This is a genomic window from Vibrio sp. Vb2880 (assembly GCF_033337975.1).
Classification (GTDB): domain Bacteria; phylum Pseudomonadota; class Gammaproteobacteria; order Enterobacterales; family Vibrionaceae; genus Vibrio; species Vibrio alginolyticus.
Genome location: NZ_JAWORT010000016.1, coordinates 1 through 57,671 on the forward strand (window position 1 = coordinate 1; position 57,671 = coordinate 57,671).

General features: G+C 43.4%; 42 protein-coding genes (1 of these 42 running past the window's edge). 19 read left to right on the top strand and 23 right to left on the bottom strand.

Annotated features, from left to right (window positions below; genetic code table 11):
- Window positions 1-4,818: cadherin domain-containing protein (locus R7M92_RS16860; protein WP_318133830.1), on the top strand; the 4,818-nt coding region annotated here is incomplete at its 5' end.
- Between the two features lie 160 nt (window positions 4,819-4,978).
- Here R7M92_RS16860 and R7M92_RS16865 read toward each other — a convergent pair.
- On the bottom strand, window positions 4,979-6,640 hold the full coding sequence (locus tag R7M92_RS16865) for an electron transfer flavoprotein-ubiquinone oxidoreductase (protein ID WP_318133832.1): 1,662 nt from the start codon (window positions 6,638-6,640) through the stop codon (window positions 4,979-4,981).
- Between the two features lie 138 nt (window positions 6,641-6,778).
- On the opposite strand from R7M92_RS16865, the gene R7M92_RS16870 reads away from it, so the two are divergent.
- On the top strand, window positions 6,779-7,744 hold the full coding sequence (locus R7M92_RS16870; RefSeq protein ID WP_213886007.1) for an electron transfer flavoprotein subunit alpha/FixB family protein: 966 nt from the start codon (window positions 6,779-6,781) through the stop codon (window positions 7,742-7,744).
- A 67-nt stretch (window positions 7,745-7,811) separates the two neighbouring features.
- Here R7M92_RS16870 and R7M92_RS16875 read toward each other — a convergent pair whose 3' ends face one another.
- From R7M92_RS16875 to pdhA, 3 genes are read right to left on the bottom strand one after another with little or no spacing between them, the layout of a single operon-like run.
- Window positions 7,812-8,960 (bottom strand): dihydrolipoamide acetyltransferase family protein, encoded by a 1,149-nt coding sequence (locus tag R7M92_RS16875; protein ID WP_175413489.1) that lies wholly within the window; start codon window positions 8,958-8,960, stop codon window positions 7,812-7,814.
- A complete protein-coding gene (locus R7M92_RS16880) occupies window positions 8,957-9,940 on the bottom strand; it encodes an alpha-ketoacid dehydrogenase subunit beta (RefSeq protein WP_017634235.1) in 984 nt (327 codons plus the stop codon). Before R7M92_RS16880 ends, R7M92_RS16875 begins: the two co-directional genes overlap by 4 nt.
- Window positions 9,933-11,027 carry a pyruvate dehydrogenase (acetyl-transferring) E1 component subunit alpha gene (pdhA, locus tag R7M92_RS16885; protein WP_025998586.1) on the bottom strand — a complete coding sequence of 365 codons (1,095 nt, stop codon included), beginning with the start codon at window positions 11,025-11,027 and terminating at the stop codon, window positions 9,933-9,935. Before pdhA ends, R7M92_RS16880 begins: the two co-directional genes overlap by 8 nt.
- 65 nt (window positions 11,028-11,092) lie before the next feature.
- On the opposite strand from pdhA, the gene R7M92_RS16890 reads away from it, so the two are divergent.
- From R7M92_RS16890 to R7M92_RS16900, 3 genes are all read left to right on the top strand, one after another.
- Window positions 11,093-11,287: a hypothetical protein gene (locus tag R7M92_RS16890; protein ID WP_127891143.1), complete on the top strand. Its 195-nt coding sequence runs from the start codon at window positions 11,093-11,095 to the stop codon at window positions 11,285-11,287.
- 396 nt (window positions 11,288-11,683) lie between these two features.
- A complete protein-coding gene (locus tag R7M92_RS16895; protein WP_005375836.1) occupies window positions 11,684-12,004 on the top strand; it encodes a DOPA 4,5-dioxygenase family protein in 321 nt (106 codons plus the stop codon).
- Between the two features lie 326 nt (window positions 12,005-12,330).
- Entirely contained in the window at window positions 12,331-12,957 is a 627-nt protein-coding gene (locus R7M92_RS16900) for a hypothetical protein (RefSeq protein ID WP_154203902.1), read from the top strand.
- A gap of 350 nt (window positions 12,958-13,307) precedes the next feature.
- Here the strand turns inward: R7M92_RS16900 and R7M92_RS16905 are convergent, their stop codons facing one another.
- From R7M92_RS16905 to R7M92_RS16920, 4 genes are all read right to left on the bottom strand, one after another.
- Window positions 13,308-15,089 carry a sodium:solute symporter family transporter gene (locus R7M92_RS16905; protein WP_017634233.1) on the bottom strand — a complete coding sequence of 594 codons (1,782 nt, stop codon included), beginning with the start codon at window positions 15,087-15,089 and terminating at the stop codon, window positions 13,308-13,310.
- Window positions 15,090-15,775: 686 nt separating this feature from the next.
- Window positions 15,776-16,492 carry a 3'-5' exonuclease gene (locus tag R7M92_RS16910; protein ID WP_053307763.1) on the bottom strand — a complete coding sequence of 239 codons (717 nt, stop codon included), beginning with the start codon at window positions 16,490-16,492 and terminating at the stop codon, window positions 15,776-15,778.
- A complete protein-coding gene (locus tag R7M92_RS16915) occupies window positions 16,492-18,354 on the bottom strand; it encodes a putative nucleotidyltransferase substrate binding domain-containing protein (RefSeq protein WP_053307762.1) in 1,863 nt (620 codons plus the stop codon). Before R7M92_RS16915 ends, R7M92_RS16910 begins: the two co-directional genes overlap by 1 nt.
- 142 nt (window positions 18,355-18,496) lie before the next feature.
- The gene (locus tag R7M92_RS16920; protein ID WP_005388529.1) at window positions 18,497-19,216 is read right to left on the bottom strand and encodes a FadR/GntR family transcriptional regulator; all 720 of its coding nucleotides are present in this window, start codon (window positions 19,214-19,216) and stop codon (window positions 18,497-18,499) included.
- A gap of 560 nt (window positions 19,217-19,776) precedes the next feature.
- Between R7M92_RS16920 and R7M92_RS16925 the strand changes: the two genes are divergently transcribed.
- The 3 genes from R7M92_RS16925 (at window position 19,777) to R7M92_RS16935 (ending at window position 23,213) form a co-directional block, all read left to right on the top strand.
- Window positions 19,777-20,493: a FadR/GntR family transcriptional regulator gene (locus tag R7M92_RS16925; protein WP_017634231.1), complete on the top strand. Its 717-nt coding sequence runs from the start codon at window positions 19,777-19,779 to the stop codon at window positions 20,491-20,493.
- Window positions 20,494-20,682: 189 nt separating this feature from the next.
- Entirely contained in the window at window positions 20,683-21,972 is a 1,290-nt protein-coding gene (locus R7M92_RS16930) for an MATE family efflux transporter (RefSeq protein ID WP_053308081.1), read from the top strand.
- A 197-nt stretch (window positions 21,973-22,169) separates the two neighbouring features.
- Window positions 22,170-23,213, top strand: a complete 1,044-nt coding sequence (locus R7M92_RS16935) for a polysaccharide lyase family 7 protein (RefSeq protein WP_017821219.1) — start codon at window positions 22,170-22,172, stop codon at window positions 23,211-23,213.
- A 228-nt stretch (window positions 23,214-23,441) separates the two neighbouring features.
- Here R7M92_RS16935 and R7M92_RS16940 read toward each other — a convergent pair whose 3' ends face one another.
- Entirely contained in the window at window positions 23,442-25,187 is a 1,746-nt protein-coding gene (locus R7M92_RS16940) for a LamG domain-containing protein (RefSeq protein WP_239933139.1), read from the bottom strand.
- A gap of 569 nt (window positions 25,188-25,756) precedes the next feature.
- Between R7M92_RS16940 and R7M92_RS16945 the strand changes: the two genes are divergently transcribed.
- Window positions 25,757-26,530, top strand: a complete 774-nt coding sequence (locus R7M92_RS16945; protein ID WP_053307760.1) for an oligogalacturonate-specific porin KdgM family protein — start codon at window positions 25,757-25,759, stop codon at window positions 26,528-26,530.
- 76 nt (window positions 26,531-26,606) lie between these two features.
- A complete protein-coding gene (locus tag R7M92_RS16950; RefSeq protein WP_017821221.1) occupies window positions 26,607-28,172 on the top strand; it encodes a polysaccharide lyase family 7 protein in 1,566 nt (521 codons plus the stop codon).
- Between the two features lie 472 nt (window positions 28,173-28,644).
- On the opposite strand, the gene R7M92_RS16955 is transcribed toward R7M92_RS16950, so the two are convergent.
- The 3 genes from R7M92_RS16955 to R7M92_RS16965 form a co-directional block, all read right to left on the bottom strand.
- The gene (locus R7M92_RS16955; RefSeq protein WP_318133834.1) at window positions 28,645-30,396 is read right to left on the bottom strand and encodes a polysaccharide lyase family 7 protein; all 1,752 of its coding nucleotides are present in this window, start codon (window positions 30,394-30,396) and stop codon (window positions 28,645-28,647) included.
- A 322-nt stretch (window positions 30,397-30,718) separates the two neighbouring features.
- On the bottom strand, window positions 30,719-32,884 hold the full coding sequence (locus R7M92_RS16960) for a heparinase II/III family protein (RefSeq protein ID WP_318133836.1): 2,166 nt from the start codon (window positions 32,882-32,884) through the stop codon (window positions 30,719-30,721).
- A gap of 2 nt (window positions 32,885-32,886) precedes the next feature.
- Window positions 32,887-35,052: a heparinase II/III family protein gene (locus R7M92_RS16965; protein ID WP_318133838.1), complete on the bottom strand. Its 2,166-nt coding sequence runs from the start codon at window positions 35,050-35,052 to the stop codon at window positions 32,887-32,889.
- Window positions 35,053-35,472: 420 nt separating this feature from the next.
- Between R7M92_RS16965 and R7M92_RS16970 the strand changes: the two genes are divergently transcribed.
- The 4 genes from R7M92_RS16970 (at window position 35,473) to R7M92_RS16985 (ending at window position 39,782) form a co-directional block, all read left to right on the top strand.
- Complete coding sequence (locus R7M92_RS16970) at window positions 35,473-35,808, top strand: cupin domain-containing protein (protein ID WP_005450851.1); 336 nt, start codon at window positions 35,473-35,475, stop codon at window positions 35,806-35,808.
- Between the two features lie 34 nt (window positions 35,809-35,842).
- Entirely contained in the window at window positions 35,843-36,775 is a 933-nt protein-coding gene (locus R7M92_RS16975; protein ID WP_005437155.1) for a sugar kinase, read from the top strand.
- Window positions 36,776-36,853: 78 nt separating this feature from the next.
- Window positions 36,854-37,477, top strand: coding sequence for a bifunctional 4-hydroxy-2-oxoglutarate aldolase/2-dehydro-3-deoxy-phosphogluconate aldolase (locus tag R7M92_RS16980; protein WP_005388506.1), 624 nt, complete (start codon window positions 36,854-36,856; stop codon window positions 37,475-37,477).
- Window positions 37,478-38,024: 547 nt separating this feature from the next.
- Window positions 38,025-39,782: a sodium:solute symporter family protein gene (locus R7M92_RS16985; RefSeq protein ID WP_005388503.1), complete on the top strand. Its 1,758-nt coding sequence runs from the start codon at window positions 38,025-38,027 to the stop codon at window positions 39,780-39,782.
- Window positions 39,783-40,268: 486 nt separating this feature from the next.
- Here the strand turns inward: R7M92_RS16985 and R7M92_RS16990 are convergent, their stop codons facing one another.
- The 4 genes from R7M92_RS16990 to R7M92_RS17005 form a co-directional block, all read right to left on the bottom strand.
- Entirely contained in the window at window positions 40,269-41,150 is an 882-nt protein-coding gene (locus R7M92_RS16990) for an NAD(P)-dependent oxidoreductase (RefSeq protein ID WP_085568980.1), read from the bottom strand.
- A gap of 426 nt (window positions 41,151-41,576) precedes the next feature.
- Window positions 41,577-42,332 (bottom strand): SDR family NAD(P)-dependent oxidoreductase, encoded by a 756-nt coding sequence (locus tag R7M92_RS16995; protein WP_137282568.1) that lies wholly within the window; start codon window positions 42,330-42,332, stop codon window positions 41,577-41,579.
- Between the two features lie 606 nt (window positions 42,333-42,938).
- Window positions 42,939-43,412 carry a copper chaperone PCu(A)C gene (locus R7M92_RS17000; RefSeq protein ID WP_085568981.1) on the bottom strand — a complete coding sequence of 158 codons (474 nt, stop codon included), beginning with the start codon at window positions 43,410-43,412 and terminating at the stop codon, window positions 42,939-42,941.
- A gap of 93 nt (window positions 43,413-43,505) precedes the next feature.
- Entirely contained in the window at window positions 43,506-43,967 is a 462-nt protein-coding gene (locus tag R7M92_RS17005) for a hypothetical protein (RefSeq protein ID WP_005388493.1), read from the bottom strand.
- Window positions 43,968-44,402: 435 nt separating this feature from the next.
- Here R7M92_RS17005 and R7M92_RS17010 point away from each other — a divergent pair, with 435 nt between their 5' ends.
- Window positions 44,403-45,452 (top strand): Preprotein translocase subunit SecY, encoded by a 1,050-nt coding sequence (locus R7M92_RS17010; protein ID WP_262629635.1) that lies wholly within the window; start codon window positions 44,403-44,405, stop codon window positions 45,450-45,452.
- A 96-nt stretch (window positions 45,453-45,548) separates the two neighbouring features.
- Here R7M92_RS17010 and R7M92_RS17015 read toward each other — a convergent pair whose 3' ends face one another.
- Together R7M92_RS17015 and R7M92_RS17020 are read right to left on the bottom strand one after the other, a co-directional pair.
- Window positions 45,549-45,845 carry a hypothetical protein gene (locus R7M92_RS17015; protein WP_017634219.1) on the bottom strand — a complete coding sequence of 99 codons (297 nt, stop codon included), beginning with the start codon at window positions 45,843-45,845 and terminating at the stop codon, window positions 45,549-45,551.
- A gap of 149 nt (window positions 45,846-45,994) precedes the next feature.
- Complete coding sequence (locus tag R7M92_RS17020) at window positions 45,995-47,194, bottom strand: DUF5666 domain-containing protein (protein WP_318133842.1); 1,200 nt, start codon at window positions 47,192-47,194, stop codon at window positions 45,995-45,997.
- A gap of 89 nt (window positions 47,195-47,283) precedes the next feature.
- Here R7M92_RS17020 and R7M92_RS17025 point away from each other — a divergent pair, with 89 nt between their 5' ends.
- From R7M92_RS17025 to R7M92_RS17035, 3 genes are all read left to right on the top strand, one after another.
- The gene (locus tag R7M92_RS17025; protein ID WP_017820242.1) at window positions 47,284-47,952 is read left to right on the top strand and encodes a response regulator transcription factor; all 669 of its coding nucleotides are present in this window, start codon (window positions 47,284-47,286) and stop codon (window positions 47,950-47,952) included.
- Window positions 47,924-49,165, top strand: a complete 1,242-nt coding sequence (locus tag R7M92_RS17030; RefSeq protein ID WP_318133844.1) for a HAMP domain-containing sensor histidine kinase — start codon at window positions 47,924-47,926, stop codon at window positions 49,163-49,165. Before R7M92_RS17025 ends, R7M92_RS17030 begins: the two co-directional genes overlap by 29 nt.
- Before the next feature lie 137 nt (window positions 49,166-49,302).
- On the top strand, window positions 49,303-50,232 hold the full coding sequence (locus R7M92_RS17035; protein ID WP_318133846.1) for an SRPBCC family protein: 930 nt from the start codon (window positions 49,303-49,305) through the stop codon (window positions 50,230-50,232).
- Between the two features lie 146 nt (window positions 50,233-50,378).
- Here R7M92_RS17035 and R7M92_RS17040 read toward each other — a convergent pair whose 3' ends face one another.
- From R7M92_RS17040 to R7M92_RS17060, 5 genes are all read right to left on the bottom strand, one after another.
- A complete protein-coding gene (locus tag R7M92_RS17040) occupies window positions 50,379-50,834 on the bottom strand; it encodes a hypothetical protein (protein ID WP_025767689.1) in 456 nt (151 codons plus the stop codon).
- A 12-nt stretch (window positions 50,835-50,846) separates the two neighbouring features.
- Window positions 50,847-52,625, bottom strand: coding sequence for a S8 family peptidase (locus R7M92_RS17045; RefSeq protein WP_318133848.1), 1,779 nt, complete (start codon window positions 52,623-52,625; stop codon window positions 50,847-50,849).
- A gap of 248 nt (window positions 52,626-52,873) precedes the next feature.
- On the bottom strand, window positions 52,874-53,215 hold the full coding sequence (locus R7M92_RS17050; RefSeq protein WP_318133851.1) for a hypothetical protein: 342 nt from the start codon (window positions 53,213-53,215) through the stop codon (window positions 52,874-52,876).
- A gap of 9 nt (window positions 53,216-53,224) precedes the next feature.
- Window positions 53,225-55,138, bottom strand: a complete 1,914-nt coding sequence (locus tag R7M92_RS17055) for a tetratricopeptide repeat-containing diguanylate cyclase (RefSeq protein ID WP_318133853.1) — start codon at window positions 55,136-55,138, stop codon at window positions 53,225-53,227.
- Window positions 55,139-55,748: 610 nt separating this feature from the next.
- Window positions 55,749-57,005 (bottom strand): aromatic amino acid transport family protein, encoded by a 1,257-nt coding sequence (locus R7M92_RS17060; RefSeq protein WP_206946472.1) that lies wholly within the window; start codon window positions 57,003-57,005, stop codon window positions 55,749-55,751.
- Window positions 57,006-57,384: 379 nt separating this feature from the next.
- Between R7M92_RS17060 and R7M92_RS17065 the strand changes: the two genes are divergently transcribed.
- Window positions 57,385-57,671: the 5' portion of a GNAT family N-acetyltransferase gene (locus R7M92_RS17065; protein WP_031781129.1), read on the top strand. 148 nt of this gene lie beyond the right edge of the window; only the first 287 of its 435 coding nucleotides appear in the window; the start codon lies at window positions 57,385-57,387; its stop codon lies off the right edge, out of view.

Sequence of the window (57,671 nt, forward strand, 5' to 3'; positions counted from 1 at the left end):
GATCAGGTGCAAGACACCATCACCCTGACGGCAACCGATGGCACCCAACAAAACATCGTGATTGATATTACGGGCACTAATGATGTTCCTGAATTTGTTAGCGGAAATAATGACAACTTTGGTCTGGATGCCCAAGGTAAAACTGACATCGATAGTTACCAGTTTAACGTTGATGAAAACAGTCAATCGGGTGTAATTGGAAAAGTAAATGCATTCGATGTCGATCAGGACAGTCAGATAACGTATCACTTAAACAGTCATAGCGAACTGTTTGAAATGAACAGTCTTACCGGTGAGATCAGTGTCAAAAATGGTGCAAATCTGGACCATGAATCTATCGATAACTACCAGCTAGAAGTGGAAGCTCGTGACCAGTTTGGCGTTAAAGACACCGCTCAGGTCGAAGTGTTGGTTCGTGATATTAATGAAGCCCCTATTGCTGAAGATGATAAGGGTATTGAAAAAACAACCAAGACAATTGACCAGAGCAACTGGGATGATAGCACTGATATCACTGTCGATTACTATGTGATTGATACTCGATCTGGAAACAAGGTTTCTGATGCATCGAAAGCTGATTATATTGGTGACGGTGACCACAAATATGGCGTTAGTTCTGCGCTAGACAGCGGCTCAGACCGGGTTCAAGATGGTCAGATTCGATATGATGATGCAACTGGACAAAGTGAAGCAATGCGCTTCTCCTTTGCTAAAGGTCAGGTTGCCGATCATGCTGAAGTTGAAGTGAAAAACCTATGGACAGACACTTCGAACGGTAGCTGGGAGCCTGGTATTGAGCGCGGTGTTTGGAAGGCTTACTACAAAGGTGACTTGGTTGCGACAGGTGTGTTTGAAGGTACCCGTGGTGGTAATCAAGTAGTCAACATCAATGCAGATGGGCGTTTCTTCGATAGTATTGAAATGTCTACTACCAGCTATAAAGACGGTGTCATTGATCCTAAAGGCTCAGAGTACTTTATTACTCAGGTATCAGCGGACCTGACGACCTTTGATGAAGCTTACCAGACCAACGGCTCAGGCACTTTAGAGCTGGATGTTCTAGCGAATGACAGCGACCCGGATGGTGACGCTCTGACTATTATCGACTATCCATCAGAAAGTTTCCTCAGTCTGCAAGATGGTAAATTGGTCTTTGATGCGGCCAAGTACCTAGAGTCACTGCCAGCTGATCAACAAACCCTGAAAACGGGTGAAGTGAAAGATTATACCTTCGAATACACCATCCGTGATGACGACGGCCTGACTGATAAAGCAGAAGTTACCGTTAGTGTGATGGGTGAGCCTATGTCGCTCAGTGATGCGCACGCAGCATTGGATGAATCTCAAGTTGGCACGGATACTGGCGTACATGCTGAAGGCAACTTTATCGCAAACCTCGGGTCTGCAACGGAGGCTGAATATCACTTCAACGCCGATCAAAACCTAGGTGGTTTCACCAGCGATGGTAAAGAGGTTGTGTTTGAAGTGAGTGCAGATCAGAGCACTCTAACTGGTTATACTGGAACAGGTGCCGACCGCATCAAAGTAGTTCAAGCCAACATAGATAGCAAAACGGGTCATTTCACAGTTGATCAACATATGCCCCTTGATCATTCGGAGCAGGGGGCGGACATGCTGGATATCCGCGCTAGGGTCGAGGTGGGTGCCGGAGGTCAGTCTGAGAGTGCCACCTTGCATCTGAATGTGACGGATTCATTACCGTCATCGTCTTCAGCTCACTACGAAATAAATGATGTTGATTCACAAAGTAATAGTGTTGTGATTGCACTTGATGCGTCAGAATCAATGCTCGACTGGGTAACAGATGCAGACGGACAATATGTTACTCGCTGGCAACTTGCTCAAGACTCTATTAAGTCAATGTTTGAGCAATACCAAGATTTGGGTCCAGTAAGTTTTAGAATTGCAACTTACAGCGGACAACCATCTGGCCAGATTTCTGAGTGGCTAGATTCTGCCGAGGCCATTGATGCCTTTATCTCTGGTATACATCCATATGCATCGACGCCATATAACCAGGCCGTTGACCAAATAAATGAAATACTTAGTGATCCAGAAGATGATGCATTGCTTAGTAATACCGATACCCAGCTTTACTTTATCTCAGATGGTCGACCTTCCGATTTTACCTATTGGACAAATCAAACGAACGTGGGAGAAATTCAAACCCGTGAAAACTTGATTAAGTGGTCAACATCAGATGATTTTGAAAGTGAACAGCGTTATCAGGACATAGTGAATGGTCGGGTTCAGCCTACTTCTGAAGAAGAGGGCATCATTCTGCAAAATGCGATGGAAAATGGCATCAGCAGTAGCGGTCAGGATGTTGAAAATATCTGGTCTGTCGGTATCGGTAATGGTGCGTCTCTGGAACATCTGGAGTCGATCGCGACAGATAAAGGCAGTGCTATTGTCGTTGTAGATGATTCTCAAATTGTGGATTTGCTTAGTAAAACGGTCTCAGGCCAGTTGCAAGGCAATCTTTTGGATGACAATGGCGGTGATGCTCAGTGGGTAGATCACATCACTATCGATGGCGAAATATATTACTACAACAAAGTAAACGGTGATGTCACTACCAGCGATGGAGCGAAAATATCGGATCATTCTCTCGCTCAGATTGATACCAACCACGGCAAGCTAACCATTAACTTTGAAAATGGTCACTACGACTATCAAGCGAGTAATGTTGTAGGTCACCAACAAGAGAAGCTTGACGTTACGGTTATTGATGCTGACGGTGATACTACAAATAGCGAAGTTACCATTGATATCCGAGATCGGGTACCAGAATTCATCAGTGTCGGTGATGCAGATCAAACCCACGGCACCGATGCCAACGGTATGCCAACAGAAGATACAGCAAGCTTTGACGTCGCTGAGCAAGAAGTTGGAGTATTAGTCGGCCAGGTGGAAGCGTTTGATCCGGATGGTAGTGACACCATAAAGTATGAATTGAGTGGTGGTGATGCTGATCTATTCCGTGTTGACTCTAAGAGTGGCGAGATTTGGCTGAAAGATGGTGTAAAACTGGATCACTCAACTCAGCAAACGTATCAGTTGGAAGTGTCTGCAAGTGATGGTGTGGATACCGATACAACTCAGGTTATCCTGAATGTCACTGAGAACCATGCCCCAACCTCATCTCCAGTTCAGGGCTTTGCTCAGATGGAAGACTTACCGATCAATAAAGTGACGGTAGTGTTCGACCATTCGAACAGTATGACCCGTACCTTTGACGGTGAGAATACCGTGGGTCGTGATGCAACCGCACCGAAAACTGAATCGAGAGCTTACAAAGCAGCTGCTGCGTTACATTCCATGGTTGAAAACATGACTGCCGATGGAGGAGAATCAAACACCTATATCCGCCTGGTACGTTTCGACGGTGATACATCCACACATAGCTGGCTGACCTTGAGTGAAGTTGAGTTGATGACACGCCCACCAGAGATGAATGGCCGTGATCCAAACGACTTAAGTTTCCAAAATGAAGTGTCAGAATATGTGCGTAACTGGTGTGACGTAGAATACGGTACTAATACGGATTACGATAAAGCTTTAGAAGCTGTAATGGAGCCTGGTGAGGCAAGTAATGCCGTTTACCCTTGGCAGGATGGTTGGGACTATTTCGGTCCAGAAAAACCGTCAGAGAGTAAGGACACTATATTCTTTATCTCAGATGGCGAACCTAACCCTAGCGAGGGCGCTGTTACTTCTCCTGATCTAGCCGAGCGCTGGGAGGATTACAAACAGACTCATGACGCCAAAGTATATGGAATTGGTATCGCTCTCTCTGATAATGTAAAAGCAGCAGAGGCTCTAGATGAACTTAGCGACAAAGTGGTGTTTATCGACTCAGGTGAAGACTTGGGGCAGTACCTAAACCAGTTCTCTCCCGATCCAATTGCCGGTGAGTTACTGGCGGGAAGCCAGGACGCTGATGGTGACAGCATGACCGTTTCTTTGGCAGAAGGCGATTTCACTCTGTTGGGCGCAGACCTGCACGGTGTAAGTGTAAATCAGCCGTTAGTTTCTTCGTCCAGTGAAGTAGATGGTCAGCTTCATATCCAGACAGCGTTCGGCACCTTGGAAGTGTCATCCAATGGCAGTTATAGCTTTACTCAAAGCGATGAACTTACTCTACAGGGCGACCAGCAGGCGGATTTACATTTCTTGTTTAAAGTGTCTGATGGTAAAGGTGGCATAAGTGAAAACGTCTTTACACTTACATTAAACGATTCTGGTACCGATATTGTCCAAACTGAGCGCCATGCGTCGGTGGGAGATGAGTTTGCGAATAGCATCACTGGTGGCGAAAGTATTGATATTTTGCTAGGACAAGCAGGTGGAGATACGTTGAGTGGTGGCGCAGGCGATGACATTCTGGTTGGTGGGCTTGGAAACGATATCCTGATGGGAGGTCTAGGCAGTGACATCTTGACAGGTGGAGAGGGTATTGACACCTTTACCTTTACTCAAGAAGCACTGGACATGACGCCATCAAGAGATGTGATTAAAGACTTTAGGCTGGATGAAGACAAGTTGGATTTGAGTGATATTCTTGAGTTTGTCGGTGACGACACAACGGATATGGATAACTTGTTGGAACACGTAAGCGCAGACTACGATAGTGACCAAGATACTCTGAATTTGACGATTACTGGAGAAGGCAGCAACACAATGTCAGTGGCATTAGAGAACTTTGATTTATCAGGGTTGGAGCTAGGGTCGTCATCGACATCTCATGAAATCGTTGATCAGCTGTTCCATCACCAAGTTTTTAGCGTGGATTAATATTACCTGAAGATAACGTTATTTTAGTAAACAGCACCTGATTGAATCATCAGGTGCTGTTTTTCTTTTCTGCCGCTGTTAACTACTGACTTTTTGCTTAACCACTTCAAAAATTAGCAGTAGTAAATGCACTGCTTCTGCACTATAAGTGGTTCTTCGATTACATGTTTTGATAGCTCGGTCCACCGCCACCTTCTGGTGCTTTCCACGTGATGTTTTGCGAAGGATCTTTGATGTCACAGGTTTTGCAATGAACGCAGTTGGCGGCATTTATCTGAAACTTCAACTTATTGTCCACTTCCACCACTTCGTAAACCCCAGCGGGGCAATAGCGCTGACTTGGTTCGTCATACATGCCTAAATTCACATCAATTGGAATGTGAGGGTAAGTCAGAACCAGGTGACAAGGTTGATTCTCTTCGTGCTGTGTTCCCGACAAAAATACCGACGAAGGCTTATCAAAACTGATTTCACCATCTGGTTTTGGGTATGCAATTGGGTGGCACTCTTGTTTAGGTATTAACTGCTCATGATCGTGCGAATAGTCCTTGATAGACCAAGGTAACGGCTTCTTAACCAGTGGTTGCCACAGGTTGTGTTCAAAAGTCGAAAGAGCACCGCCCAGTATGCTGCCAAACTTATGAATGTTCGCACCAAAGTTACGCGTTTCAGCGAGTTCGTCATACAACCATGATGATTCAAACAACGACTGGTAGTCTGGCTCAGAAGCTCCAGTTTGTCGGGCCGTATGTACCGCTTCTGCTGCAATGATTCCGGATTTCATTGCTGTGTGGCTGCCTTTAATTTTAGCAACGTTCAAAGTCCCCGCATCACAACCAATCAATAAACCGCCAGGGAATTGTTGTCTCGGCAGAGAAGACAACCCACCTTTTGCAATGGCTCTTGCGCCGTAAGCGATGCGTTGAGCGCCTTTCAAATGTTGTTCGATAGCAGGGTGGTGCTTAAAGCGTTGAAATTCGTCAAACGGACTCAAGTAAGGATTGCTGTAATTCAAGTCGACAATAAGCCCGACGGCGATTTGGTTGTTCTCCATGTGATAGAGAAAACCGCCGCCTGTGGTATTTGTTTCACTCAAGGGCCAGCCAGCGGAGTGGATAACACTGCCAGATACATCCTTGCTGTCAGTGGGTAACTCCCATATCTCTTTTAGGCCAAGCGCGTAGTGCTGTGGTTGCTTTCCTGCGTCTAGGTCGAACCTTTGAATAAGTTCTTTACCCAGATGTCCGCGACAACCTTCAGCAAAAAGGGTGTATTTTGCCCTTAGCTCGATACCTGGTTCAAAGTTAGGTTTGGCCTGGCCGTTCTTGTCTAGTCCCATATCGCTCGTGTTAATGCCTGTCACGGCGCCAGTCTGATCATAATTGATGCTTGCAGCGGCAAAGCCCGGAAAAACTTCCACCCCAAGATTTTCTGCTTGGTTAGCGAGCCAACGGCAAAGGTTGGCAAGGCTAATTACGTAATTATTCTCGCCATTTATCATTGGACGCGGTGTAAGGATGTGAGGAACTCGAATATGGTTTTGTTCAGTAGTAAGATAAAGGAAATCATCTCGTTGAACCGAGGCTGCTAGCGGGGCCTCCATTTCTTTCCAATCGGGGAAAAGCTCATCTAAGGCACTAGTTTCAAAAACAGCGCCAGATAAAATATGCGCGCCCACTTCTGAGCCTTTTTCTACAACGCAAATTGAAAGTGCGTCATCTTCACTGTCTTGTTTGAGTTGAGCTAGCCGACAAGCTGCACTTAAGCCCGCAGGTCCGGCCCCCACGATCACGACATCAAACTCCATGCATTCTCGTTCCATCTTTATGCTTCCTTTCTATTATCGTCATCTGCGTGACAGGTTTTTGGTTTCTATACAGAAAACTATAGCTCAGTTGACGTTAACGTGAAGTGGACTAAGCTCAAGTAATGGATCTGACGTGTTATATGAGGCATGACCATGGAAGACCGACCATTAGCAACACTTGTGCTCGCAGAGCATGACAACCAATCGTTGGCTGTAGGGACGCTGTGTGCAATTAAAGCGGCATTTGAGATTAAGGATGATGATAAATCGCTTCCTGTTTCTGTGTTGCTTATTGGTTATCAGTGCCAATCAGTTTTGGATGAGTTGAATTGTGTTCAGGATGTTGCAGAAATTATCTGGGTTGATGCGAAGGGATATGAACATGGATTAGCGGAAAATATCGCACCTTTGATCTCACAAGTAGCCAAAAACTACTCACACATTCTTTCTCCTGCCAGTACATTTGGTAAGAATGTGATGCCTCGTGTGGCGGCGTTGCTTAATGTTGGTCAACTTTCTGACGTGATGACAATCGAGTCTATCGATACGGTGATTCGTCCAATTTATGCTGGAAATGCATTGGCGAGAGTCACGTCGAATGATCCCTATAAAGTGATGACAATAAGAAGTACGGCTTTTGATGCCGCAGAGCTATCTGACACGCCAGTTGTCCCTAAGCTTACTCAAGTCGACACGGTGATTATCAATAAACTTAGTGAGTTTGTTTCGCAACAAACGCCAGAAAGTGAGCGACCAGAGTTGCCAGCGGCTAGAGTAGTGGTGTCGGGTGGTCGTGCATTCGGGAGTAAAGAGAAGTTTGTTTTAGTAGAACAATTGGCTGACAAGCTAGGTGGAGCGGTAGGGGCGTCACGAGCGGCGGTCGATGCGGGCTATGTGTCTAATGACCATCAAGTCGGGCAAACCGGCAAAATTGTTGCACCGGAGTTATACATTGCCGTCGGAATTTCTGGCGCGATCCAGCATTTGGCGGGAATGAAAGATTCCAAGGTGATTGTTGCAATTAATAGCGATCCTGATGCGCCTATTTTTGACATTGCAGATTATGGATTGGTCGACGATTTGTTTGTGGTAATGCCTGAGCTGTTAGAGAAGCTGTAGATATAGTCTTGCTTCCTAAAACAAAAGGCTTCCGGACTGGAAGCCTTTATCATTTGATTTTTATAAGTTACTTTTCGCTCGGACGTTGCAGGTGCTCTGCAAGTACTTTCGTAAACCTTGCAGCTTCACCACCAGTACAAGCGCGATGATCAAACGTTACGGATAGCGGCATTGCTTTCACCGAAATTGCTTGACCATTTCTTATCACAACTCGGTCGAGTATTCGGCCCGCGCCGACAATAGCGACTTGTGGCGGTGTGACGACAGGTGTTGCGTAAATACCGGCAATCGCGCCGAAGTTGGAAAGCGTAATCGTCGCGTGCTGCAGTTGCTCACGACCGATTTTTCTCTCTCTGATCCCTTCAACGGTTTGATCGAGCCAACGACGAACATCTTGTGGCTCGTATTCATCTGCGTGGCGCAAGACTGGTACGTACAATCCATGACGGCTATCTACTGCAATTCCTACATTGACCGTTGTGTGTACACAGCGTGTCATGGTTTCGGCATCAAACCAAGCGTTTAAAGCAGGCTCTTCTTTACACGCGTGAACAATCGCTTGAACAAGGCGGATACTGATATCTTCGTTTGGCAGCCAATCTTCCAACAACGCTTCTTCCGTAATGGTTACGGCGGCAACATGTTCGTGCGATTCGGTCATAGACGACACCATGGTACGTCGAGCGCCTTTCAAAACTTCGGTGCCTGGACGCTGTTTTCCGGCTTCGTCGTAAATATCGGCATCAACGATAAGTCCGTTCGGGCCACTACCTGACACGAGGTTAAGATCTACCCCAAGTTTTTGTGCCAACAAGCGAGCCGAAGGCAGGGCGGTAACGAGGTTACTTTCTGTCGTGTTGTGGTTGCCACCTATCCAGAAATCATCAACGTTTACATGATGCGCTTGGTGAGAAACGCTACCGACGACGGTTGCGGCGTCAGCAGTGGCTTTTTTCTCTGCCGTTACTTCTCTCCCGGCACCTGTTTCATCAATCTCTAGCAGTAATGCACCAATATTGACGATTTCACCTTCCTCACCATGACGGCTGACCACACGGCCCGAGTAGGGGGCAGGGACGTCTACCGTCGCTTTTGCTGTCTCTACGGTTAAGATCACTTGATCTAATTTAACCATGTCTCCGACATTAACGTGCCATTTGACAATTTCTGACTCAGCGAGACCTTCACCGAGATCGGGTAAATTAAACGTCTTCATTTCCAATCCTCCACGAGTTCGCGCGCCGCGGTCACAATGTCTTCTTCCTGAACCATGAAATAATCTTCGTTACGGTAATAAGGCATAATGGTGTCCATTCCAGTTACTCGTTTAGGTGGGGCTTTAAGTAAGCACATGGCATGTTCAGCGGTTCGAGCTAATAGCTCAGAGCCCACACCACAAGTTTTACTCGCTTCATGAACAACGAGTAAACGTCCAGTTTTTTCTAGTGAGCTGAAAATCGTCGCGGTATCAATTGGCTTAATACTCGCCAAATCAATCACCTCGACTTCAATTCCCTGACTAGACAAGGTTTGTGCGGCCTGAAGTGACTCTACGACGCATGCGCCCCAAGTAACGAGCGTGATATCTCGCCCCTTACGCAAGGTGAAGCAGGTGTCGAGTGGGAGTGCTTCGCCGTTATCAACGACTTCAGATTTAACGGTGCGATATATGCGCTTCGGTTCGAAGAACATGACGGGATCATTGCTTCTAATTGCAGCGAGAAGTAAGCCGTATGCGCGTTGTGGAGAAGAAGGAATCACCACTTTAAATCCAGCAGTGTGAGCAAATAGCGCTTCCACGCTTTCTGAGTGGTGCTCCGGAGCGTGGATACCGCCGCCAAATGGCGCACGAAAAACCGCGGGACAAGTGAGCCGACCGCGAGTTCTGTTACGCATTCGAGCCGCGTGGCACATTAAGTGCTCCATCGCAGGAAAAACGAAACCTTGAAATTGAAATTCGGCGACAGGTCGTAATCCTTGCGTTGCCATACCGACCGCAACCCCGCCGATTAAGGCTTCAGCGAGTGGCGTATCGATGACTCGTTTAAGACCAAACTCTTGCTTGAGTCCAACAGTGGCACGAAATACACCACCATTATCGCCCACGTCTTCACCTAATACGACAACATTGGGGTCTTGTTGCATTTCGTGGTGCAGGGCAAGGTTTACTGCTTCAACCAACGTTAGCTCAGCCATGTCTGCCTCCCTGCATTCTCATTGCCTTGTTGATGAGCTCATCTCTTTGTGCATGAAGTTCTTGAGGTAGCGATTCATACAAATAATCGAAACCGGTTTCTGGTGCTTGTGGCGGTAAGCTCAGATAGCGTTCAACAGCTAACTCTACTTGCTCTTTACAGTAATCTAGCCATTGCTGTTCTTGTTCGTCGCTCCAAGCGCCTTGATTAAGGAGGTACGTTTTAAGACGTGCGATAGGTTCGTATTGCCATGCAGTTTGAACATCATCTTCTTTACGATAACGAGTCGCATCATCGGCCGTAGTGTGGTCACTCAGTCGGTAACTCACCGCTTCGATGAGTGTTGCACCTTTCCCTTTTCTTGCTCTCTCAAGGGCGGTTTTAGTTGCATCATAAACGGCGACGACATCGTTACCATCGACAGTAATACCCGGTATACCTGCACCTTGCGCTTTTTCTGATAAGAAATCGGCGGCACATTGGAGACTACGCGGCACTGAAATTGCCCACTGGTTATTGTTTACGACGAAAACAAGTGGAATATTCCAAGTACCTGCGCAGTTTATTGACTCAAGAAAGTCCCCTTTGGATGTACCACCATCGCCGCACATGACTAGCGCAGCTTCATGGTTACCTTGAATTTTTAGCGCGGAAGCCACCCCGACAGCATGCGTACATTGCGTCGCTATGGGTACACAGTAGGGAAGGTCTCGGCTAGGAACCGGACTTCCTTCAGGAGCAAAATCACTCCCGCGCTCATCGCCACCCCAGTATTGAAGGTTCTTTTCCATGCCAATGCCACGACACCACATCGCAGGCATATCGCGGTAGTAAGGAACAAACACATCATCGGCTTTAAGTGCTCTGCCGACCGCAATGCCTATGGCTTCCGCGCCTAAGTGTGAGGGATAGGTCCCTAGCTTACCGGTGCGTTGCAAGGCAACTGCTTTGTTGTCGTAAGTGCGAGTTAATACCATATCTCGGTAAAACCCGACCAATGTTTCAGTGTCAGCCCAGTTGGGTAGTTGGCCGACTAGGTCCCCACGATGGTCGATAAACCGATGCATGGGTAATGCCTGAACGTTCATCTCAAGCTCCTTTTGACGCTGCGGGTCTTTTGGACTGCAGCTGTTCATACAAAACCAGAGTTTGTATGGGTACTCAAACTCTGATATCAGCGCAAAGGCCATACCTAAGGTTGCGTGTGCTTTCGATAGCGGTAGGCATCTGTTCGTCCCTTAAACTATTTGTCGATAACATCGCTGCGACTATTTCACCGCAAGATACAGAGAAAGGCTTTTCTGTATCTAACCCTCTAACTAAATCGTGGTATAGCCAGATACAATAAGTGTAAACAAATTGTTAAATTATGCTTCATTTTGACTTTCGCTCAGTAGTAAAGTTTTGCTTACACCCTGATTTTGCAGAGTAATATGCTGCTATTTTGTTGGTGGTATTTTTAAACTCGAATTTAATTACTGGCTAATGAAACATATTTGCAACAAAATTTGGCTGTAAAATTTGACAAAGTGAGTCATTATTAATGAATCAACTCAAACAGTTGCTATATGATGAATTGCAAATTTTTGTTGTGCTCGAAGCCTCGACCTTATGAGAATGCATAACTTCTTCCCAACTGAGTGGAATCAAGGTAGGGTGACGGCATTACAAATGTATACCCTCGGCAGTCCTTGAGCTTATCCAAAGTAGGTGGTGCTCAAGCGGAAGTGATTATGGAGAAGTTATGTACCACGCTCATGTTTATTTTCCCCTAAGAGAACAAGATAAAGCGCAAGCCTTGAACGAGATCATCCGTCAAGAGCGTCAAGATGTGCTGCGTGTGTTTCCATTAGTTGGAAGGTTAGTTGGCCCACACAAGATGCCGATGTTTGAAATTCACCTAGAATCATTGAGTGAAGAGTTCTTGGCGTGGCTTGATACGATTCGAGGCGATTTTTCTGTGCTTATTCACCCAGTAAGCGAAGAAGAGTTGCTCGATCACACAGAACGCGCGATTTGGTTGGGCAGAGAGATTGGTGTATTTGAAGAAAAGTTAGAGAAATAGTTGCTCTTCTCGCCCATGCATGACCGCTTTGAATCCTTCTCTTCTCATTGCGGTCGCAGCTTCTGCTTAACGCCTCATCTTCATTGATGGGTGCGGAATCCCTCTCTTACGCTTTGCTGTAGTTATTTTTGTGCTAAACCTAAAAGTAGGCTTTCGAACTTCACGCACAAAGCGTGAAAATGTTGCTGTTTAGCATGCCATTAAATGAATTTTGGTGGTAATAAAATAATAAGTCTTTGATAAATCAAATAGGTATAGCAGGGAAGTGCAGTTTACGACCCCAACGCCATTGGCAGTGGCGCCGATAATTTATGAGGGGGAAGGGTATGTTTTCAATACTCTTGGTTATACTTGCACTCTATATATTTTGGCTGTTGTTTCGCAACGGGCCTGCGTTTGCCGGGCGTACCGCTCAAAAAAAACGTGACTGGGTTGGGCCTACCGCCAACAAAGAAGAGTGGCGAGGATTTTGTACGGATGTATTTCAGCCGTTCAGTTCTCAAACGACTTTCTACGCCATTGCTTATTTTGCCAATTACGTAGCAGCAGCGAACGCAATATCTTGGTCAACGATATACGAAGGCGATTATCCGGTCATCATAAGCCGATTTGGTAGCTACTTCATTTTAAGCACGCATGATGCACTGGTCGTAGCTGGGTTTATTGCGCTTGCTTTCTTTATCATTAATTGGCAACTTGCCATGCGCTGCTCTGGTATTCTTAGCCAGTATCTAGTGCGGATTCTTATTATTAATCAAAAGCGCTTTGTCGCGATTAGCTTGGTGTTTTGCAGCTACTTTTCGTACCTACTGACGCTTGGTATATTCTGGCTGTTCCATGATGGGTATTCAATCTGGCATGGATTAATGCTTAGCCCCGTGTTCCTGTTGTTAGCTTTATTGGTAGCGGTTGTTGTGCCATCTGCAAAAAGAGAAAATAGTGTACCTAAGTAATCCCGAGATGGTTTGTTCAGCGGGAATAGTTTGGCTTGTAGACTAGGTGGTGATGTAAAGGACTAGCGAGTCTAAATCACGAAGCGGTAACAAAGTATACGAGCCGAGATCTTTACTTCATCAGATATTTGGATGGCTTTGGGGCGTTTACTTAAGCAAGGTAGGCTGCACTTTTAACTCGATCAGATTATCACGTTCTGGTTTAGCCTTATCGAATGACAAAATAAAGCTGCAATTCGATAACCCTAGACAAGATGATATGTCTTCGTAAAAGGGTGAAGTGTTCGTACTGGGAACTTAGAATTAAAAAACGCGGCCAAAGAATAGCCGCGTTTATTAGAATAAGAGATTTAACTTTCTGTCACAGGTTCAGAGGCTTGTTCAGCGCTTGAATCCACAGCTTTTACAAGTAGTAGACCAACACCTCCGACGATGGCACCACATAGAATAAACACTAAGCGCCCCCATACTGGGTTAGGTAGCAGAGCCATAAACATGACACCTATACCTGCGACCGCGATAAGTTTACCCAGCATTTGACGTTGCTTGTTATCGAGTTTTTTCTGTGCCACTGATTCCGCTACAAGAGGCGTTGATAGGTTTTCAAAGAACTTATCGACATCTGCTTGACGTTTGTCAGTTAGAGGCTTGTAGAATAGAGTCGACAACATGAAGAAGCCACCAGTTAGTGTCATGTGTCCGATTAGACCTATTGCTACTTTCACATCAGACCATTCTCGGCTAGTCAACTCCTCAAGGCCAAACGCCGATGACACCATATCAGCTGTGATAACAAACCCAACAAGGTAGGAAACGATGCCACCCACAACTAGAGTTCCCCAACCTGCCCAGTCTGGAGTTTTCTTGATAAAGAAGCCTAAAAACGCTGGAATTGTCATTGGGAATCCGATGAGCGCACCAACGTACATCATAGTGTCGAATAGACTCAGACCTTTTAGAGAGTTTATAAACTGCGCGATTAGAATAATTGCAACGCCAAATACCGCCGATGTTGCTTTAGAAACAGCGACTAGCTCTTTCTCTGATGCTTGGCCCTTACGAACGATCGGTTCATAAAAGTTCTTTACGAAAATACCTGAATTGCGGTTAAGACCAGAGTCCATAGAGGACATCGTAGCAGCAAACATTGCAGCGACCAGAAGTCCAACCATACCTGCTGGCATGTACTCTTGAACGAAGTATAGGTACGCGAAGTCGCCTGCTTTGTTACCAGCATCTGGATAAGCTGCCGCTAAATCAACACCTTGGCCTGCAATATACCAAGAAGGCATGAACCAAATGAAAACTCCACCCAGCATCAATACACATGCTAGCAAAGCTGCTTTTTTTGCATTTTTAGAGTCTTTTGCAGCTAGGTAACGGTAAGAGTTCAACATATTGTTTGTAATAGAGAACTGCTTAACGAAGATAAAGAACGCCCAAATACTAAAGATGCTTAAGTAGTTCAGGTTGTTACCTGCAACAAAGCTGCCACTTTCTGCGACTGGGAAGTTAGAGATAATTTCAGTAACGCCACCACCTTGAACAATAGCAACGGCTGCACATGTGATCGTTACCGCCATGATGATGACCATTTGCATGAAATCGGAGGCGATAACCGCCCAAGAGCCGCCAGTTACCGACATCGCAAGTACAACTAAACCGGTAATCCAGATGGTTGCTGTCATATCAAAACCAAAAATACCTGAAGCTATAATAGCAAGGGCGTTAAGCCATACACCTGCAGAGACAACACTGTTTGGCATCGAAGACCAAGTAAATACTTGTTCGTTTGTTGTACCAAAACGCATACGAATGGCTTCTATGACAGTTACGACGCGTAACTGACGAAATTTCGGTGCAAAGTAAGCGAAGTTCATGAAGTAACCAAACGCGTTTGCAAGGAAAATAATGGCGACAGCAAAACCATCATTGTAGGCTTTACCAGCGGCGCCAGTAAATGTCCAAGCAGAGAATTGAGTCATAAACGCCGTTGCTCCAACCATCCACCAAAGCATGTTGCCGCCACCTCGGAAGTAGTCGCTTGTAGTACTAGTAAAAGTTCTGAACATCCAACCTATTGCGATTAAGAATAGAAAATAGATGCCCACAATGAGAGTATTGAGTTCCATCTTTAGACCTTTGAAGTAGTTTATTGTCCTAAGTAATAGTAACGTTCGCTCCTCTTATTTGTAGTACAATAACTCAAAACCGTGACCAGTAAGGCGTAATAAACCCTTTAATTAATCATACAAGTGATCGGTGTCAGATATTGCTTTTCTCTGAAGCTGCTAAAAGTGTCGAGTTTAGGCATGGGTTCTATGAATATACTTATAAAGAATCTTAAGTCCTCTAATAAGAATGGACGCGGATTTATGCATATCTGGCAGAGGGATATAACATCGATTGATGTAGGATTGTTAAAAAAAAGCCCATGCAAGCCTGTACTGCATGGGCCAAACGGTACTAGTACCGCGAGCTGTCGGCTGAAGTTCGCAACAGCGGCTTTACATGATTACTAACCACTGCAGATGACGTTCGAGGGGACATCACCTGAATTCGGTTGTTTATGTAACGCTGCTAGATCTTCGACAATCATTGCGCACATGCAATGCTAAGCTCTCTAAAATGTAGTTATGATATGGAGCAACTAATCAGTTTACACTCGCTCTGATGTTGGCAAGTGACAATGGCTATTCGCTGCATTTTGCTAACGCCGACCCCATTAATGATATTGTATTATTAATTAAGGTAAATGCTGATGATACCAAATTGTGACAGAGAACATGTTTAGCAAATAGGCCTGTGATCTGGATGATTACAGGCTAAGTCGGTAAAGGGGCCCGACTGTCGCTTTTGTCTGAGGTGCGATACGGGTTTGTTGAACTAATAGTAACTCTGCAGTTGCAATTGCATCTGCAAGTGCATTATGGCCGTTGTAAGCGGGTAACCCGTAACGTTCCCTTGTCGCTGCTAGAGTCACATCTGATTCATCGGAAGCATTGATAGCTCTTTGTAACCTTTTTTCTATTCGCAAGGTGTCTATCCAAATGAGCGGCAACTCTTTTATGTTGAAAACTCGCTGTAAATATTGATTAATAAAGCTAGTTTCGACTATACATCCGTGCGCAACAATAACTTTGTTTTCTGCTGCTTTAAAGAATGTCCGCATTGCTTCATGAATAGAGATTCCATCAGTCAGCATTTGTTGGGTAATATGGTTAACAACTATGGTTTCGGGCTTGATTTTTGAGTCGCTATGTACATAAAGGTGTTGACTTGTTGCTAAGTCAATATGGCTTTGTCGAATCTCTACCCAGCCCATGGAAAGAATGACTTCTTCCTCACTGTCTAAGCCAGTTGTTTCAAGATCAAGAACGATGAACTCAGTGTCAAAAGCTCGTTGATTTATGTCCAGATTTGGCGAGCGAAGCAGCTTTTTAAGATAAAGAGGGATGTGCTTCTTTTTAGAGTGCTTTTGTCTCTGACGATTTTTTCGTGTCAATGGATGAAAGTACTCAAGTAAGCGCTTCATTATCGGCTCCCAAAACGGAGTTTGGCGACTTCTTGTAGATCTGCAATGATGCGGAACGCGTCTTTTAAATGTTGACGTTCAAAACTACCGAACGTATTGGGGTCAATGTGGTTATTTGGCTCATCTCCACTTTTTAGTGCTTCTAATTGATGGGCAAATCGAAACGACAAGATGAATTGATATGCGTTTATTATATTTTTGTACGCGTCATGGCTGAGCAGCCCTTTTTCGTTGGCTGCTTTAAAACGCTCATCAGTTGCAGTGAGGTCACATTCAACTGCAAGACCATAAATCCTTGCAAGATCAATGATTAGATTAATCGCGTATTTTTTTACGTCGAGCGTTTTCTTGTTCTCTCCCGATTTTTGTAACACTAGGCTATTGAATATTCCTAGCGGTGGGTTTGTTTTCACCGCATCGTTAACTAACATCGTAAGGAATTCTCTATTAGCGTTGATGTTAGAGTGAAGCTCATCGCGAAGTATCTGTTCAAAGTCTTTGTTTCCATAAACGGTTCGGATTTCTAAAAAGACACTGATATTGAGGAGGCGCTCGTATTCAGGATTTGCCACCCATTTCTTATAGTACTTTTTCCAAACAGAGAGAGGCTGGCACCATTTAGGGGTCGCTGCCATAAATTTCCCTGGACACAATGGATAGTTACATTTATTCAGACCATTACTTACTATCATTGCTAAATGTTTGAAGTAGATACGGTCGTTATCTGTTGCAGAATCATCTAATACGATGGCGCTATCTTGATCTGACAGCATATGTACTTCTTGGCGAGCATGAGAGCCTGCCACAATCCAAGAGAAGTCACAGGGAGGTGTTCCCAACTTATCAATGGCTATTTGTATTAACCTACGAGTGTACGCATCCATAATCATGGTCATCACTTTACCAATGATTTCTGGTGAAACCCGTCCTTCGACTAATGCTTCAAAAATAGCTTGGCGCTCAGACGTAAAACTAGACAAAGCTTTGACACTGCCAGCATATTTGATCTTTTCAATTAAAAATATAGCTTGGACTCGATGGTTTTGAACCAAGTGCGTTGTTGTCAAAACGCCAACGACGTTATTGTCTTTGACTAGGGGTAAATTTCTTATGTTGTGCTGCATCATAATGGAGGCTGCGTGCAGAACTAAATCGTCAGGATGAATTGTTTTAGGATCAGGCGACATGACTTCGACGACTGGTGTTGAGATGCTTAATCCTTTGGCGATGACTCGCTTTGTCATATCTCGGTCGGTAATCAGTCCAACTATTTTATTATCACGATAAACGACAGCGCAGGGAGAGCACTTATCGATCATCTCGTTGGCGACTGACTGAATGGATTGCTCAGCGGTTACAATTGCAACTCGACCACTAGCAACTTCCTCTACACGCCGAATAAACAACCCTTTTTCTTTGTTAGACCACACGACATCTAATGCTGACTTTAGCCGTACCTGAGCTTGTGATGCAAAATGTTCAGCACATTCAGGATGAGAAGTGCACAACTTTTTCAGCGCAGCATTTGGAATTACATAAACTAATGAATTTTCGATTGCAATTGCTTTGTATTCTTTTCCGCTTTCGACTTCGTTACCAAGAAAAGTGAAGCCAAACAAATCTTCCGGACCAAGTTTAGCTCTCAATATGCCATCAGATTTACGCTGTTCGATAGAGCCAGTTCTAATAATATAAAGTGACTTTTCGTTCTTAGAAGAATACTGATCAACAACATCCCCCTTGCTTAAATAAGTGATCTTAACAGATGAAGCAAGCTCGCGAAGTGCACCTTTAGGTACCTTGTCAAACGGATCAATCTGGCTGATAAACTGTATGATATTTGGCAGTAGCGAGTCGGTCATAACACAACATTCTCAAAATACATTTGTATTACTATATATCAAAATATTGATGGTGTGCCATAAAGAATTGGAGGAAACGAAATTAAAAAAGCACGCGAGATGCGTGCTTTTGCCTAGTTATTAGATCGCCCAAGCTCTAAGCTTAACTGGCTTCGGGTAAGCGATGTTTTGACTCCAACAAGTGGTTAGCCGAAGCTTGACGTGCTTTTTCAGCATTGCCTGCCATTATTGCTTCATAAATCTCACGATGTTCTTCGATGCACGTATTGCCTTCCTCAGATGAGTGAGCAATAAAGTTAATGAACATTGTAGTCAGAACATGCCCAAACGGTAAGAAAAAGTCGTTTCCGGTTGAGTTAAAAATAATGCTATGGAAACGAATATCTACATCCATCCAGCGCGCTTTGTCCAGTTCGTCTGCTTTAGCGACTTCCAACATATCTTGGAATGCTTCTGATAGCTGAATTCGCTGTTCCGCAGTGGCATTTTTCGCTGCGAGTGCACAAGCTTCAGGCTCTATCGCGCGTCGTAACCCCAAAAATTGATGACAGAACTGATCTATCTCTGTTAGACCGTCCATCCATTCAATTAATTGTGGGTCTAAAAAGTTCCAGTACGCTCGGTTGATGACTCGAGTACCAACTTTTGGACGTGACTCGAGTAAACCTTTTGATGTTAAAAGTTTTACGGCTTCACGCAAAGCTGTGCGACTGATACCAAACTGTTCACACAGGGACATTTCTCCTGGAAGAATGGACCCTTGAGGGATCTTGCCTGACAAAATGCTACGAGCAATTTCGCGAGCTACTTGTACATGTAAGCTGCGCTTGGAACCGGAGATAGAATGAAATTCACCAGACATAAAATCACTTATCGTTAAAATTGTATTATTTAAGCTTGGACTATATCATCCAAAGTGTAGCTCACCAAGAAGATGTTTACGTAATAACAGTTGTCTTCACAAATCCATTTTGAATCTCCGACTGCTTTATGAAGCCTTCATGATTATGATACTTAGCGTATAACAGATGAGGCCACCGATTCTTACATCATTCCTTATTTATCTGTTAGCTCAATATGTTAGTTAACTCTAGTCGCGCCTACTTATTGTACTCACTGATTTTCAATACACAGCACACAATTTGAATAGAAGGTCAGGTTTCTTGTTAAATAAAGTGATATTGTATTATTATATACTAAAGATCGGTGTGCATGATGTTACTACTCGACCATTCAATATTGAGTTTGGCCAATATACCTCGCGAGTAAAAATCATATTCATAAGATCGTTAGATTTTAGACGCTAAATAACAGTGCTTTACATTTACACAGAAAGTCTCCGCCTTCAAAGCGTGTTTCATTTGGCCTTTTCTAATTATTAGCTAAACAAGTCGTTTAGGCTGCTGGCAATGAGGAATATAGATGGCAGAGTTTTCACTTCTCGGGAATTCAAATCACAAGATACATGTACAAGTAGCAAGACAGATTTCTCGCAAAATATTGTCAGGAGAATTAAGTCAAAATGAGAAGCTCCCGAGTGAAATAGAACTGTGTAAGTTGTTTGGTGTTAGTCGGACAGCACTACGAGAGTCGACGAAGTTGCTGTCTGCTAAAGGCTTAATTATCTCTAAACCAAAAGTTGGAACTACGGTACTACCAAGAAACTATTGGCATTTTCTTGATCCTCAACTCTTAGAGTGGATCCAAGATTTAGAAGATACTAAGCCGTTTCTATCTCAGTTTTTAGGATTGCGTAAAGCCATAGAACCAGAGGCGTGTGCGCTGGCAGCCCAAAATGCCAATGCTGAGCAAAGAAAGCTGTTGTCAATTGTATTTCAAAGAATGACGATGGCAGCACGATGTCACGATTATGATGAGTGGATTGCTAACGATCATTTGTTTCATCAAACGATATTCCTTTGTACCGATAATCAATTCTACGTTCCCTTCAGCAATATACTTTCGACCATATTTAAGGTGTTTATTGACAAGTCAGTTGAAGGAGGGAGGTTTTGCCTTAATGAGCACCGTGCAATTTATGATGCAATTATGGTCGGAAACTCATTTCAAGCTCGTTTAGCCTCTCAAACGCTGTTAAATGATGAGAATCAGAGGCTTTCCGACGCCGTGAATAGTTAAGAGCTTGCGTACACCTTTATTGACTAAAAAGATTTTTCTGTCGTTTCTTTTTGTCATGAACTTTGCCTAATGACCGAGCTCTTTAGTTTAAACGTTTAACCTCATTACAAAGGTTTACTAATGTTTTCCCAACCATATATAAAGAAAAATTTATCTCTTGCTTGGCCGCTTGCTCTTAATGCTTTGTTGATGCAATCAATGCTTATGATTGATACGCTGCTTGTTACTCCATTAGGTGAAGTTTCACTTGCTGCTATGGGGATTGCTACAACAATAGTTTCTTTCGTTTTAGGCATCCAAATGGCTCTAGCAAATGGGTCTCAATTGGTACTTAGCCGTGCCGTAGGCTCTGGTCATTATCTATCGTTAAATAAAGGTTTCTGGGCAGCTTTAGTTATCAACGTTCTAGTCGCATCCTTATTCTGGCTGTTGATTACTGTCTTTGATGAAGCGTTAATCAGTAAGTTGACGGATAACGTTGATCTCTATGCGGAGACAAAATGCTACCTTGCAATTGCTAAGTTCATCGTCATATTCAATGCCATTACTCAGGTTATGATTGCGGTGTTCAATGCGCTTGGACGGACCAAAGTTCCATTTAAAGGCTATTTGATTGAATTGCCAGTCAACGTGGCGATGTCTTATGTTCTGATTCACGGCCTGACTAATTTTGAAGGTATTGGCGTTCAAGGCGCCGCGGCGGGTAGTTTGGTTGCTATTAGTATTCGGCTGTTATATTTAACCATGTGCATTAAGCTTGATGATTCTATCATCTTGTCTATTAAGAAGCTTGATGCGTCATTGAAAAGCAATATATATAAGCATTTTAAAGAGATTTTCCCCGTCGCGGCGAACGTCACAATGTTACAAACTGGCGCAACGATATACATGTTGCTGTACTCGCAACTGACCTTAAATGCTTATGTCGCTATGACTATCGTGATGCCTTGGATCAAAGCGGGTACTCAGTTCATTACTGCTTGGGCGCATTCATCGGCAATCACGATTAGCCAAGCAATTGGATCAAGAAAAATGGATGAGCTGCGTAACAATGTCGATATTAGTATTGATATGGCCGTGATGATCTCGTTCGTTTCAGCATTTTTCTTTTTTGCACTTAGTTTCGTTCTTCCTGATTTGTATCCCGACTTAGACCCGAGTACTTACAAAGCGTTATCCGCGATTGCTCCACTTTACATACTGCTACCGATAGTACGTGGCTATAACACCGTTCATGGTCATATTTTGAGAGCGTTAGGTAAAACAACGGAGGTGTTTAAGATTAACTTTACCGGTCAGTGGGTAATCTCAATACCGTTATGTGCTTTGATGATTTTATACTTGGACCTTTCAGTGTTTTGGGTGTTTGCAATCATGCCGTTTGAAGAAATTGTTAAGGCATGGCCATTTAGGCATTTAGCACGTAAGTCTCTGAAAGATTTCGATATTAATAAGGCAGACAAGCTAATGTACGATTGATCCTATGACTTTCGGATTAGGTCGAAAAGATTCGTAGATGCTATGGACTAAAGAGGAGTATGTATAGCTTATCATTTTGGGGTTTATCGAGTTTATAAATTGTGATCAATAGAGCACATCATAACTTCTTTCCTCGAATCATTCCTTTGCAAACCTTATTATATGTATGACAATATTACATATAATAAGGTTTGAACATGAAACTCAATCTACTCGTAGCCGCAATGGCTGTTACCTTACCAACTCTTGCTATCGCTTCTGATTTAAATAATGGCGTTGATTATCCAGTCCCTGCCGATAAATTTGATATGCGAAACTGGAAGATCACTATTCCTTCCGATATCAATGAAGACGGAAAAGTGGACGAAATCGAGGGTGTGGCGATGCTGAGTTATTCACACAAAGACTTCTTCTTCTTGAACGAAGAAGGCAACTTGGTGTTTGAAGTGCAGAATAAAGCGGTAACGACAAAAAACTCGAAGAATGCTCGCTCTGAACTACGTGAAATGCCTCGTGGCGCTGACTTTTCTATTCAAACCGATGATTTAGCAAACCATTGGGCTTTATCGAGCCACCCTCAGGCTGCTAAACACAGTCGCGTAGGTGGAACGTTGGAAGCGACCTTGAAAGTGAACCATGTTTCTGAACACGCCAAATTTCCAGAAAAAGGGCCTGCTCATTCTGTTGTTGTCGGTCAAATCCACGCGAAAAAAATTGATGCAAGAATAAAAGAGGGTAAAGGTTATGGACATGGAAATGAACCCATTAAAATCTTCTATAAAAAATTCCCAGAACACAAAATGGGCTCTGTATTTTGGAACTACGAGCGTAACCTAGCGAAGGAAGATCCAAATCGTATTGATATTGCATATCCAGTATGGGGAAATACTTGGGATAACCTTGAAGAACCAGGCCAAGCAGGTATCGCTCTTGGTGAAGAGTTCAGCTACAAGATAGAAGTTCAAGGAACTATGATGAACTTGACGTTTGAAACAGAACGCCACGAGACAGTGAATTATTCCATAGATCTCAGTAAGGGGATTGATAGTAAGGACTTTGAGCATGGCTACGCAGAAGACATGTTCTATTTTAAAGCAGGAGCTTATGGTCAATGTAGCGTCAGTGAGTCTCACCCTGTGTGGGGTACAGGATGTGCGGGCACCGGTGATTTTTCAGTCGACAAGAAAAACGGTGACTATAATAGCGTGACATTTTCTAAGCTCAAGCTAAATCAAAATTGAAACTAATAGAAAACTAAGAGCTACTCGATTTCTACTTAAGCCTCATCGATTTGATGAGGCTTTTGTTTTCAGTGGAATTCTTTAAAAGGTAAGAAACAAGATAGAGCAAGCAATCACTGGGACTGGCTTGAATTTAGAGTATTGTGTTGAATTTTGTCCTTCTGAAGAGGTAAAAAAATAAAGCCAGGCTCGAAAGCCTGGCCTAGTATCAAGTGCTACAAAATAACACTAGAGTTGCTTTGAATCGATGTTATCGAAATATGCTTTTGTTGAAGCACCACTTGTGTCCCCTACATAAATAGTCAGTTGTGATGGTGTATTCGTTGCGTCTAAGCCTGTTTCGGACTGACTTGGTGCATCAACCGTTTTTCCATTAATAGAAACGTTAATCTCATCACCATCCCAAGCTAGGGACATTGAGTTCCAAGCGTCAGTCGTAATAGTGCCTATTTCTACGTCATCTGATCCTGCTTCGGCTTCAACTTTACCACTGCCCGAAATTCTCAATTCGTAGTAACGATCTGAGTTGTTTTTACCTGAGCCAACATTAATGTATGTAGTTTTTTCGTTGTCTGACGGAATGTAAACATCGAATGACACGCTACCGTTTGATGTTGCTCCGTTTGAAAACTCGCGCGTAACGTATGGTTTGTTGGTCGTATCTGTGTCGGATATTAGCAGAGAGTTAGCGCCGCTCTTTGATACGTCATCACTTACTACAGCCACGGACGTCAAGGTGGAGGAGTCATCAGCAACCGTATTGTATTCTTTCCAACTAGAGTTTGCTGAACTGATATTTGTTCCTACTGGGTATGAGTCAAAGTTTTCACTCACGTCTTCTGACGGTTTATCAGGATTAGAACTTCCGTCTGAAATGACAACCGCTTCGCTTGATGCACTGTTGTAAATTGTCGCAAGGTCTAAGCCTGGAATGTAGTTGTCAAAATCCTCTTCTAGAACCAACACTTCAGAGCCCGAATCACTAGAGTAAATCTTCAAGTTGTCTGCATTTAATTCAAAGTTTGTAGTGTTGCCATTATCACCTAGTCTCAGTGATACATAAGTTACAGCGGTGCCATCAGCGACAGGTAACATTTCACCTATTTGTTTACCGTTAACCGAAAAAGAGAAGAAGTTTTCTATCCAACTGACTTCTATCGCGAGGTTTTCACCTAACTCAAACGTGTCGCCTGTTTCCGTCAAGTTTCCACTTGCATCGCGGTATTTGATTTTGCCGTTTTCAAATGCCACTTCGCCATGCAAGTTGGAATTCGAGGTTTTTGCTGCATAAAATGAGATGTAAGCATTGTCACCAGAACCGTCGGCTTCCTGTTCTGTTTCTTCATGATGCTGGTAAGTTAGATCTACAGTTAGTCGGCCTGTTGAAATTTCTGAAACACTCGTTGAATCAGACAGCTTGATTCGTAACTCACCGGTGTCTTCTTCTGTTCCACCTTTATTGGTATCCAAAATTTGTACGACGTTGTTATCGCCAGCGTCATTATTTGCCGCTGCAACTGCATCTTTCACCGCATCGTTTTCTGATTCATCGTTACCGGTGAACTTTCCGTCATTTGTTCCTGAGATGGTTAACATGCCGTTTGAAACTTCATAAGTCCCTGTTAACTCGGTAGGGTTACCTAGATCGCTCTCGTCATAAAGGTTGAATGTAAGCGTCTCTGTATCTTTATCTTCGGTATAAGTTGAAGTGTAGATTGTGTAAGTACCGAAGTTATCATCATCGTTATAATACTTTTGCGTACCGTCTTCAAAGACATAGACGTTTGGCAGGTCGTGCTCATCATCGGATTTCGCCACAGTGGCTGGTGTTGAAATATCCCACATACCTTGGCTCAACTCAGACTCAGTTTCTGTTGGTGGGGGAGCTGATGGTGCATCCCTTAAATCAGTGTTACATCCGGTTAACAAACCTGTGGAAATAGCAATTGCTGCTGCAATTTTTGTTACTTGCATGGTAGGTACTCACTTCTATGTGTTTTTATTTATGTAATATTGTTGGACAAATAATTTCTGTCATCTAGATGGTTTTATCAATAGAATGATCCGACTCACACTAGATACAATGATCGCTCACTGAAGTGATGAATAAGTCACACAAAATAGTTGAATATCAACATCAATAAGAGCTGAACCTTTATGAGGTTGAGGGCTTTCTTTATAGAGAAACAGCAAAAACTAAAGGTGATTTAGGAAAGAAATTTGATTTTACATCAAGATTTTTTATTTTAACTCATTGAATTTATTGTTGGTTATATTTTTTAATCTTCTTCTTTATCATATGAAACGAGTTAAAACATTTCTCTGTAAGTGATGTCTACAAAGGTCGTTTTATAATCAGACATAGCTAACACTTTTGAATATATAATAATACAAATTGTCAGTTGAGGGGCACTTACATGATTAATATCACAGAACTCTCATGATGAATTAACTAGTATTTGTCATACATTAATTCAATAGTGTTGAATCAAATCCAGGGATTTAAGTGGTATCCCAAAAAATATATACAGAGAGATATAATCATGAAAGCAGTTACAACAATGTCCCTATTCGTTGCTTCCACATTAATGACGGGAGCGGTTTCCGCAGCAACTTTAGACTATCGCGCAGAATATAAGCATGAGAGTGAAACTTATGCCCAACGTATCAAAATTAGTGGTAGTTCTAAAATTAACGATCAGACCAAACTGAACTTTGGTGTTGAACAAAAATTCCATAGTTACGACAACTCGCATTTTTGGGATCAACTCGTTGCTGGTGATTCTGAGTTTGATTGGGGAGTTCGCTACCAAATAAATAAACAATGGTTTATCCAACCAGGGATGCCTATTACTTTTGGCGATGATGACGAAAAAACCACTTATAAACCACAAGTTCGTGTTGGTTACAAATCCTCTTTTGGCTTAAGTACCGCTTTACGTTACCGACACGAATTTCAAGTTTATTCAGATGGTGCAGGTAACAAAACACTAACGGATGGTACTTCGGTAAGCGTTGCTGGGAAAACAGTTGAACAAGGTAAGTGGACACTGACAGGCTCTTACGATATGCGTCAGTTTGATAACGAGTACCTTGATAACGTCAAGCTGAGCTATGAGATCAACTACAACAAAAACTATGACGAAGTGCGTTTATCTGATTGGAAAGATTCTGAGTGGGATGCTGGCTTAATTGTTGGTTACCAAATGGGAGATTTCCGTCCTTACTTTGAATTGTGGAATGTCAAAGGTAAGGATGGTTCAACCACGGATGACCGCCAATTGAGAACACGCCTTGGCCTTAAATACAGCTTTTAACCCGAGTGTTATTGCCTAATTGTTGTTACAGCAAAAGAGCTGTTAATTCATTTTTATATTGTAGGTGTTAGATTACATGAAGCATATTTTCTTCAAAAGCTTGTTAGCTTCTTCTATTTTACTTGCTGTGGGCTGTAATAGTACGGCGACCATGGTAGATCCATTTCCAAACAACCAAGAAACTGGTGCTGATATTCTGACTCCCGTTACGATAACGGCGAGTAGTCATGATGGTAATGTTCCAGAGCAGTTGTTTGACCAAGATATTATGACACGTTGGTCAGCAAATGGTGATGGTGAGTGGGCGATGTTGGATTACGGCTCGGTTTATGAGTTCGACGCAATTCAAGCCTCGTTCAGCAAAGGTAACGAACGCGTCAGCAAATTTGATGTTCAGTTTAGTACTGATGGTGAAAACTGGGTGACGGTTATTGAGGGTGCGCAAAGCTCTGGTCGCGCACTTGGCTTAGAGCGCTTCCAGTTTGAGCCTGCAGTAAAAGCACGCTATGTTCGTTACGTTGGCCACGGTAATAGCAAAAACCAATGGAACTCAGTTACTGAGTTAGCGGCAGTTAATTGCGGAATTAATGCCTGTCCGGCAAGTCACATCATTACTGATGACGTCGTTAACGCTGAAGCGGCTATGATTGCGCAAATGAAAGCGGAGCAAAAGGCACAAAAGGATTTACTCAAAAAGAATCGTAAAGGCGACTTTGGAGCACCAATCGTCCGTCCTTGTGAAACGACTGTGACGTGTGATCTTTCTAAAGCGATGCCTTACCCTACGTTACCGAAAGAGCCACTCGCTACAAATGCTCCGGGTGAAAACTTTGACTTAACACGTTGGAAACTGACGACACCTTTCGACCATGACAAAGATGGTCGTGCTGATGATATTGATGAGTGGGACTTGGCTAACGGCTTCCAACACTCTGATATATTCTACACAGCAGATGATGGCGGAATGGTATTCAAGAGCTATGTGAAAGGCGCTCGAACTTCTGAAAACACTAAATACGCGCGAACTGAGTTACGTACCATGCTTCGTGCTGGTGATAAGTCTTACAGCACAAAAGGTGTAAATCCTAATAACTGGGTATTCAGTTCTGCACCAGTTGAAGATCAAAAAGAAGCGGGTGGTGTAGACGGTACGCTTGAAGCTACTCTGAAGATTGACCATGCAACCACAACTGGTCAGTCGCATGAAGTTGGCCGCTTTATTATCGGCCAGATTCATGACAAAGATGATGAGCCAATTCGTCTTTATTATCGTAAGCTACCAGACCAACCAACAGGTACAGTTTACTTTGCTCACGAAAAAACCAAAACTGGAACAGAGGATTACTACAGCTTAGTGGGTGATATGACTGGTGAAATCGGTGACGATGGCATCGCGCTAGGTGAAAAATTCAGCTACATCATTGATGTGAAAGGCAACACAATGACAGTTACGGTAAAACGTGATGGTAAAGATGATGTTGTTCAAGTCGTAGATATGAGTGACAGTGGCTATGACGAAGGTGGCAGATATATGTACTTTAAAGCCGGTGTCTATAACCAGAATATGTACGGTAATCCAGATGATTACGCACAAGCTACTTTCTATAAATTAAAACAATCTTTTGGTAAGTACCAAGGCTAGTTCTATCACTTTTAGTTGATTGAAGTCCTTTGCCCTCGGCTTTGTAGCTGAGGGCTTTTTCTTTCTATAGAAGAATAAAACAGCTCAAATATTATTTTAATTGACATAGATAAATTAATTTAAAAATTTATCACCATAGATAGGTAATAATTATTGATTGCTTTTATCTTCTGACAATGTTTATTTTTAAGTGCGAATGTATATTAGAGTAGTTTAATTGGTTAAATTTAAAATAGCTCAGCGTTAGGGTAGATAAATATCTCATGAAACTATAGAAGCTGTTTTTAAGCTGCCTAAGTGGAGGTTGACTTATATATTTATCGTAGAAGGAAACACTATGCGTGAAGCGAGTTGAATTGTGGTGTTCTAAAAGAAGAGGCCACGAGAAAATAAATTTCCCGTGGCGGCGGTATGAGCTTTGTTCGTTGCTTTAGAGCAAAGTAGCAAGCCTATTGCTAAGAGATTGAAATGACTATTGATGAAGAGTGCTCAAAGCACTAAAGCTCACATCAAAGATTTCTCCTCGATATGCATTATCAGGTTTAAACTGAGGGTAAATTCCGGCTTTGAAGTAAAACGCAATATCAGGCGACGCCCATCTTTCAGTCAGAGTATAGGACTTGTTGTTAGCGGTGTCTGAGTATGCTTCTCCCCACTTCAGTGTGTGCGAGACCATATTACTGCCATCTGCATCGTAGGTGGCTAAAAACAGTCCTTCCTTATCGGCACGGATCGTATATTGCCAGTCTTCGTTTACCGCGTAGGTACCAAGCTTAACGCTGAATGCGTTGCAATCAGTACAGTCTTTGTTGTTATCAAGTTTGTAGTTATCGTTCAGAATAACTCGGACTGGCTTATTGTCACCTTCCCAAAGTAGCTTCACGAGTGCTTGGCTGATTTTCCAACCATGTATCTGGCCTACCACGACTTTTGGTAATTGACCGTCGATTTTAGGGTATTCGTTGATTCTTAGTGTTGCGTTTAGCGTATGAGAAGTTGCACCGGTACGACTATCTTCAATATACCAACTTGTCTCTTCATCGCTGGTGCTGCAATCCGGGGAGTTAGTACTGATGTAGAGCTCTCGCAATTCTGAACGGATGTAACTGGAGTTGGCCGTTGACGTGCCGTAACCCATATCGGCGCGGAAATGCATGCTACCGTCAATAACATTGAAGTATGATAAATCAATCTCGCGTTGGTAAACGCTCTCTTCGTTAGACAGAAGAGCTTTACTTGAATTACAACGCTCAGGCTCTAATTCAGCCGCGCTGTCACCGCCAAAACCATACCAATCATTTTTGCTTGCAGGAATGGTTAATTTCCAATCGTCAATATTCCAAGCTATTGAATCAGTATGGTCAGTTTTGGTTAGTCCTAACTGCTTAAATTGTACCTTTGCTTCACCGTTTTCAAACTGGTTATAAACTCCGGCTTTAAAGTAGCTCAGGAGGTGCTGCCAGTAGGATACATCTACATTTACCTTTTGCTCATCGTTCACTTTAATGGTTAATGTGTTTTCTCCGATTTTTACCTCGAATCGCGTGAATGCGTTGAGATCGGCTTTTCCTAAATCATAACGATTGTATGATGTTGCATAACAATCTGATGCGCTAGAAGGTAGACTGCAATCTATGGCATTGTTCTTTACTACCGCCCAGTAATGACCAGTGATACTGTTTCGTTCTTGTTCCCAAACGATTCGTAACAAAGGGTGTGGGATAGCACCTATACCAGAAGTATCTGTGCCTTTGTTATGAATTTGCAGGAAAGTGACTTCATCGTGGTTTGCAGGGGAGCTAGCCATTGCAAGGTTAATCTCTGGTAATCGAACATCTGCATACAAAGTTCTAAAGACGCCTTGTTCTGAAATGTTAAAGTTTTCTCGCTCACGAACTTCTGAGCGCATTTTGTAGTTCGACATTTTAAAGACAAGGTAATTGGAATCATTTTCTGCGTAAAAGTGGTCACTCTTATAATCCGAGAATGCTCCATTTTTGACGTCACTGTTTTTGTTTCCCTCCTCCCCATTGGGATCTGATACTTGTAAATCTGAATTACTCAATATGTTTTGAAATTTTGCTATTGAGTATGGTGCTACATGCTCTTGGTGTGGAATATTTGGTTTATCATCTTGGCTTGTAGGGGAGGTATTTCCTCCACACCCTATTAATCCAAGCCCAGAGAAGCTTATTAGAAGCAATTTAGTTGATTTTATAAACACAGTAGTACGTCTCTTACATCATCTAATATTTGTAATACAATATCATTTTAGTGTTGTTGGGGAGTAGTTTAGTCATAAGTTAAATAGTAAAAGTGTTAATTAAATCTCAGAAGAGTTCTATATCTATAAGTGGTGTCTTTGATAAGGCGTAAGGTTAAGTTATGTCTGTTTTTCCTAAGAGTTATTAACGGTTTTACTATGATTAAACGCTAATTGATAAGCTCATGTAGAGTCATGTAAACAATCAAAAAAAGCCGAACATGACGTCCGGCTTTGAATTAGTTCCCGATTTTTACATTAATTTTTAGTGACTAGCTAAAGATTAAATTTGTGCGAATGCGCCTTCCCAAGTGTAAGTCACACCGTCGAACTCAACGCGATGTGCCGCGTTCTGTTTGTCTTCGTCAAGGTTGCAGATGGCGAAGTGGTAAGCGTTGCCTGTGGTAGTTTGCAGACGAATCACGGTACCCACTTCGTTGTTGCCAACGATGGTTACTGACTCTACTAGGCCACGAGCGCCAACCGATGCTTCGATAGACTCGTTGAAGTAACCGTGTGTCTCTAGCACAGAAGCAAACACGTGGTTCTGACCAGATTGACGTAGGATCAGTGCAGGCTCGCTCTTCAAGTTGAAGTCTGGATCATTTGCGCCAGTGCGAGTGAAGAACACTTTGCCACCGTTTGTTGCGCTTGTGATTAGCGAGTAGTGACTGTTGTCGTGCAACCAACTAACAAGCGAGCTGCCTTGAACTTGGCCTGAACCTACATTCCATAGATGTTGGTAACCGTTGTCTTCGCCCATTGGACGCAGCGTGCTTTCTACATCGTATTCAAAATCCGTACGGATGATTTGACCAGAGTAGTGCACTGGCAGGTCGTATTGGTGCTCTTGATCTGCTTCGATGCGGTAAACATCAATCACAAGTGGTTTTTCGAATTCTGGCAATTCAGCAAGAATGATGCTGCGCTGCATGTCTACGCCGTTGTAGTAACCAGAAATGCGACCGCTCATGCCTTGCAGTTTTTCGTCATCAGCTTTGAAGAAGTGCTTAGAACCGAACTTGGTTTCTGCTAGCGCTGTGTCGAAGTTGTTTTGCGTCTTTTGGTCAACCGTTACTGTGTTGTGCGCGACCGTCTGCTTACAGTAAGACTTGTTCTCTGGAATGTAACGACCGCCAAATTTAGGCTCAACGTTTACCCAGCGACCAAAGCCGTAATCGTGAAGCACTTCATGACCGCGGTTAAACACGCTCAGGTGCAGACCATCGTAGTGACCGTGGTCTAGCGCTGAGTGGTACTGGTGATCGCTGCCGTGCTGACCAAACCAGATAAGCGCCATTGTGTCGTCGTCTTGTTCGTCACGGTGACGAAGAATGCTTACGCCGCCTTTTTCGCCTTCAGGACCGTCAGTAACGAATAGGCTACCCCAGTTGAATGGTTTGATGTTGTCTGCGGCTGCAACTGCGTCAGACAATGTTTTACCTGAGATATGAACCCAAACGTCTTGCTGGTGGTCTGCCATGCCAAGTAGCGTTTCAGACTGCTCGTAACGGTGGAAACATACTGACGTTGCCATGATTACGCCTTCATCGTTGATCGAAATCGTCTTCGATGAATCGTTCAATGCTGGCAAAGTACCATCTGGGAATGCCGTCTTAAATACCGCGTAAGACGTGGTCTTGATGACCGAGTCGTTGAACTCGTAAATACCAAGCTCAGGCTGACGACGTTCAATCGCTTCTGCGAATAGGTAGATTGGACGCAGCGAGAAACGGTGGTAGTAAGGACCTTCCATGTAGTAGCCGTCTGGCGAGAACAGTTGGTCTAACTGAGCTAGGAAGCCGCCGCTTACTTTGTCCAGTTTCAAGCCGTAAAGCGCTTTGTCTACCGCATCTTGATCGTTAATTGCGTAACCACAGATACCTACTGCTGCTACTGCCCACAGACCGTGGTTGTGTACGATGTCGAAGTCGTGACCGTAAGTGACTACGAACAGCTCAATCATTTGTTTGAACAGGTCGTTTTCAATCAGTGTTTTTTGCTCTTCTTCCAATGTGTGGTAAATGCAGCTGTACGCACAAGACGCGTATAGCATCCACATGTTCTCATTCAGAGTTTGGTGGAAGATCTTACCCGGAGGGTTAGAGTCACGGCTGGTGTTGCTTTCTAGCGTCGGGTAAACCTTCGCGTAAGCCGTTAGCATGTCCACGATGTAATCGCGGTACTTCTGTTCGCCAGTGATAAGGAATAGGCGACCCGCTAGATCAATGTGGATGTAGTTTTGCTTGTGACGGTTGTGCTCGTAACCGCCGCCTTCGCCGTGACCTGGAACTTCAATACCGACCTCAGCCATGTAAGCGTCAGTTTGTTTGATGTCACGTGCTAGTGCATTTCCTAATAGGCTATCCGTGCCAAGTGCTTTGCTTAGTTCTGCCGCTTCTTCAAAGTTCATTAATAGCGGTTGGTAAGACTGGGTTTGGTAGCTCATTATTATTTCTCCTGCCCGAATGCGTTTACTTCTAGAGAGTAGAAGCCATTCCAGCTGTAGGCTTTACCGTTTAATTCTACTTGGTGTGGGGTTTGGTCGTCAGCGCCTAGCACATTGCTGATCATCACAGTAACCAGTGATTTTTCAGTCGTGATTTCTACGATGCTGCCAACGGCGTTGTAACCCACGACGCGGATATCTTTCACCTGACCACGTGCATTCACCGACTGCTCAAACTCTTCGTTGAAGTAGCCGTGTGTTTCTAGCACAGAAGCAAATAGTGTCGATTCGCCCTTACTGCGCAGAATGAATGCCGGTTCGCTACGTAGGTTAAAGCTTGGGTCATTGGCGCCAGTGCGAGTGAAGATAACTTCATTGTCACCGTTTTGTTTCGCGCTGCTGCTTGTGCCTAACCAAGTGTAGTAGGTGTTGTTTTGTAGCCAGCTAACCAACGCCGTATCTTGCACTTTGCCGCTTGCTACCTTCCAAAGGTGCTGGTAACCGAAGTCATCGCCAAGCGTGCTCAGTTCACCAAAGCTTTGGTAATCAAAGTTAGTACGTACGATTTGACCATCGTATTGATGAGAGTAGTCGTACTGATGTTCGCCTTCACCTTCGATGCGGTAAAGGTCTAGCAGTAGCGGTGCTTCAAGCTCATCGAGGTTAAGCATGAACACACTGCGCTGCATGTCTGTATTCGGGTAATGGTCGTTCGCAAACGCACTCATACCGTTGATTTCAGTGCCTTCTACTTTGAAGAAGTGAGGCAAACCGTGCACTGAATCAGCGCGGTCTACATCGAAACCATTCTGACATTGCTCATCAATCGTTACCGCGTTGTGCGCGATAGTTTGACGTGCGTACGATTTGTTTTCGTCTAGGTAACGACCGCCGAATTTAGGCTCTACGTTTACCCAGCGACAGAAGCCGTATTCACGCAGTACTTCTTGACCACGGTTGAAGAAGGTAATGCCAAGCGTATCGAAGTTACCATGTCCCATACCGTGTTGACCGTAGTTCATCACAAGCTGTGACACATCACCGGTTTTATCCTGCATACGGATAAAGCCTTGTGCTCCGTTGTTACCAGTTGGACCTTCGTTGAGCTCCACACTTGGCCAGAAAGGCATGCCGATTTCACGGTCTGCGATGGCTTTATCGTAAGCTTGAGAAAGCTCAAGACCACATGGGTGCATCCAAACGGCGTTTTGAATCTTCGCCATGCCTAGGATGTTGTCATCCATACCGTAGTGTTTGCTGTAAACGCTCACTGCAACTTGAACGCCCATGTCGGTAATGCTCATGGTACGAGATGCGTCGTTTAGGGCAGGGAACTCACCATTCGGGTAAGCCGTTGCCAGCATCGCTTGTACTGTGTTGCCAATCACTTTGTCTTTGTAGTTGTAGATGTCTACTTCAGGCATGTGACGGTGTACTACTTCTGCAAATACACAAGTTGGACGAATCGCATAACGATGGTAGTACGGACCTTCCATGTAGTAACCAGAAGGTGCGAACAACTGTGAGATTTGCGCTAGGAAGCCACCGGTATCATCTCGGTCTTGACCGTACACCGACATCTCTAGATATTCAGGTTTACCAATAGCTAGACCACAAATACCAACAGCCGCAACTGCCCAGATGCCGTGGTTGTGAATACGGTCGAAATCGTGCGCGTATTTTACTGTGAACATGTCTAGCATTGGTTCGAAAATGCGCTCAACAACGGCTGTGCGCTCTTCTTCTGTCATTACTGATGCCACGCAAGAGTAAGCAAGGCTAGTAAACATTAACCAACAGTGTTCATTAAGGATCTGGTGGAAAAGACGACCTGTTGGGTTAGTGTTTTTCTGTACGTGGAAATCAAAAGTGAGGTACTTCTCTGCGTAAATAGCGAGAAGATCTTTAACGAACTGCGCGTACTTTTCTTCTTGAGTGATCAAGAACAAACGACCCGCTAAGTTCATGTAGGTATAGTTTTGTTTGTGGCGGTTGTGCTCGTAGCCACCCGCTTCGCCGTGACCTGGTACGTCTAGAGGCAGACGCATGAAGGCTTCAAGTTCCTTGCGATTCGCTTCAATGGATTTGCCCATTAAGCTCGGCTTTCCGACTTCCTTTCTTAGTAGTTCGACTTCTGCTTCAGTCAACAAAATCGGTTGTGTAGTCATTTCTTTACCACCCTCAGATGAAGTGTGTTGTTTTCTTAAACTTTCTATAAAGTAATACAATATTAAGTTTGGGTGTAGTTTTTGTGGCAAAAAGGGAGAGTGAAATCACGCGAATTTAGCTAACTCATTGATTTATATTGTTGTGGTAATCCTTGTTGTGGCTGATGTTTCGACGTTATCAATCGTTAAGTGGAATGCTTTAGCGAGCGCCGTTTGATGAATATCACATATTTTTAGATATATTGTATGACAATTAAAACAGATCGGATATGCTCTTTACCAATTCGACAGCAGACCCTTTCGCTGCGCGTTTCACTTTTATCAATACGACGCTTTTTTAAGAGGACCTTTTAATAAAGCATGGTTAAGAATGAAGTGCCGTAGGGTTCGCTTTAATAGAGACTTTTTAGGAGTATGACGATGAATTCTTTCTTTGTATTAGATGAGAACCCGTGGGAAGAGCTAGGCGGCGGTATCAAGCGTAAAATTGTTGCTTACACAGATGACCTAATGGCGGTTCACCTATGTTTTGATAAAGGCGCGATTGGCGCTCCGCATACTCACGAAATCCATGATCAAATCGGTTACGTAGTACGTGGCAGCTTTGAAGCGGAAATCGAAGGCGAGAAGAAAGTACTAAAAGAAGGCGACGCATACTTTGCTCGTAAGCACATGATGCACGGTGCGGTTGCACTAGAGCAAGACAGCATTCTTCTAGATATCTTCAACCCAGCACGTGAAGACTTCTTAAAATAATCTATAGCGCAACCTCAGTTGCTAAGGTGACAACATGAAATCATTAAACATCGCGGTCATTGGCGAATGTATGGTTGAGCTACAGAAAAAGGAAGGTCAGCTAAAGCAGTCATTCGGTGGTGATACGTTGAATACCGCACTGTATTTATCTCGTTTGACCAAAGCTCACGATATCAAAACCAGCTATGTAACGGCTCTGGGTAACGATCCTTTTAGCCAAGAAATGCTATCAGCATGGCAAGAAGAGGGCATCGATACTAGTCTGGTTCTTTCCGTTAAAGAAAAGCAACCAGGTATCTACTACATCGAAACCGATGAAACTGGTGAACGTTACTTCCACTACTGGCGTAACGAAGCGGCCGCTAAGTTCCTATTCGAACAAAACGAGTCTCCGCTGTTAGTCGACAAACTTTACTCGTACGATGCGGTTTACTTGAGCGGTATTACATTAGCGATCCTTACTGAAGAAGGTAAGACGCAACTGTTTGGCTTCCTTGAGCGCTTCAAGGCACAAGGTGGTAAGGTTATTTTCGATAACAACTACCGTCCTAAATTGTGGGAAAGCCGCGAGAATGCCATGTCTTGGTATCTTAAGATCCTTAAGCACACAGATATCGCACTGCTCACATTTGAAGATGAGCAAATGCTTTACGGTGACGAGCATCTAGAACAGTGCATCGAGAGAACCTCTGCACTGGGCGTGGATGAAATCATCATCAAACGTGGTAGCAAAGATTGCTTGGTTGTGGCGAATGGCGAAGCACAATACGTGGCGCCAAACAAAGTCGACAACGTGATTGATACAACAGCGGCTGGCGATTCTTTCAGTGCAGGCTTCTTGGCGAAGCGTTTGACTGGCGGCAATGCAGCGGAATCGGCTTACTCTGGTCACTGTATGGCTGGCGCGGTAATTCAACATAAAGGTGCCATCATTCCACGTGAAGTGATGCCAGATCTTCCTTTGTAATTCTTTTGCGGAGCGTTGAGTAATCGGCGCTCCGCAGTGATTTATTGAACTCAAGTTAACGACGACGAGCACACTCTTATGACGACATTAAACGAACAATTAGCAAACCTAAAAGTAATTCCTGTTATTGCCATCAACAAAGCAGAAGATGCGATTCCACTGGGCCGCACTTTGGTTGAAAACGGTATGCCTTGCGCAGAAATCACGTTCCGCACAGAGTGTGCTGCAGAAGCGATTCGTGCTATGCGCGCTGAGTTCCCAGAAATGCTGATCGGTGCAGGTACTATCCTAACCAACGAGCAAGTTGACCAAGCGATCGAAGCTGGTGTGGACTTTATCGTAAGTCCTGGCTTTAACCCTCGCACGGTTCAATACTGCCTAGACAAAGGCGTGGCAATCGTACCTGGCGTAAATAACCCAAGCCTAGTTGAGCAAGCGATGGAAATGGGTCTGCGTACACTTAAGTTCTTCCCAGCTGAGCCATCTGGCGGTGTTGGTATGCTTAAAGCATTAACGGCGGTTTACCCAGTGAAATTCATGCCAACAGGTGGTGTGAGCCTAGGTAACGTAGACGAGTACTTGTCTATCCCTTCAGTACTGGCATGTGGCGGTACTTGGATGGTTCCAACAAAACTTATCGATGAAGGTAAGTGGGATGAACTGGGTACACTGGTTCGCGACGCAGTAGCTCACGTAGCATAAGTGTCGTAACACCCCGATAAAACTAGCGAAAAGAATGAAAAGCGAGCCTCAGGGCTCGCTTTTTTGTGTTTGAAAGTTTGAAAGAAGCGAGATTGGAGAGTTGAGATACGAGATTTTAGAGGTAGAAATAGAAAGCGTTGGATTTTCCTTGCGTCATCCTCGAGAGCGACGAAGGAGCGAGTCGGGGATCTTGCTTGTTACATTCATCTAAATCCCACTTTCTATCCAATTCCTTCGAAACATCTCATTACGTTTCCTTCAAAGAAATGCCGCGCATTTTTGATCTTCAAACAAAGCGCGAAGAAGAAAAATATTCCATACTCAAATAAATTTCAATTAGACAATTTGTATTACAATATGTTGAGGTGTTCTGAGTGGCAATTATCTCCTAGAAAGCCATTGTCCTAAGAAAGTAAGGGGTTTGACGTGTTTTTTCGTTGAGTAACTTATGCTTTAGATCACAGTTAAAGCTTATTGTAGTACAAATGGAGTTGTGAGAAGAGTAGTCTAGACGTTAGAAAATGATCAAACTTGAAAGGCTGAAAAAATGACTATTGATACTCTTGTTGTTCTTGCCTACTTCTTCTTCTTAGTTGCAATTGGTTGGATGTTCCGTAAGTTCACTACCTCAACCAGTGACTACTTCCGAGGGGGCGGTAAGATGTTATGGTGGATGGTAGGTGCTACCGCCTTCATGACGCAATTTTCAGCATGGACGTTTACAGGTGCCGCAGGACGCGCGTTCAACGACGGTTTCGTTGTTGTAATCCTATTCTTAGCCAACGCATTTGGCTACTTTATGAACTACCTCTATTTTGCTCCAAAGTTCCGCCAACTACGTGTAGTGACGGCGATTGAAGCAATTCGTCAACGTTTTGGTAAGACTTCAGAGCAGTTCTTCACTTGGGCTGGTATGCCAGACAGCTTGATCTCGGCCGGTATTTGGTTGAATGGTCTTGCGATTTTCGTGGCAGCGGTCTTCAACATTCCTATGGAAGCGACCATCATCGTTACGGGCTTAGTGCTAATGCTAATGGCGGTAACAGGCGGCTCTTGGGCGGTTGTTGCATCTGACTTTATGCAGATGCTGGTTATCATGGCAGTGACGATCACTTGTGCGGTGGCGGCATACTTCCATGGTGGCGGTATTGGCAACATCGTGTCGAACTTCCACGGCGACTTCATGCTGGGTAACAACCTGAACTACTTCAGTATCTTTATCCTTTGGGTTGTGTTCATCTTTGTTAAACAGTTCGGTGTCATGAACAACAGCATCAACGCTTACCGCTACTTATGTGCAAAAGACAGTGAAAACGCACGTAAAGCTGCAGGTCTTGCATGTGTGCTGATGATTGTTGGTCCTATCATCTGGTTCCTACCACCTTGGTACGTTGCGGCATTTATGCCTGATTTCGCAGAGCAATACGGCTCAGTAGGTGGTGATGCAGCTTACCTAGCATTCGTACAAAACGTAATGCCAGCAGGTATGGTGGGTCTTCTGATGTCAGCAATGTTTGCGGCGACCATGTCTTCAATGGACTCTGGTCTTAACCGTAACGCGGGCATCTTTGTGATGAACTTCTACAGCCCGATTGTGCGTCCACAAGCGTCGCAAAAAGAACTGGTTATCGTGAGTAAAGCAACGACTATCGTGATGGGCTTCATCATCATTGGTATCGGTCTATTCATTAACTCACTACGTCACTTGAGCCTGTTCGATATCGTACTGAACGTCGGTGCATTAATTGGCTTCCCAATGCTGATTCCTGTACTACTTGGTATGTGGATTCGTAAGACGCCGGATTGGGCTGGTTGGGCAACACTGGTTGTTGGTGGCTTTGTTTCTTACATCTTCGGTATCTCACTACAAGCAGAAGATGTAGAGCGCCTATTCGGTCTAGAGCAAGCGTTTACAGGACGTGAGTGGGCAGACCTAAAAGTTGGCTTGAGCTTAGCGGCACACGTTATCTTCACCGGTGGTTTCTTCTTGCTGACAACGCGCTTCTACAAAGGTCTATCACCTGAACGTGAGAAAGAAGTGGACCAATTGTTCGAGAACTGGAATACGCCACTTGTAGCTGACAGCGAAGAGCAGCAGAACCTAGATACAAAACAGCGCGGCATGCTTGGTAAGCTTATCAGCGTAGCGGGCTTCGGTATCCTAGCTATGGCTCTAATTCCAAATGAACCATCTGGTCGACTACTGTTTATCTTGTGTGGTGCGATTGTTCTCTCGGTGGGTGTTCTATTGGTGAACGCAGCCCGAGGGCCTAAAAGCCCAAAGTTAGCTAACGCGAAAAGCTAACCAAAGTTAAAGACTCTCAATGAAAAATCCCGCGGTGTTAAAGCCGTGGGATTTTTTGATCAAGCTGACTGAGAAAGCGTGGCGCATCGTTTGTTGTTATTCGTTGTATTGGGGAACTCCCAATAAGGTGCGACTATATTCACATTAGAGTCGTCAGCCTAAAGCGAAAAAGCAATCTAACTTTCTTTGCACGCCGTGTTTACACTTTACACCCCAAACCTGATGCTTTGTCTATTTAAATAAATATGTGTGCCTTCTTAGCAAAGAAAAAGCATTAAATCAGACGTAGCTTTAATGAGGCGTACGCCAGAAATAGGAGAGAGGTTTTGAAGTGTGAGTGGAAAATATATAAGAGAATTGGAAGAGGCTGCCCTGCAAAACTTTAAAGGAGTGGCTAGGGTATCAAGGAGTGATGAGCGTCTGGGGAAAAACAAAAAAAAGCCCAGCTACATTGGTAGCTGGGCTTTTAGTTACAACTGAGTGTGACTAAGCTTCTAGCTCTGCAAAGTAGTCGAAGATGACTGGAACGTCATTTTGACCAAGGCCTTTATCAACTGCTGCTTGTAGACTCTTAGAAGTGCCCTCTGCAATCAGGGAAGTTGTACCAAGCTCTTCGCATAGAGCAAGGAAGTAACCGAGGTCTTTGTTTGCGTTTGCGACAGAGAAGCCTAGTTTTTCTTCGCCATCTACGGCGTAAAACTTACAGAATTGCATAAATGGTGAGTTTGATGGTCCTGCAGACATGATGTCGAATAATTGTTGACCATCAACACCAGCACGTTTAGCAACAGCAAATGCCTGAGACATTGTTGCTACGGTTGTCATACCCATAAAGTTATTCACAAGCTTAGTTACGTGACCAGAGCCTAGTGTGCCAAGGTGGAATACGTTTTCACCTTGATCGTCCAGCACTGGCTTAACCTTATTGAATGTTTCGACGTCGCCTGCGGCCATGATGTTCAGTAAACCATCTTTTGCGTGGGCAGGTGTACGACCTAGAGGCGCATCAATCATACCAGCCCCTTTCTTAGCAAGGTCAGCGCCAATCTTCTTCGTTGAAGCTGGAATAGATGTACCGAAGTCGATGAGTGTTTTACCTTCTGACATGCCAGCTAGAACACCAATGTCTCCGTAAACAACTTTTTCGACAACTTCAGATGTTGTTAGGCACAGCATCACGATATCACTTTTCTCTGCTAGCTCTTTACCTGAAGAAGCTTCAGAAGCGTTTCCACGAGCTAGTACTGCGTCAACAGCATCTTTATTGAGGTCCATTACAGCAACTTCGTAACCACGTTTCTGTAGGTTTTCAACCATGTTTCCGCCCATCAAGCCTAGGCCGATGAAACCAATGATAGGTTTAGTCATTTTAACTCCAAAAATACTATTGTATGATTATATTGCTTGTTAGTAATCATAATGACTATTGTGGCTTTTGCAATTGAAAATTATGAGCATAGCGGGCTTGGGATGAATTTTTTCTAAAAGTGAGATGTAAGTAAGGTTTGTGGGGGTATTCATCAGTGTATATAAGAAAAGCGGATTCATCGCGCTTCCATTTTATCGTGAACAAAGCCTTTAGGAGGCTTAAATAACGTAAAAATAAGATTTATTGTAATACAAGTGATTTTGTTTCAGCTAGAGGAATACTGTCTATACCAAAAATGGGTGAAACGTTCCAGATGGGGTGAAAGGCGAGGTGGTATAAGGATAAGCCGCAGTACAAACATACTGCGGCCGTTATCAAATCAGTACTAAAGCGTACTTACTGATAGGTAAAAAGACTTATTGGTACTAAATGCCTAAAGCTTGACCACCACCAATTTGCAGTGTTTCTGCGGTAATGAATGATGCATCTTTACTTACCAGAAAAGAGATAGCAGAGGCGACTTCCTCTGGCTGGCCTAGGCGTCCAAGCATAATACTGTCTGCCCAAGAAGCAAATACTTCAGGCTTGGTTGCTTTGATTTGAGCATGGAATGGTGTATCGATAGTGCCAGGAGATACTGCATTGACACGAATTCCAGCCGGAGCTAACTCTTTAGCTAAAGCGCGAGTTAATGTATGAACGGCGGCTTTTGATGTACCGTAAATACCTGCACCTGGACCACCTGCATTCCAAGCAGCGTTTGAAGTGAAGTTGATAATTGATGCATTATCAGACTTTCTTAGAAATGGAATCGCTGCGCGTGATACGAAGAATGCACTATCGAGGTTTAAAGCCATGACTTTACGGAAAAAATCAGTTTCCATACCTTCAATAGGACTACGACCACCAAGACCACCTGCGTTATTAACGACAACATCGATTTTGCCGTATTTTTCACCAATAGCATTGATGTTTTCATCGACGGCATGTTCATCTGTAACGTCAAAACCGTAGTATTCAGCCTCAATTCCTGCGTTATGTAGTTTGGAGATACACTCCGAACCTTTTTCATCTTCAATGCCGTTTAGAATGACCGTGTATCCATCCTGACCAAGACGCTTTGCTACTTGGAAGCCGATACCGCCAGTAGCACCAGAAATAAATGCAATTTTAGTAGACATAATGGTGTTCTCTCATGTTTGTAGAGTTGGAAAGGATTTTTATTTAACATAGAGTATTATTGTAATACAAATAGTTTTAATAAACAGAGAAACACCAACAATGAGAAGTCGATCACGTACTTTCTTTAGATGCTGACTCATCCAGTGGCATATATCGACTTTTGCGGTCGTGCATGATTTGTATCTAGTCAGGATAATCGGGATATATAAACAATTGAGCTTATAGCTGCGGGCTTAGCTCGTTGGGCCGAGGTTTGTTGCAAGTAGAAAGAAAGCCGATTAACCGTGGGTCTTTGTTGCCAAACTTATGATTTCATTTAGGCTTGCCAAGTGATGGTTGGATAACTTTGTCGAGAGGTTGAGTTTTAAGCGGTTAGGGAACCTTTTTAGGATCTTAAGTCTTTCAAGGTCATTCTGAATAGCGAGGAACGAGCGTGATTTAGAATCTCTTGCCCGAGCACGCTGTTATGATATATGACGCCGTTTCGCCAAGCGTTATTTATCACCATTGTTCTGAAGAGTCGAGTTAGGACCTATTGGATAATGATTTTGACTAAGCTGAGATAAAAATGCCCGCTAAATCAGCGGGCACTTTTGTTTGCGTCATTAATGATGCATGTGTTTTTCCATGTGGCCTTGTTTCTCAACCGCCATTTCCACTTCAACCTTACCTGCGTTTTTGAAGGTTAATGTCATAGGGAAGCGGTCACCCTCTTTAAGAGTTTGTGTTGGGTTAAAAATCATTAAATGGAAGCTGCCTGGTTTAAACAACACAGACTCATTGGCTGGAACGCGCACTTCGTCAATCTTAATCATTTTCATCACACCATCTTCTTTCTTATGCGTGTGAATTTCGACATGCCCTGCGATAGGGCTTTCTGCTGCGATCAATGTATCTTCACTGTCACCGTGGTTGGTTAGTTGAAAAAAACCACCGATAACAGGTGCGTTTGGTGGCGCTTCTCGGCTCCATGGATGGTCGATATGAATTTTTCCTGCTTCATAATCGTGCGCTAAACTCAGTGGGCTAGCGATGACAGCAATAAGCGCGATAGCGGCGGTTTTAAATGATTTAAGCATGTGTTTTTCCTTTTGAATGAATAGCTTCTCTGAATGGACAACAAACAGAGTCATCGTTATTTTTGAATAAAGTTGTCAATGATTAGATGCCTGTTAGGCAGGAAAAACACTCGGCGGAGAGTGCTTAGGCGCGATGTGTTTGTAAACGAGCTTATCGCATTTTGAAAAGTGATAAGTCGTCAGTGCATACTTTACTCGGCGCAGCCAATGGATGGTTGTCAGGTAAAGCCCAATCGCAACCAAAAGAAAGAATTGAACAGCTTGAAGAAGCGGGCATTCAAACTGAAAGCCGTCGTGTAAGTTAAGATCTTGGATGAGCTTAGAAGAAGATTGAGCGTTAGCCTCAATCAACGTATTGATATCCACCCATTTGAAACCATCTGCGGTACACAGTAAAACCTTTTCACTTTGGACTTTGTTGAGCCAAGTTGTGCTGTGAACTTGTGTAGGGTTAAGAGCGGCTGTGGACGCTAAATACAACTGAAACAACACCGCGATAATAACCGCAATAGCGTGCAAGCGATGGTGTTTGTGCTGTATTAGAGTGTTTTCCATACAATTGAGTGCTTATCTTCTTCGGCGCGGGATACTAACAAATTAACCAAACAATGTAATTATCAGTTTACTAAAAGGTGATGCAAGTGTGCATTATTTGTTTTATTGCCTATTTTTAACGCTTTAATGTCTTGATTCGGCTGACATTCACAACCTCCAATTCAACTTGTCAGTCTTGCCTAGTCGCTTTTGAAGATACCGAATTAATCTCTCTTATATGCCACTGAAGCTTCGGTTAGTGGGTGTCATGGTGGTGTTTTTACGTGCTAGATTTGGCTGATATCGATTCAAAATGCACACCGAATCTTCACTTGTTTTCCATTAACGGAATTATGACAGTAATTTAATAAAGGATACGGTATTCTGCGCTCCTTTGTACATGCCAGAAACGTCCTACTTAGTCGGAGGGGCGATTAATCTTAAGAAATTTCTCAAATGAAATACGAACAACAGATTGGATATCGATACCCTAAAGGTCGATTTGCCATGGTGAGTGTATATGCATTCACCGGTGCTGCGATTTTAGCATCGACTATTTTTTCTCTATTGCTGTTTTTGTCGATCGACGAAAACCCGATGATGCAAACCTTATTTGGTGGTTTAGCGATCATTTTTGAAGCGGGTAAATTTTACGCTTGGTATGAATACGGTGAGCGCCGAGCCCATCGCAACTACACAGGAGCCGCAACCGCTCTCGTGTTTTATTTAGTCTTAGCTGCGATTTCCATTGGCGGTAGTATTGGTGGGATTAATAGTGCAACCAATAGTGCACAAAGTCATATTTCGGTAGAGCAGGCGAAAGTGGAAGCGTTTAATCGTCAGATTGCGGCAATCGATAAGCAGATTGAGCTCAACAATATGGCAGCGCAGAAATACATCGAGATGGAGCGTATCGCGACTGGTGTAACTCGCATTCAGGATCAAAACAAAGCCTTACGTGAAGAGCAGCAACGCTTGGCTATGGAGCGTGATAGTTTACCGCCGGTCACGCAAGGCTCAGTGATTGGTTTGATTGATAGCCTAGCCAACGCATTTGGTACCACCTCTCAACAAGCTCAGCTTGGCTTGGTTGTATTTCTTTCGATTCTTTTGGACTTCTTTGCTGCATTTTTTGTTGGCTTGATTGGTGAAGAGCAACGGTTCCGATATTTCTATCGCAGAAATGAGGGCATGATATTGAAAACAGTTCGCGATATAGACCCAGCGCCTGCGGGTTATCTTCCTCATATAAAAGAGGAAGAAGAGCAAGAAATACCAGTAGCGCCGGAGCCAGAAGAACCAAAGGAACCGAAAACCTTGTTAGAGCAAGTTAGCGATGCACTTAAAACGCATCAAATTACGTGCACCAAAAAAGCCGTTGCTAAACAGTTTAGGCTGTCTGCGGAAGAGGTAGACAAGGTATTTGAAGAATTGGCAGAGCTCGGTTTAGTGGGGAAAAAAGCCAACCACCATTATCATTGGATAGGTGAAGCAGAGACCGCATAATTGGTTATCTATTAAAGTTCGGAAAGAGCGTCAATCGGCGCTCTTTTTTTTGGGAGGGGGGAGTTTCGCTATTAAAGTTAACTACAAGCAAGCGTATCAATCTTTATTGAGCTTTTTGGTTACGTCTTTCACCGTTTTCTTCTCTTTTTCCGGTGTCATTGCATCAACAGCTTTACCCGCCATCCCTTCATCTGGCAATTTGTCTTTTCCTGCATCAACTGCGGTATCTTTCAGTGCCTCTTTAGGCGTACAGCGACCCCCAACACCAACCACGGCTTTTGTCGCAGCGGCTTTAGCTGCCTTTTCTGCATCGCAGTCAGGATCCATCACGCTAGCTAAGCTCGTGGCTGAACCAAAAAACAAGATTAACAAAATGAGGTTGCGTTTTTTCATAGTTGTCACCAATGTTGTGAAACATAGGTAAAGTGTAACGGAGAGAAAAGGCTTTGGCGGAGAATTTGTTGGTTTGAGCTTGGGAAGCAAAGTAAGGTGAAAAGAAAAAGTGCCATCGAAGTGACACTTTTTCTTAAGCGTAGAAGGGATTAGTTGTCGTAAACGTCTAACTCCACTTCACGGGCAATATTTTGGTCGTTAATGATCACACCTTCGACTTCGACACGAGCACCATTTAGGTTAAGTTCTTCAATGCCTTGGAAGCGTGTTTGTGCATCAATCACAACGGTCGTGTTGTTTAGCAATTGATCTGCGTCGTTTTCGCAACGCTCGATTTCAAATGTTCTTGCTTCAGCATCGTAGTTTGATACGTATCCTTCACATTCAAACTCTTTACCTCGCCATTGGTTGTCATTGTCAAACTCCAACTGCTCAAATTCGATGACGGTAGCGGTGCGTTTGCCATTTTTCATCACAGAGGTCACTTCTACTTCTTGACCTTGTTCTAGATTAGCTTTGCTACCATCCTCAAAGCGTGTTGCGTTATCAATGAAGAAGGCTCCTCGGTAGTTTAGACAGAACTCACTATAATCCTTGGCAACCCAAGTCACGATACCTTCCACATCGCTGCCATTGTTTAGAGCGTCGTAGTCTTCAACTTCTACCTCATTTGCCATGAATATACCGTTTTGCATTTCACCTTCTACTTCCACCCATTGGCCGATGCTAAGTTGGCTAATGTTGTCGTAAGATACGGTTATATTTGTACCAAGCTCAAACGTGCCAGCATTTTCATCGATACTGGTAATACGGCCTTCCAGTTCGTAGTCGTTATCAAGTACTGGGTAATCGTTATCTACGTCGAGTTCGACCACAGACAACACTCGATAACCCGCATCCGCAGTCGGCAAGGATGACACCATCACCCAGTCGTTGATCTCTATATCATCACTTAAACCGTCAAACTGCAGATCTATGCCGTTTACCGTAAATGTTTTCTTCACATGATCAATCGCTGTGACACGTCCTGTAATGGTTGGTTCAAGTGTGACTCGGACGCCATTGTTCGAAGCTTGCCGAATATCTGACCCCACGCGAACCACCATTTTTGGTTTTACATCGGCCAATTGCACTTGTGTGTCGTCATAAACCACCTCAGACACACGATACGTATGTCCATTGACGGTTAACGTGCTTTCTTCAGCGTTGACCGCTTCAACAGAGCCAATCGCTACACTTGGTTTCACTGCTGGTTGAGTTGATGTGCTATCGCTATTGCTGCCACCACCTGAACCACCACAACCAGACAATGCCAAACCTACTACAGAAATAAGAGCGAGTTTTTTCATTGTATTAACCTCAATTTACGAGCGAGTTTAGGAAATTGCCTGTATCTTATTGGGCATATCGTGAAGAGATCGTGAAGAAATGTGATTTTATGAAAATTTTAATTGTAGATGACAACCATAACGTCTCGGAGACGATTGCAGACTATCTTGAGCTAGAAGGCATGATTATCGATTGTGCGTTTCATGGAGAGGCTGCGATTAAGTTAATCGAGGAAAATCATTACGATGTAATCATCATGGATATCATGATGCCGAAGCTCGATGGCATCAGTACGGTACAGAAGCTTCGACAAGATAAGTTATGTGGAACGCCAATTCTCTTCCTAACGGCAAAAGATACGCTAGAGGACAAAATCGCGGCTTTTAAAGCGGGGGGAGATGATTATTTAATGAAGCCATTTGCGATGGAAGAGCTCAGTTTGCGTGTTCATGCTTTGGCTAATCGTGGTCCAAGACAAGATATCGGAACGCTCAAATTTGCAGATATTTGTTTAGATGCGCGGACAGGAAAAGTAACGAGAAAAGACAAAGAAATTAAGCTGAGTCGAATTCAAACTAAAATTTTAAAATTGCTCCTCCAACGTGCTCCAGCAGCGGTCTCGCGCACAGAAGTGATCGATAGTGTGTGGGGAGACGAACCACCTGGAAGTGATGCACTTCGTAGCCATATTTATGGTTTAAGAACCGCACTAGACAAAGGTTTTGAAGAATCACGATTAGAGACTATTCATGGACAAGGTTACCGACTTAAAGCATAACGAATATCCAAGCATTTATCGCAAGATCCGTTGGGGTTTTGGGGTCATGACGTTTGTGATGTTTACTCTTTTTTGGTCGCTGATTTATGTGGCAGAAAACAAACTGGAAGTGCTGAGTTTACATCACTGGCTAGATACTGAAGCTGCGCTTTATAGTGAGAATTTCGAGAAACAGGGCTGGGATGCGCCATTGCCAAACGTATTGGAATTCAACTCATATTGGAGTGAAGCACCGACACCCGATTGGTTGCTCTCTTTTACTTCACCTGGTTTTTACGAATATCTGCTTGGTGAAGAAGACAAACACTTTGTCGTATTGAAACACCCCTCAGGGAAGGGGCTTATGTACATTGTATTTCAAGATGACTCCGATGATTACCTCGACGAATACGAAAGCTCGCTGCATCAGTTTACGCTACTGCTCGGTGGCTTATTTTCATTTGTTATGGTCGGGTATGGCATTTATATGGTGCGAATATTGTCTCGACCACTAGCGCAAATCGAAGAAAAAATTAGCCAAATGTCACCGGATCAACCCGCTTTCCAAGTTGAAACTAAGTTCAGCGAAACACGCCAGATAGAGCAAACTTTGCTGGATAATAAAAACGATATCGCGGGCTATTTCAAACGAGAACAAGAATTTAGCCGTTTTGCATCGCATGAGTTGAGAACGCCAATCATGGTGATTAAAGGCTCAACAGACATTCTGACGCGTATTCCTGATCAACCTCGAATTGCGCAAAAAGCCATCACGAGGATGCAGTCAGCTTGTGACGAGATGCGTGTACTGACAGAAGCGTTTCTCTTACTTGGTAAAGAGAAAATAGAGCCTCAGCATTACGGAGAGCATCAGCTTCTCACTTGTTTACAAAAACAGTTGGAAGAGCTAGCTCCTTTATTTGCCAAGCAAGATTCGAATTACGCTTTGCACGAACAACATAGTGGTGTAGTGAAGGCACCAGAGAGTTTTGTGGCCATTGTTATCAACAATCTGATTAAAAACGCCTTTAGCTATAGTGTGGGAGATATTGAAATTGAGTTGAAAGGTCATGCGCTTAAGATCCTAAATCGTCACGATGGCAACGAGACGTACAACGCTGGTTATGGTTGTGGGCTTGTTATCGTACAACGAATATGTGAACGGATGGGATGGGAGTTAGTACTGGACGATGATGGTGTTCGATTTAGTGCAAAAGTGGAGTTCTGCTCTTAGCTTTGCGCGTATTGATTCAAGTGAGAATTAACGCTCTGGATTTTTCTTTTCGTACGCATCTAACCCGCAGTCAAACAAGAAAAAACTGGAATTTGAATTAGACTGAAGTTAGTGAAGCGGAAACTCGAGGAACCGTTATGCTCTCTTATCAGGTCAGCCGAAGTATTGAAATTAATAAGAATCAAAGTGAAATTATTGGCTATCTCAAGAACTTCAATAACTGGCCCAGCTGGTCACCATGGATCATTCTTGAACCAAGCTGCGAGCTGACATTCAGTGATAATCAGGGCCACGTTGGAGCTGGTTATCAATGGAATGGTCAGCGTATTGGGACTGGCGCGATTGTACTGGAAAGTACTCAAGAGCATCGATTAGATATGGAGCTGCATTTCTTTCGCCCAATCAAGAGCCATGGAAAGGTGACTCTAATCGTGACGCCGTCACAAAATGGCTGTTTAGTCGAATGGCAAATGCAATCTCGCGTCCCTTGGTATCTGTTCTTTCTGAAAAGTATGTTTAAGTCGATGATAGAGATGGATTATCAACGTGGGTTACGCATGCTCAAAAGTAAGCTTGAAACCGGAAGAGTGCATTCAGACTTAGTCGAAATAGGTAACCGAACGTTACCTCAAATTCATTACATTGGGATCAAGGGTGTGGCTAGCTTGCAGGAATTAGGTTCGGTAATTGAGAAGCATGTTCAGCAACTAGAACAGTTAATTAGTGACGAAACCCTATCCGTGAATGGTGAATTGTTTTGTTATTACGAGTCGATGGATATGCAGAAAAGTACATTCGAGTTTATCACTTGCTTTCCTCTTCATAACTCAGTACCAGCGCCTCAAGGGGCGGTTACTGGTACCATTCCTGAGAGTGAAACATTTGTCGTTGAACACCGAGGTGAATATCAGTTTTTGGGAAATGCATGGGCTTTAGCGATGAACTTGGTTCGTCAGAGTGGTATCAAAGTCAAAACCAGTCCTTTAGGAATCGAACGCTATCTGAATAGTCCGAAGGAAACCACGGAAGAAGAGCTAAGAACGGAAATTATTTTGTTTAAGAAATGACAGGCGCAGGCGAGTAGGGTGTTTAGGTATCATACTAGTTATGCGAAATGTTACTAAAGAATAATAGCGTATCTGTTCCTACCCATAAAAATGCCTCAGCAATCGCTGAGGCATGGTTTTACAGGCCAACTTCTCTTGTTAGAGAATTATTGTGCACGGTATTTACCGCTGTTTAGTTCAATTTTAGACGCTTTTACCCGGCTGTCTGCATTTAAGTAGTCGCTAATACTTAGCAGATCTTGATCTTGAGATGCTTTTAACACCGCTGATTCCCCCTCTGCGAAGATAACTTCTAATTTTAACTCTTTGGCGACTGCTTTCGCTTCGTTAGGATTGTTTACGGTGATATAAACCAGTCCTGTGGCTTTGGATACGTTACTAAACGCATTCTTAAACACCTCATCACCCGCTTGAAGTTTTACGTCTTCAGATAGGGTTCTAACAGTGCCAGTTTGCACTTTTCGATAATCTTGGCCATTAATCTCAACCGCTTCTGATGGCACAAACAGTTCTGGTGCCGGTTGTTGAGAGAGCTGTTGCTCAGCGTATACACTCGACGTCATGATAACGAGAGCCAGCATAGAAAATGATTTGTATTTCATGTTATTGACTCCTTAGTGTCCAAATATGCGCATCGACCAGTTCTTAATAACACCGGGCTGAGCGTTGTTTGCCATCGGAACGTCATAGATGGTGGAAGAGTTGAAATATGCAATGTAAGAATAGACTTCATCGCCGTTCGTATCTATTGCTCGCAACGTCCATTCGCCTTTTGCATCTTCGCCATAAAATTGGTTAGACAACATTAATTGATCTTTGTAGCCTGTAATCGTTGGATCAAGAGATTGACCAACAAGACCATTGCGCGGTGTTTGCAAAACGGAACGAGTCCCTGATGGCGAAATGAGCTCGATAGCTAAGTCGGGCAGACGAGCGTGGTCCAGTGTCAATGTCACTTGAACGGATTCTACTGTCAGCTCATCGGCAATGGCGATACTTGAAGAACCACCAACTAGACTTGCATCGGGTACACTTACTTCTGTAGCGTTATTAACCCATGGCGTAATGACTTGAGCTGGTAAAACACGATTCGTCATGCGAGCACGTTGCATTGCTTCATCCAAATCGACAGCTCCGAAGCCATAAAAAGTATGGAAATCTACGCCTGCAGCGTTTTTCTGCCAAGGAGAAATGGCCTCGTAGCTAACCTGTTCACCTTTGTGGTTAGTAAATTCAAGTTGTACGCCTGGATGCGTTTTATCCGTTACTTTTGCTGTTTCTGCTAGTAAAGCACGTACATCACGAGCAGAAAGCGCATGGTTCGTTGACATAATTGCCGCGATGGCACCTGACGTGTTTGGCGCAGCCGACGAGGTTCCGTTCATTGTACTGGTATAGTTACAGTTCGGGTCTAGCTCCGTTCCGCCGTGTAAGCCATTGATACCAAGTCCGTCGCTGGTGTTTTGCCCTTCTTCACAACCCATTAAATCAGTGGTGACCATAGCAGGGAAATCTTGCCCATATTCACCTGCTGGTGCTGCAACCCACACGTTCGAACCCACAGATGAGTAACTCGCTCGCGTACCATCCGCTCGTAGTGCACTAGTGACTAAATTGAAGTAATTGGCGTTATCATAAGACTGAGCAGAGTTGTGCATCGGCAAGCCTTGATTGTCTCCACCAGCAAAGAAGTTACTTGGTAATACGAAGAATCGCCCTGCATTGAAATAGCGGTAACCATTACCTGCTGACTTTACAAATACAGCACCTCGACCCCAGGCGTTACTCTCGCTGACGTTTTTCATCACGTCCATTTCAAGTTTTAGTTGAGGGTCGCTTTCATCAAAAGTAATCGGGTTTATAGGGCTGAAACCGTAACTTTGGTTAAATACGCGAACATCGCGTGTTGCTGGGTCCATGCCATGGGAGATTAACCAGCCTTCTAATGTCTGGTTGGCTAACCAGTTAAAACCGATGAGGGAAGAGTGAGAAGCGACACCGCGTCCGCCTTCACCGTTGTTGCCGACGGCGCTAATCAAACCGGCTACAGCAGTGCCATGACCATTAGTATCAACCGGATAACTTGGTGGGAATGAAGAGTCTTCGACGAAGTTTCTGCTACCTGTAACTATATTACCTGCAAGGTCGGGGTGATCGATCTGCACTCCAGAATCAATAACGGCAACTTTCACACCAACACCTGCAATCCCCATTGCCTGAGTGAGCTTAGTGTTTAAGTCGTTCCCAGCAACAGCAGGATTAGCCGCAAACGCAGTTTGCCCCGTGTTGTCTAAGTGCCATTGTTCAGAATAGAGTGGATCAAACGCCGAGACGGCAGGTGCAATGCCTACTGCCAACATAGCAGCAAATAGGCGATTAATGCGTATTTCCATTTTTGACCTCATGTCTTTGTTTGGAATTTTTTAGTTCCTGTTTCATATTCCGCTAACAGGAACAAACAAAGCTAACGACAAAGAATAAGGACGAAAACCATTTACAACTTGTTTACATTAAAAGTTCGATGGACAACATAAGTCTTTGTTAATTTACTGAAACCATGAGGTTTTTATATGTCGCATCGAGCATGCATGAAAAGTGAAAAGCAGAAAATACGAGTGTACCGTCTGCTTCAAGAGGGGAGTTATTTAGTTGAAGCGGGTTGAATAGTTGCCATTGGTTTCTTAGGTTCGGCTTTTTCTTTAGGCAGCACGTTATCAATCCACTTTTTAATGTACAACTTATCGAATTCTTTATCACACCACTTTTTGTTTAATCCACGTCGATTGAACTCAGCACCAATCGCCACTTTGGTTTGGTTGGTTGCACGGTTGTAGTAGAGAGTTTCACATAGTTGAGTGTTACTCATTTGCTGGGCATATACATTGACACTGCTGCTGCGCATTCCCAGTTGAGATGCTTGCTGATTACTGCACGCCATAAGAAATAGAAGCGCAAAAGTAATAATGATTAGATTTTTTTTCATGTGTGCTTTTTAAGATGTAGGATGAATGATGAACTGGTTTCTGCCAGCTTGCTTCGCATCATACAAAGCTTGGTCTGCCAAGAAAAACCACTGATCCCATTCTTGTTTAATTATTTGTGCCGACAGTTTGTCCACTGCTCCAAGGGAAATTGTCGCGCTTAATGGTTTAGAGTCAACCACCAATGGCGTGTTTTCAACAGTATGTCTCAATCGCTCCAAAAACTTAGCGCAATCTTCAACTCGCTGTACTTCGAATAATAGGACAAACTCTTCTCCACCCCAACGAATGAGTAGGTCACCAGAGCGGGTGGATTCATTAAATAGCGTGGCAATATGAGTCAGCATTTTATCGCCAATATCGTGTCCATATTGATCATTAAAGGTTTTAAAATGATCGACATCTAAAACGGCTAAGGCAAATGTTCTATCTGGGCTTCTACGAGCCATTTTGTCCAACCAAATGTGAAGATAGCGACGGTTATGCAGTTGAGTTAATGGATCGGTAGTATTTTCTTGAGTGAGTGCTTTATTAATACGTCTAACGCGCAGTACGTAACGAAAACCAACGACTCCAATTGCCGCAATAGCGATAAAGTAGAACATTTCTCGATAGCGCTGTGAACGCAGTTCAGAGGCTTGTAGCGCATTTTTTGTTTCTAGCAATTTGAGTTCTTTCTGGGCTAACTTAGCTTCGAGGTCAAACTTAATGTTAATCATCTCTTCACCATGAATATGATGAGAAAACTCAGCCTCTAGCTCTCTTAATTGGGTTAAATAATGAAAAGCCGCTTCATAGTCATTAAGAATTTGATGAGCGTTTACCAGTACCGAAAGCATATCAATACGCTGACGCAGCTCTAATTCACTGGTTGATTTAGTTTGTTCTAGAACGTTAAGTGCTGTTGTAATAGCTTTATCGTATTGTTTGTTTGCGAGGTAAGCCTCTGCAAATGCCTCGTAACAAGACGTTTTTAGCATTTCTAGATTTTTTGGAATGGGCAGGTCTACGCAACGTTGTGCGACCATTAATGCATCATCAATTTTTCCTACCGAGCTCAACATTTGTGAAAAGCTGGATAAAGAGTGGTGCTTGACTGTGTCCGACCCCGTTTGCATTGAAAGTCGAATGGCTTCATTGAAATAATATTCCGCTTTTTTGTTATCTCCGAGGCTCGAGTGAACGATGCTAAGGTTTGCGTAGATAACCCCCATAAAAAAGCTATTATCGTATTGATATTCGCTCTCTAGGTAAGTGTCGAGGGCTTGCGTTAGGTAGCTGTTGGCCCGAGCCCAATCTGATGCGTCGATGTAGACCGTCCCAATGTTGTTCAGTGTCATCGCGACTTGTATTTCAAATACTGTTTTTTCTAATAACTCATAGGCATTGCGATAATATTTTAGGCCACTGCGTAGTTGATTTCGAGATACTTCTAGATTGCCTAACCAGCGGTAAGCACGGCCTTCTAATGCTAGATAACCAAGATCACGGGCTGTAGAAACAACGTCATGGAGTAACAATTCTGCGTTCCAGTTATCGTCTTGCTCAATCATTGTTACAGCCTTATTGAGCTGTGCTTCAGCGACGACCCATTCCAAATGGTGCTTTTTACCGAATTCGATTAAATCGGGCATATCTTTCGGTAATGGAACGCCTTCGTAACGCTTAAGGTACTTTCGTGCAAAGTAATACAGAGCAAGAGACTCCGCTGATGCATTCTGTGGCGCATTTAACTCATCTTTTTGAATTGATCGCGGCTTACCCATCGAGCGAAAGTAGAGTTTTAACATGGGCTTGCTTTCTGCTGAAATGTGTTCTTCCAGATAAGCTTGCTTTTCGGTACTCGCCAGTACGTTGGTGGGATGCAAGAAAAGTCCAAGTGCAGTACAAAGTGCGCAAGCCAGTTTTTTAATTGAGAAGTGCATGAGCGTATTAATAAAATGTGATCTCTTAACCGAATACCAGTTAAGTCTACCATTTCTTGTTGGTTAAGTGCGGATGGATTCCCAGTGGCAAAGTGTTTTGGGAGTGAGATACGAGAAGGATCTCTATAATATTATGATTTATAAAACAAAATCTATTGAAAACTTATGCAATGATTAGGCGATGGTATAGATAAGGTAACGATGACAGGTAGGCGAGCATATTCGGTGGACTCAATCTAATGATTTAAGCCGCGGATTCATCGCTCAAAATCAGGGCGAAGTGTAAAAAATTACGTTTCTGTCATAAATATTTAATGTTTGTATGGGTTGTTAAAAAACTGGATATTAGACATAGTGTTATTAAGCCAATAAAAAATGGCTTTTATAATAAATAGGAGATTAACTATGCATAATGAAATGATTCAACCTTCGCACTTCGGCATTATCGGCCGTACCTGCATCGCTTCAGTACTTATGATTGCGGGTGTTTTCGCTCTTATTTAAGAGTCAAGGGTAACGATGATTACCTTTTAAAGAGTAAGAAAATTCAGGGAATCACCTTAACCTTGTGTAAGGTATTCCCCTGAAAATCCAAGCTAGTCTTTAGTTATTAGCTGAAGAAGCTAAAAATCAATGCACTTACCGCCACAATGCCTGCTGCTAGAACAAAGTAAGTAGAGACATTTCCTCGATATTGTTTCATCGCCTCGATTTTATACACCGCTAACATTGGCATAATAAATAAGATCATTGCAATAACAGGCCCTGACAATGCTTCCATCATACCAAGAATACTTGGGTTCATGATCGCGGCCGCCCAGATTGAGAAGAACAGTGCTGCCACGCTGATACGATCAACACGCTTCTCAGATAGGTTAAAATGCTTGTTAATTAAACCATTTAAGCTTTCACGCGCACCTAAAAAATGCCCAAGGAAAGATGAAGTGATAGCAACAAACGCTACTAAAGGACCAAGTGTTGCAATAAATGGATTATCGGTTGCGTTCGCTAAGTAAGACAATACGGATACGTTTTGTTCTTTTGCTTGAGCCAATTGTTCAGGTGACAGTGTTAGTACACAGGAAAATACAAAAATAAGAACAAAGGCAATCAGCATGATGCTAGTGCGACGAAGAATAACTTCGGATTTGGCATCTGCCTGCTTACCGTAATGGCGACGTTGTACATTTGCAAAGCTTGAAATTGCAGCTGCGTGACTAAACGAGAAAATCACTACAGGAACTGCTAACCACATAGTGCTAGCAAAAGCTGACGCTTCTGGCACATCCATGACAGGCATGGTCCAGTTCGGTATTAAGTAAAATGATAGAAAGGCAAGAATGGCAACAAGTGGGAACACCATGATGGCAAAGGCCCGTAGCATTACTTTTTCACCCGCCATCATAATAGCAATTAGTGCAAACACTAGTACGCCAGAAAGCAAAGGTCTAGGTAAAGAAGCCATATCAGCCTGATTTACCATGAAGCTATCTACTGTGTTTGTTATTCCAACCCCATATATCAACAGGATCGGGAAGATCGAAAGAAAATACAGCAGTGAAATAGAACGACCTGCTTTTGCGCCGAAGTGCTCTTCCACTACATCAGTGAAGTCTGCGTTTTTGATCTTAGAAGATAGTACAAAACGAGCTAAGCCACGGTGCGCAAGATAGGTCATTGGAAAAGCAAGTACTGCCATCGCGACTAAAGGCCAAAAACCACCAATCCCAAGGTTAATTGGCAGAAACAGGATGCCTGCGCCAACGGCTGTTCCAAATAGGCTAAGAACCCAATGTGTATCATGTTTTGACCAAGCTATGGTTGTGTTTATTTCACTAGGATTTAAGGCATTTCGAGATTCTTTCACTTTAAAACTCGCTTTTATAAAAATAATAATGCTGAAAATGGTAAAGGTTTTAGTGTTTATTATCACACGCAAAGCTTGGTGAATAATGCTGTGAATTTGGGGTGGTTGTAAATTATCCAACTATGAATTTTTCAATAAACCAGAATAAAGTTCTTAAATGTAATGCGTTTAATGGTTGTATGTGTTGAAATTTTCATCTTGTGTGGTTTTTGATTTTGCGGTTAAAACTTAATCACGGATGTATGTTCTAAGTGAGTTAGGCCTAATTTTCAGGAAGAATATTACATTTCTTAAGCACTTAATTGAGATGTTTGTGTCCCGTCATTTAGATGAGATTTAGGTATACTGCTGCCATTCATGTTAAAGAAGGAGTCATTGAATGGACATCTTGTCTGCGCAAAAAGAGGACTTATTTGCCATATATAAGCTCGAAAATACTTTATTTGGAGAGCACGCCTATCCTCAATTTTTCTTTCGGCAAGCTTTTGATTGTTGGGGAGAGAGCTTACTGGTAGCAAAAGAGGGAGAGCAGGTCGCAGGGTATATATTGCTAACGACTAGCACAAATGCACATCAATATTGGATCATGTCATTGGCCGTCGATATTCAACATAGAGGTAAAGGTATTGCGCGTTCCCTCCTAGAAAACGTTATTGCGCCGTTGAA

Bases quoted from the DNA above. Each gene is read 5' to 3' on its own strand.
- R7M92_RS16865 (WP_318133832.1), bottom strand. From the start codon at position 6,640: ATGGAACGAGAATGCATGGAGTTTGATGTCGTGATCGTGGGGGCCGGA.
- R7M92_RS16870 (WP_213886007.1), top strand. From the start codon at position 6,779: ATGGAAGACCGACCATTAGCAACACTTGTGCTCGCAGAGCATGACAAC.
- R7M92_RS16875 (WP_175413489.1), bottom strand. From the start codon at position 8,960: ATGAAGACGTTTAATTTACCCGATCTCGGTGAAGGTCTCGCTGAGTCA.
- R7M92_RS16880 (WP_017634235.1), bottom strand. From the start codon at position 9,940: ATGGCTGAGCTAACGTTGGTTGAAGCAGTAAACCTTGCCCTGCACCAC.
- pdhA (WP_025998586.1), bottom strand. From the start codon at position 11,027: ATGAACGTTCAGGCATTACCCATGCATCGGTTTATCGACCATCGTGGG.
- R7M92_RS16890 (WP_127891143.1), top strand. From the start codon at position 11,093: ATGGGTACTCAAACTCTGATATCAGCGCAAAGGCCATACCTAAGGTTG.
- R7M92_RS16895 (WP_005375836.1), top strand. From the start codon at position 11,684: ATGTACCACGCTCATGTTTATTTTCCCCTAAGAGAACAAGATAAAGCG.
- R7M92_RS16900 (WP_154203902.1), top strand. From the start codon at position 12,331: ATGTTTTCAATACTCTTGGTTATACTTGCACTCTATATATTTTGGCTG.
- R7M92_RS16905 (WP_017634233.1), bottom strand. From the start codon at position 15,089: ATGGAACTCAATACTCTCATTGTGGGCATCTATTTTCTATTCTTAATC.
- R7M92_RS16910 (WP_053307763.1), bottom strand. From the start codon at position 16,492: ATGAAGCGCTTACTTGAGTACTTTCATCCATTGACACGAAAAAATCGT.
- R7M92_RS16915 (WP_053307762.1), bottom strand. From the start codon at position 18,354: ATGACCGACTCGCTACTGCCAAATATCATACAGTTTATCAGCCAGATT.
- R7M92_RS16920 (WP_005388529.1), bottom strand. From the start codon at position 19,216: ATGTCTGGTGAATTTCATTCTATCTCCGGTTCCAAGCGCAGCTTACAT.
- R7M92_RS16925 (WP_017634231.1), top strand. From the start codon at position 19,777: ATGGCAGAGTTTTCACTTCTCGGGAATTCAAATCACAAGATACATGTA.
- R7M92_RS16930 (WP_053308081.1), top strand. From the start codon at position 20,683: ATGCAATCAATGCTTATGATTGATACGCTGCTTGTTACTCCATTAGGT.
- R7M92_RS16935 (WP_017821219.1), top strand. From the start codon at position 22,170: ATGAAACTCAATCTACTCGTAGCCGCAATGGCTGTTACCTTACCAACT.
- R7M92_RS16940 (WP_239933139.1), bottom strand. From the start codon at position 25,187: ATGCAAGTAACAAAAATTGCAGCAGCAATTGCTATTTCCACAGGTTTG.
- R7M92_RS16945 (WP_053307760.1), top strand. From the start codon at position 25,757: ATGAAAGCAGTTACAACAATGTCCCTATTCGTTGCTTCCACATTAATG.
- R7M92_RS16950 (WP_017821221.1), top strand. From the start codon at position 26,607: ATGAAGCATATTTTCTTCAAAAGCTTGTTAGCTTCTTCTATTTTACTT.
- R7M92_RS16960 (WP_318133836.1), bottom strand. From the start codon at position 32,884: ATGAGCTACCAAACCCAGTCTTACCAACCGCTATTAATGAACTTTGAA.
- R7M92_RS16965 (WP_318133838.1), bottom strand. From the start codon at position 35,052: ATGACTACACAACCGATTTTGTTGACTGAAGCAGAAGTCGAACTACTA.
- R7M92_RS16970 (WP_005450851.1), top strand. From the start codon at position 35,473: ATGAATTCTTTCTTTGTATTAGATGAGAACCCGTGGGAAGAGCTAGGC.
- R7M92_RS16975 (WP_005437155.1), top strand. From the start codon at position 35,843: ATGAAATCATTAAACATCGCGGTCATTGGCGAATGTATGGTTGAGCTA.
- R7M92_RS16980 (WP_005388506.1), top strand. From the start codon at position 36,854: ATGACGACATTAAACGAACAATTAGCAAACCTAAAAGTAATTCCTGTT.
- R7M92_RS16985 (WP_005388503.1), top strand. From the start codon at position 38,025: ATGACTATTGATACTCTTGTTGTTCTTGCCTACTTCTTCTTCTTAGTT.
- R7M92_RS16990 (WP_085568980.1), bottom strand. From the start codon at position 41,150: ATGACTAAACCTATCATTGGTTTCATCGGCCTAGGCTTGATGGGCGGA.
- R7M92_RS16995 (WP_137282568.1), bottom strand. From the start codon at position 42,332: ATGTCTACTAAAATTGCATTTATTTCTGGTGCTACTGGCGGTATCGGC.
- R7M92_RS17000 (WP_085568981.1), bottom strand. From the start codon at position 43,412: ATGCTTAAATCATTTAAAACCGCCGCTATCGCGCTTATTGCTGTCATC.
- R7M92_RS17005 (WP_005388493.1), bottom strand. From the start codon at position 43,967: ATGGAAAACACTCTAATACAGCACAAACACCATCGCTTGCACGCTATT.
- R7M92_RS17010 (WP_262629635.1), top strand. From the start codon at position 44,403: ATGAAATACGAACAACAGATTGGATATCGATACCCTAAAGGTCGATTT.
- R7M92_RS17015 (WP_017634219.1), bottom strand. From the start codon at position 45,845: ATGAAAAAACGCAACCTCATTTTGTTAATCTTGTTTTTTGGTTCAGCC.
- R7M92_RS17020 (WP_318133842.1), bottom strand. From the start codon at position 47,194: ATGAAAAAACTCGCTCTTATTTCTGTAGTAGGTTTGGCATTGTCTGGT.
- R7M92_RS17025 (WP_017820242.1), top strand. From the start codon at position 47,284: ATGAAAATTTTAATTGTAGATGACAACCATAACGTCTCGGAGACGATT.
- R7M92_RS17030 (WP_318133844.1), top strand. From the start codon at position 47,924: ATGGACAAGGTTACCGACTTAAAGCATAACGAATATCCAAGCATTTAT.
- R7M92_RS17035 (WP_318133846.1), top strand. From the start codon at position 49,303: ATGCTCTCTTATCAGGTCAGCCGAAGTATTGAAATTAATAAGAATCAA.
- R7M92_RS17040 (WP_025767689.1), bottom strand. From the start codon at position 50,834: ATGAAATACAAATCATTTTCTATGCTGGCTCTCGTTATCATGACGTCG.
- R7M92_RS17045 (WP_318133848.1), bottom strand. From the start codon at position 52,625: ATGGAAATACGCATTAATCGCCTATTTGCTGCTATGTTGGCAGTAGGC.
- R7M92_RS17050 (WP_318133851.1), bottom strand. From the start codon at position 53,215: ATGAAAAAAAATCTAATCATTATTACTTTTGCGCTTCTATTTCTTATG.
- R7M92_RS17055 (WP_318133853.1), bottom strand. From the start codon at position 55,138: ATGCACTTCTCAATTAAAAAACTGGCTTGCGCACTTTGTACTGCACTT.